This is a genomic window from Kitasatospora sp. NPDC022856, from assembly GCF_055561235.1.
The window spans coordinates 55686-99190 of sequence record NZ_JBVHHE010000018.1; the positions used below are offsets into that span (position 1 = coordinate 55686).

The following is a 43505-nucleotide window of genomic DNA, read 5'->3' on the forward strand; positions in this document are numbered from 1 at the left end:
ACGAGTTCGACCTCCACCGGGATGCCCGGTTCGAAGCGGACGGCGGTGCCGGCCGGGATGTTCAGCCGTAGGCCGCGCGCGGTGGACCGGTCGAAGTCCAGGCCGGGGTTGGCCTCCCCGAAGTGGTAGTGCGAGCCCACCTGGACGGGCCGGTCGGCGGCGTTGACGACGGTCAGCCGGGTGACCGGCAAACCGGGGTTGAGGCCGATCGCGCCGTCCCCGTGGAGGATCTGCCCCGGGAACGCCCGCTCGCCGCTCACTGGATCGGCCCGTGCACGGTGACCAGCTTGGTCCCGTCCGGGAAGGTCGCCTCGACCTGGACGTCCGGGATCATCTCCGCGATCCCCTCCATGACGTCGTCCCGGGTGAGCACCTCGCGGCCGGAGTCCATCAGCTCGGCGACGGTCCGGCCGTCCCGGGCGCCCTCCAGGACGTGCGAGGTGATCAGCGCGACCGTCTCGGGGTGGTTGAGCCGCAGCCCCCGCGCCCGGCGGGCGCGGGCCACATCGGCGGCCACGTGGATGAGCAGGCGTTCCTGCTCGTGGGGGGTGAGTCTCATCTGCGCGCACCTCGGGAGGGGTTCGAGCGCACGGACACAACGCTGTGCCGCGGTGGTGGCGCATACCGTAGCGAACGAACGACCCCGACCACAGGGCACCTCACCGATTCCGCCCGGTATCCCTATGCGGCCGCCACTATTTCTATAACCCTATTTGCCGTCCACATTGCCGGATCTTGTGCGGAACCTCAATTCCGGCTCAAATGCTGGACCTACCGGCGAGTCACGTAACACACACATGAACAGAGGACCCCCTACCAGCGGGAATGTCTGGGGAAGTAGGTAAACATTCAGTAATGAAATCTGTGCATAGGCCTATGAATACGCCTACTGTGTGGCAACTCTCCGCGCTCCGTCCGCCGGGTTCCCACACCACAGAGAGATTTCGCATGGCATCCCTCAACCAGCTGTCCCCGCCGAGCACCGGCACCTCTCCCGACTCCGGGACACCCACCCATCGGTCGCTCCGCCGCGAGGTCGGCCTGATCGGCCTGCTGTGGGCCTCGGTGGGTTCGATCATCGGCTCCGGCTGGCTGTTCGGCGCCAAGAACGCCGTCATGGTCGCCGGGCCGGCCGCGCTCGTCTCCTGGGGCATCGGCGCCGTCGCGATCGTCCTGCTCGCCCTGGTGCACGCCGAGCTGGGCGGGCTCTTCCCGGTCGCCGGCGGCACGGCCCGCTACCCGCACTACGCCTTCGGCGGTCTGGCGGGCATGTCCTTCGGCTGGTTCTCCTGGCTGCAGGCCGCGACCGTGGCACCGATCGAGGTCGAGGCCATGATCGGGTACGCGGGGCACTGGGAGTTCGCCAAGAGCTTCCTGAACGACAACGGCACCCTCACCACCAGCGGCTTCATCGTCGCCGTCCTGCTGATGGGCGTTTTCGTCGCGGTCAACTTCCTCGGTGTGCGGGTGCTGGCCCACACCAACTCGATCGCCACCTGGCTGAAGATCTTCGTCCCGCTGCTGACGATCTTCGTGCTCGCGCTGACCAACTTCCACGGTTCGAACTTCACCTCGCACGGCTTCGCCCCGTTCGGCATCAAGGGCGTGCTGGCCGCGATCAGCTCCAGCGGCATCATCTTCGCGCTGCTGGGCTTCGAGCAGGCGATCCAGATCTCCGGCGAGAGCCGCAACCCCAAGCGCGACATCCCCCGCGCGGTGCTCGGCTCGGTCGCCATCGGCACCCTGATCTACGTCCTGCTCCAGGTCGTCTTCATCGGCGCGCTGCCGCTCAGCTCCTTCGCCAACGGCTGGGACAAGCTCGACTTCCCCGGCATCGAGGGCCCGTTCGCCGGCCTCGCCACCCTGGTCGGCCTCGGCTGGCTGGCCTGGGTGCTCTACTTCGACGCCATCGTCTCCCCCGGCGGCACCGGCCTGATCTACACCACCTCCACCTCCCGCATCTCCTACGGCCTGAGCAAGAACGGCTACGCGCCGCAGAAGTTCGAGCAGCTGGACAGCCGGGGCGTGCCGTGGTTCGGCCTGATCCTCTCCTTCGTCACCGGCGTCGTCTGCTTCCTGCCCTTCCCGAGCTGGCAGGAGCTGGTCGGCTTCATCACCTCCGCCAGCGTGCTGATGTACGCCGGCGCCCCGCTGGCCTTCGGCGCGCTGCGCCGCCGCCTGCCCGCCCGTGAGCGCTCGTACCGGCTGCCGCTCGGCGGCGTGATCTCGCCGCTGGCCTTCGTGGTCGCCAGCCTGATCATCTACTGGGCCGGCTGGCACACCCTGTCCCGCCTGGGCATCGCGATCGTCCTCGGCTACGTGCTGCTCGGCAGCTACGCCGCCTACGCGATCCGCAAGGGCCTGCCGAACGCCCCGCGCCTGGACTGGCGGGCCGCCCAGTGGTTGCCGGTCTACCTGGTGGGCCTCGGCCTGATCTCCTGGCAGGGCGGCTTCGGCGAGGGCCGCGGCAACATCCCGATGTGGTGGGACATGGGCGTGGTCGCCGTCTTCGCCCTCGGCGTCTACTTCTGGGCGATCCGGGTCGCGCTGCCGGCCGAGGCCATCGAGCAGAACATCGAGGACATCGAGGTGGTCGACGCCGGCGGTCACTGACCCTTCGTCGGACACCACGGGGCGGGCCCGCCGGTACACACCGGCGGGCCCGCCCCGCGTTCGCCGCCCGCTCGCGGCTACAGCTTGAGCGCCGTACGCAGCGCCGCCTCCACCGCCGCCTCCGGGTCCGCCACCGCGTCCTCGCTCCGCCAGGCGACGAAGCCGTCCGGGCGGACCAGCACCGCGCCGCCCGGCCGGAGGCCGTGCAGCTCGGCGAAGTCCGCACCGGGCTCGGGCGCCAGGTCGTCCTCCGCCCCGGTACCGATCCGGTAGGTGTCCAGCGGCACGGCCAGCCGGTCGGCCGCCCGGCGGGCGCCCTGGTGCCAGGCCGTGCCCTCGGGGCCGGTCAGCAGCACCATCGCCTGCTCGTACAGGTCGAGGGTGGAGAGCTTGACGCCCGCCCGCAGCAGCCACTGGTGCGGCGCCCGGCTGCCGGGTTCGCCGCCGGACTCGAACGCCTCCGGCACCACCGGCCCGGCAGGGTCCGCCCCGGCGACCGCGCCCACCGGGTAGCGGTAGCCGAGTGCCACCGCCAGCACCCCGGCCTGCCGCCCGACCCCGGGCACCACCGCGTACCCGGGGTGGCTGTGCTCGGCGGAGCGCGCCGAGGCCCGCTCGCTGGTCACCTCCGCCACCGGCCGGCGCTCCTGCCCGTACGTCTCCAGCAGCCCCGGTCCGGCCCAGCCGCAGAGCACCGCGGCCAGCTTCCAGGCCAGGTTGTGGGAGTCCTGGATGCCGGTGTTCGAGCCGAACGCGCCGGTCGGCGACATCTCGTGCGCGGAGTCCCCGGCCAGGAAGACCCGCCCGGCGGAGTACCGCGTCGCCACCCGCTCGGCCGCGTGCCAGGGGGCCTTGCCGGTGACCTCCACCTCAAGGTCCGGCACCCCGACGGCGGCCCGGATGTGCCGGACGCACCGCTCGTCGGTGAACGCCTCCAGCGGCTCGCCGTGCTCCGGGTGCCACGGCGCGTGGAAGACCCACTCCTCGTGGTTGTCCACCGGCAGCAGCGCGCCGTCGGCGTCCGGGTTGGTCAGGTAGCAGGCGATGAAGTGCCGGTCGCCCACCACCTCGGCCAGCCGCTTGGCCCGGAAGGTGATGCTGACGTTGTGGAACAGCTCGCCCTTGCCGCTCTGGCCGATGCCCAGCGCCTCCCGGGCCGGGCTGCGCGGGCCGTCCGCCGCGATCAGGTACTGGGCCCGGACGGTGCGCTCCTCGCCGGTCTCCCGGCTGCGCAGCAGCGCCGTCACCCCCTCGTCGTCCTGTTCGAAGGAGACCAGCTCGGTGCTGAAGCGCAGCTCGCCGCCGAGCTCGCGGGCGGCCTTCAGCAGGACCGGCTCCAGGTCGTTCTGGCTGCACAGGCACCAGGAGCTGGGGCTGAACCGGGCCAGCCGGCCGCCCGGGTCGATCTCCCGGAACAGCCACTCCTGCTCCTCGCCGGTCAGCGAGGGGGCCTGCAGGATGCCGTGGTTCGCGGCGAGCACCGAGGCGGCCTCGCGGATCGCCGTCTCGATCCCCGCCCCCCGGTAGAGCTCCATCGTGCGGACGTTGTTGCCTCGGCCACGCGGGTGACGCGAGGTGTCGGCGTGCTTCTCGACCAGCAGGTGTCTGACACCCAGTCGGCCCAGGAAGAGTGAGGCCGACAGCCCGACCAGCGAGCCGCCGACGATCAGGACCGGCACCCGGTCGTCAACCTTCGGATTCATCAATTGCTCCAGCCTGTACGGGGGTTCGCGACCCGGCTACGGGGCTCGGCGTCGCCCTCGGCGGGGCCCGCGCGCACGTCGGCCCCGCTCTTCCATCCCCCGCCGCGGGTCCCTTCTGCCGCCTCGTCGCCCGGATGGCCCGCATATCTCGCGCCACTCGTGGGGTCCGCGCACGATCGACCTCAGGCCTGGCCCCCACCCGCCCGGGCCGACCGCCACCGCACCGCCCTCCCCCCGCCGGGGCCCGTCCGGACGGAAGCCGCCCGGCGCGCACGGCGCGGGCAGCGCCCGAAGCAAGAAAGTGGATCATGACGACTCTGTCCGAACCGCAGGCCGAGCAGCACTCCGAGCAGCACACCCGACTGCGCGTGATGCTGATGCTGGAGATCAAGGACGGCGCCCAGCAGCGCTTCCTCGACGTGTACGAGAAGCTGCGCCACCAGGTGGCCTCGGTCCCCGGCCACGTCAGCGACCAGCTCTGCCAGTCGATCAACGACCCGCGGCAGTGGCTCATCACCAGCGAGTGGCAGGACCAGGAGACCTTCCTGGAGTGGGTGGACAGCCCCGCCCACCGCGAGATGGTCAAGCCGATGCACGGCTGCGTCAGCGACACCTTCCGCTCGCTGCGCTACTCCATCCTCCGGGAGACCTCCGCGGCCGGCGCCACCGGCACCCGCAAGCCGGTGGACGTGCCGCCCGGCCTGCCGCGCACCGCGCCGGCCGGGCACGTCGGCCCGCCGCAGGCCGCGCCCGGCCCGGACGGGGTGGTCCGGCACGCCCTGACCTTCACCGTCAAGCCCGGCAGCGAGCACGAGGTGGCCCGGATCCTCTCCGGCTACGCCTCCCCCAAGGCCGAGGTGGACGAGACCACCCAGCTGCGCCGAACCTCCCTCTTCATGCACGGCAACCGGGTGGTCCGGGCCGTCGAGGTGGTCGGCAACCTGGGCGACGCGCTGCGCCACGTGGCGATGCAGCCCGAGGTCCGCGCGGTCGAGGAGGCCATCAACCCGTACCTGGAGGAGGCCCGCCAGCTCGGCGACCCGCAGGCGGCACGCGCCTTCTTCGCCCGTGCGGCGCTGCCCGCCGAGCACCAGGCGATCGCCGGCTCCCCGGCCTCCGGCCGGCTGCACCGGCACGCCGTGCTCTACCCCGTCAAGCCGGGCAACGGCGCGGCCGTGGCCGCCCTGCTCGCCGAGCACGACAACCTGGCCACCGCCGACCCGACCGGCCCGCTCGCGGCCGCCACCGTCTTCCACCGGGAGGACGTCGTGGTCCGCCTGGTGGACCTGCGGGTCCCGGCCGAGGCCGAGCCGGCCGTCGCCCTGGGCGTGGCCGGCGAGCGCGAGGCCACCGTCCTCGGCCGGCTGCTGGACCTCGGCGCCGAGGGCGACCTGCGCACCGTCGCCGGCCTGAGCGCCCTCCTCGCCGCCCGCGCCATGAGCCCGGTCACCGACCGCAGCTCCCAGCTCACCTGACCGACCATCGGCCCTGCGCCGGCTCCGACTCCCGAAGGAAGAAACCATGTCCACGCAGTACCCACGGATCGTGCACGTCGACGAGGCGCCGGAGAACCGCCGGCGCGGCGGCGACCTGCGCGCCATGCTCACCCCGACCACCTGCGGCGCCACCAGCGGCTTCATGGGCCTGGCCATCGTGCAGCCCGGCGAGCGGATCGGCGAGCACTACCACCCGTACTCCGAGGAGTTCGTCTTCGTGGTCGCCGGCGAACTGGAGGTGGACCTGGACGGGGTGACCCACTCGCTCCGGCCCGACCAGGGCCTGATGATCCCGATCGACATGCGCCACCGCTTCCGCAACGTCGGCGACACCGAGGCCCGGATGGTCTTCCACCTCGGCCCGCTCGCCCCCCGTCCGGAGCTCGGCCACGTCGACACCGAGGAGACCGAGGGAGCGGTGACCTCCGGTCCGCCGGAACACGCCAAGGTGGCTTCGTGACCCGGCGGGTCGCCGTCACGGGGATCGGTGTGGTCGCGCCCGGCGGCGTGGGCGTACCGGCCTTCTGGCAACTGCTCACCTCCGGCCGGACGGCGACCAGGGGCATCACGCTCTTCGATCCCACCGGATTCCGCTCCCGGATCGCCGCCGAGTGCGACTTCGACCCGGCGGCGCACGGGTTGAGCCCGGAGGACGTCCAACGGGCCGACCGCTACGTGCAGTTCGCCATGGTGGCGGCGGACGAGGCGATCGCCGACTCGGGCCTGGACCTGGCCGCGGAGGACCCGTGGCGGATCGGCGTCTCGCTCGGCACCGCCGTCGGCGGCACCACCCGGCTGGAGCACGACTACGCCCTGGTCAGCGCCGGCGGCGCGCGCTGGGACGTGGACCACCGACGGGCCGAGCCGCAGCTGCACCGCGCCTTCGCGCCCAGCACGCTGGCCTCCGCGGTCGCCGAGCGCACCGGTGCGCACGGCCCGGTGCAGACCGTCTCCACCGGGTGCACCTCCGGACTGGACGCGATCGGCTACGCCTTCCAGGCGGTCGAGGAGGGGCGCGCCGACATCTGCGTCACCGGCGCCTCCGACTCGCCGATCTCACCGATCACCGTCGCCTGCTTCGACGCCATCAAGGCCACCAGCGAACGCAACGACGACCCGGAGCACGCCTCCCGCCCCTTCGACGCCCACCGCGACGGCTTCGTGCTCGGCGAGGGCGGCGCCGTCCTGGTGCTGGAGGAGCTGGAGCACGCCCTGCGGCGCGGGGCCCGGATCTACGGCGAGATCGGCGGCTTCGCGACCTTCGGCAACGCCTACCACATGACCGGCCTCACCCAGGAGGGGCTGGAGATGTCCCGGGCGATCGACGAGTCGCTCGCCCACGCCCGGGTGGACCGCACCGACGTCGACTACGTCAACGCGCACGGCTCGGGAACCAAACAGAACGACCGGCACGAGACGGCGGCCGTCAAGCGCTCGCTCGGTGAGCACGCGTACCGGACGCCGATGAGCTCGATCAAGTCGATGGTCGGGCACTCGCTCGGCGCGATCGGCGCGATCGAAGTGGTCGCCTGCACCCTCGCACTGGCCCACGGCGTGGTACCGCCGACCGCCAACTACGAGACTCCGGACCCGGAGTGCGACCTCGACTACGTGCCGCGCACCGCGCGCGAGCTGCCCCTCCGGCACATCCTGTCGGTCGGCAGCGGATTCGGCGGATTCCAGTCCGCCGTCGTGCTCAACAGAACGGGGTGAGATCCATGACGTCACGTCAGCAGGGCCGCCGGGCGGTGGTCACCGGCCTCGGCGTGGTCGCGCCGAACGGTGTGGGGGCCGACGCCTTCTGGAAGGCCACCAGGCAGGGCGTGAGCGTCCTCGACCGGATATCCCGCGAGGGCTGCGCGGACTTTCCGCTGCGCGTCGCCGGCCAGGTACGGGACTTCGACCCGCAGTCCGTGATCGACAGCCGCTACCTGGTGCAGACCGACCGCTTCACGCACTACGCGATGGCCGCCGCCGACCTGGCGGTGGCGGACGCCGGGTTCGTTCCCGACCCCGACCAGCCGTTCGGGGTGGGCGTGGTGACCGCGGCCGGCTCCGGCGGCGGCGAGTTCGGCCAGCGCGAACTGCAGCAACTCTGGGGCCAGGGACCACAGTTCGTCGGCCCCTACCAGTCCATCGCGTGGTTCTACGCGGCCAGCACCGGCCAGGTCTCGATCCGGGGCGGCTACAAGGGCCCGTGCGGGGTGGTCGCCAGCGACGAGGCCGGCGGCCTGGACGCCCTCGCGCACGCCGCCCGGGCCATCGAGCGCGGCACCGACGCGGTGGTGGCCGGCGCGGCCGAGGCCCCGCTGGCGCCGTACTCGATGGTCTGCCAGCTCGGCTACCCCGAGCTCAGCCTCGACGACCGGCCGGACCGGGCCTACCTGCCGTTCTCCGCCGCCGCCAACGGCTTCGCCCCCGCCGAGGGCGGCGCGATGCTGCTGCTGGAGGACGAGGAGACGGCCCGTCGGCGCGGCGCGACCGTCCGGGCGTACCTGGCCGGGCACGGCGCCACGTTCACCGGCGCCTCCCGCTGGGAGGAGTCCCGCGAGGGGCTGGCCAACGCCGTCCGGATCGCGCTCGACCAGGCCCGGATCGCCCCGGAGGAGGTCGACGTGGTCTTCGCCGACGCCCTCGGCGTCCCGGCCGCCGACCGCGCCGAGGCGCTGGCCCTGGCCGACGCCCTGGGCCCGTACGCCGAACGGGTACCGGTGACCGCCCCGAAGGCGGGCACCGGCCGGGCGTACTGCGGCGCGCCCCTGCTGGACACCGCCGCCGCGGTGCTCGCCATGGAGGACGGCGTGGTGCCGCCCACCCCCAACGTCACCGAGGTCTGCCACGACCTCGCCCTGGTGACGGGCCGCGCCCGCCCGGCCGAGCTGCGCACCGCGCTGGTGCTCAGCCGCGGGCTGATGGGCTCCAACTCCGCGCTGGTGCTCCGGCGCGGGGACCGGGCCTGACCGAACCACTGCTCTGGCAACGAACTGAAGGGAACATCCCGTGAGCAACACCCTCAGCCATCCCGAACTGGCCGCGCTGATCCAGGCGCGGGCAGGCGTGGTGATCGACCCGCTCGACCTGGAGCGCCCGGGCGCCAGCTTCGACGACTTCGGCGTGGACTCCCTCGGTCTGCTCGGCGTGGTCGGCGAGCTGGAGAACCGACACGGCGTGAAGGTCACCAACGGAGCGGAGTCGGCGAAGACGCCGGCCGAGTTCCTCGACCTGGTGAACTCCTCGTTCGCCACGAAGGCCGGTGCCTGAGATGCCCGGACACACGGACAACGAGATCGTCATCGCCGCCCCGCTCGACCTGGTCTGGGAAGTCACCAACGACCTGGAGAACTGGCCGCAGCTGTTCAGCGAGTACGCCTCGGTCGAGGTGCTGCAGCGCGACGGCGACAGCGTGCGGTTCCGGCTGACCATGCACCCGGACGAGAACGGCCAGGTGTGGAGCTGGGTCTCCGAGCGCACCACCGACCGGGCCTCGCTCGCGGTGCGCGCCCGCCGGGTCGAGCCCGGGCCGTTCGAGTTCATGGACATCCGCTGGGAGTACGCGGAGGTCCCGGCCGGCACCAGGATGCGCTGGGTGCAGGACTTCGCGATGAAGCCCACCGCGCCGGTCGACGACGACGGCATGGTGAACCACATCAACCGCAACTCGCGGGTCCAGATGCAGCTGATCCGCGAGAAGGTCGAGAAGCAGGCGGGGGAGGTCTGAACCGGATGCACCGCGCACTGATCGTCGCCCGGATGAAGCCGGACGCCGCCGGCGGCATCGCCGAGGTGTTCGCCGAGTCCGACCGGGGCGAACTCCCGCACCTGATCGGCGTCACGGGGCGCAGCCTCTTCCAGTTCGGCGACGTCTACCTGCACCTGATCGAGGCGGACCGCCCGCCGGGCCCGGCCGTCGCCCGGGTCGTCGAGCACCCGGAGTTCCGGGACGTCAGCGACCGGCTCACCGCCTACGTCCAGGCCTACGACCCGGCCACCTGGCGGGGGCCCAAGGACGCCATGGCGCACGAGTTCTACCGGTGGGAGCGCGGCGACGCGAGCTGACACCGCGTACCACCGGCCCGGCGGGCCGCCCCCGGCGCAGGTCGGGGAGCGGCCCGCCGGGCCGTGCGCGCGTCCGGCGTCAGGGGCACTGCCTCCAGGCGAGGTGGTAGACGGTGTTGATGCTGCCGTCGGTGGAGTCCATGGTCATGAAGCTGGTGGTCCTGGTCGGGTCCGAGGTGCCGGCGTTGACCCGGAGTTCGGTGTTGATGTTGAAGTTGCGCAGCTCCCCGCAGGGCGCCCAGACCAGCGCCGTCACGGCGACGCTGTCGGTCGCCTGCCAGCTGTCGTCGATGGCCCCGGTGAACTTGTGGCTGAGCGAGGTGGTCTGGGGCGAGCCCTGGAAGTAGTAGTTCGCCTTCTGCACGGCGGACGCCCCCGGCTCCAGGTGCGCGTAGCCCCGGTAGTCGGCGGCGGCGATCGCGTAGGTGAAGCCCTGCGGGACGTGGACGTTCAGGTTGAGCTGACAGTTCTTCCGGAAGTCGGTGGGCTTCGACCCGACGCCCACCTGCGCGATGTAGTCGCTGTAGGTGACGGTGAAGGCCGTGTTGTCCGGGGAGACGGCGATGGCGGCGGTACCCGCCGGGCAGCCGGACCCGTTGACGGTGGCCACGTCGATGACGATCTTGTCCGGCGGCGGCGTGCTCCAGCCGGTCGCGGCGGCCTCGCCGCCGACGCCGGTGAGCGAGGAGCCGAGCAGCGCTGCCACCGCCGCACCGCCGGCGGCCATCATGCGTACAGTCACGGGCATTTCCTTCCGTCGGCCCACCGGTCACGGGCCGCACCCCCACGTGCGTGCCATCCGGCGGGCTTGTCGAGTACATGTCATCACGTTGGCGGTGCCGCGGCCAGGGGCGCGGACCGGCGCATCGCCGAGCGCCGGGGCGGACGATCAGGCGCCGGGCGGTACGCCGGTCGGCTGGCGCGGAGCGCGCCGCACCGAACGACTCACCAGGGCGATCACCCCGTGCGCATACGGTGTGCCGCACAACGGAGGTGACCCCATGACCACGAGCCGACGCGACATCAACTCCCGCAGCCCGGCCGAGCTGGACGACTACGTCCACGCCCTCGGGACGTCACGATGTGGAAGTCGCACCGGACGGCCCCCGACGACCGCCCCGCAGACGGCCGGCCGCACCCCCACCACCCGACCGAGTGCAACGCGCGCTTCGACGTCACGGCCGTCCTCGCAGCGGCCCCGGCCCCCGAGGACCTCGTGCTGACGCTCCAGTACCTCCCCTCCCCCGACCCCTACGGCCGGCCCCAGGAGGCTCCCGGCCTGCTCCAGGAGGTCGCCCTGAAGGACGTCCTGATGGAGGTGTACGGCTGAGATGCGTACTCCGGTCTTCGAACTCCACATCCGGCCCATGTTCCGGGCGACCGACCAGGAGCACATGACCTTCGCGGTCGACCTCTGGGACTTCGACTCCGTGGTCGCGAACGCGGACGACATCCTCTCCCGGATCGACGGCGCCGGGATGCCTCCGGACTCCGAGGGCGGCCCGTGGCCGCAGGAGTGGATCGCGCTCTTCCGCCGCTGGCACGAGAGCGGGCACAAGCGCCTCCAGCTCGGCACCGCGGCCTTCGCGTTCAGCCAGACGTCCTCCGCCACGACCGTCACCGCGACCGGCACCTTCCCGGCCGCCGGATTCACCGGCTGGCTCCAGCTGGAGAGCCAGACGGACAGCGCGAAGACGTACGTCCTCTACTACGAGGCCCCGGACGCGCCCGCGCCCGGTACGCCCGCCGCGTTCACCCTGAAGGAGCGCTACCGGGCCACCGACACCCGGTCCGTCTTCGTCCGCGACAGCGGGGGCGTGCAGCAGCTGCACTGAATCGGGCCGCGGTCGGGCCCAGCGCTCCGGCGGTGGCCCCGGGCCCGCCGTTCGACGTGACCGGGGCGGGGGCGGTGGCCGCCGGCCCGCCCCGGCCGGCGGCGGCCGCAGCGCGTCCCGGGCCCGGATACCGAATCACCCGGATCGCCGGGGCACTCGGGTGAACCCGCCCAGGAGTCCACTCGAAGGGCGCACCGCCACACCGGCCACCGCCGCCCTCCGGTGGCAACGGCCGCCGCGGTGGATGACGGTGGTTCAGGCGCACTCCGCGAGTCCCCTTGCCCGACGACGTGTCGGCAGTCGCGGCCCGCGCCGGAAGGACCCACCCCATGCGTTCTGCACGCACGCTGCTCGCCGGAGCGGCCGTCGCCGCCGCCCTGACCGTTGCCGCCCCCGCCGCGTACGCGGACGGCACCGCCGACAAGAACCTCACCTGGCAGGAGAAGCAGGACAAGGCTGCCGCCCCCGACGGTCAGAAGACCTGGGACGACAAGCAGGACAAGGCCGCCCCGTCCGTGCCCTCCGCGCCGGCCGCGCCCTCCGCGCCCTCCGGCGAGGAGCACAAGGCCGAGGAGAAGACTCCGCACGGTGGCGTGCACACCGGTGGCGGCGGCCTCGCCCTGTCCGGTGGCGGCCTCGCCTCCGGCGCCGTCCTGCTGCTCGGCGGCCTGGGCGCCGGCGCCATCGCGCTGCGGCGCGGTCGCCGGACCAGCGGCGCCGCGATCTGACCGGGCTCTCTCCGTAGCCTGCCCGCCGTGGCCACCGTCCTCAGTGGTGGCCACGGCGGGGGCACGTGCGGCGGCGCCCCGGCCCCTCCTCTTCGGGGCGGGCGGCGCCGTGCCCGGCGGCCGCAGGCGCCGCCCGTGGACAGCGAACACCGCCCGGTGGTGACGACCGGCATGACCTAGGAGTGGAACGATGGCCGGTCCGGCCACTGGAACGTCCCGGTTGCTGCGCGTGGGTATGGGCGCCGCGGCCGCCGGTCTGCTGATGATCTACAACTCGGTGGACGTGGCGCCCGCGTCCGATCCCGGACCCGGCCAGGCCGCTCCCCCGGCCGCCACCGCGAGCGCGTCCCCGGGTGGCGCGGCCTCGCCCGCGGCCGCCGCCAAGCCGGCGGCCCCCGTGCTGAAGCGCTCCAAGCCGACCCGGCTGCGGATTCCGCAGATCGCCGTCGACGCGCCCTTCACCGAGCTGACGCTGAACCCGACCGGTGAGCTCAACGCACCGCCGCCGGAGGACAAGAACCTGGTCGGCTGGTACCGCGACGGCGTTTCGCCCGGTGAACGCGGCGCCGCCGTGGTGGCCGGACACGTCGACACCGCCAAGGGCGCCGCGGTCTTCCTGCTGCTCAGCCTGGTCGTCCCCGGCAACAAGGTCGAGGTGCAGCGGGCCGACGGCACGGTCGCCGTCTTCGTGGTGGACTCGGTGGAGACCTTCGCGAAGAACGCCTTCCCCGACCAGAAGGTGTACGGGAAGACCACGGACTCCCAGCTGCGGCTGATCACCTGCGGCGGCGTGTACGACAAGAAGCGCAAGGACTACCTGGACAACGTGGTGGTCTTCGCGCACCTGGAGTCCTCGCGCAAGGCGTGAGCCCGGACACCGAGCGACCGCCGGTCCCCACTGCGGGGCCGGCGGTCGCTCGGTGCGGTGCGGCGGTCAGCCGCGCACGGTGGCCTCGAAGGCGTGCAGGTACGGGTTGACCGGGCGGACGTCGGCCACGTCCAGCCCGGCCTCCTCCATCAGCCGCACCAGGCTCTCCTTGGAGTGCTTCGCGCCGCCGACGTTGAGCAGCAGCATCAGGTCCATCGCGGTGGTGAAGCGCATCGACGGGCTGTCGTCGACCAGGTTCTCGACCACGACGACGCGCGCGCCCGGACGGGCCGCCAGGACCACGTTGGCGAGGGTGCGACGGGTGCTCTCGTCGTCCCACTCCAGGATGTTCTTGATGATGTAGAGGTCGGCGTGGACCGGGATGTCGACCCGGCAGTCACCGGGGACCAGCCGGGCCCGGGCCGCGAAGGCGCCGCCGTCGCGGAGCCGGGGGTCGGCGCCGGCGACCACCTTGGGCAGGTCCAGCAGGGTGCCGTGCAGGGCCGGGTGCTTCTCCAGCAGGCTGGCCAGCACATGGCCCTGGCCACCGCCGATGTCGACCACCGAGTCGATCCCGGTGAGGTCGAGGTACTCGGCGAAGTCGACCGCGGACTGCCGGCTGGAGGTGGTCATCGCCTTGTCGAAGACCTTGGCCGAGTCCCCGCCCTCGCTGTGCAGGTAGTCGAAGAACTCCTTGCCGAACAGCTCGGGGAAGACGTTGCGGCCGGAGCGGACGGCCTCGTCCAGCTTCGGCCAGGCCTCCCACGTCCACGGCTCGGTGCACCAGAGGGAGATGTAGCGCAGGCTGTTCGGGGCGTCCTCGCGCAGCAGGCGGGACATCTCGGTGTGCTCGAAGCGGTCGTCACCCGTCTCGTGGAAGATGCCGTAGCAGGTGAGGGCACGCATCAGCCGGCGCAGCGGCTTGGGCTCGGTGTCGAGCGCGGCCGCGAGGTCGGTGACGGTGGTCGGGGTGTCGCCGAGCGCGTCGGCGACCCCGAGCCTGGCGGCCGCGCGGACGGCGGCGGCGCAGGCGGCGCCGAAGACGAGCTCCCGCAGGCGCATCGCGGCCTGCGGGGTGGTGGCGGGTGCGGTGGTCATGTGCCGTCTTTCTACAGGTGGGAGGTGGGCTGGGGTACGGGGGAGCCGGGGCTTCGCCGGGTGGCCGGGGTGCCCCGCGGCCGCGGGTGCGGGCCTGTGGCTCAGCAGTGGCCGGCCGGCTCGGAGACCGCGCACTGGTTGCGCGCGAAGGAGTTGGAGGTACCGGTGTCGCGGTCGGCGAGGTCGGCCGGACCGTTGCCGACCACGTGGTTGCCGGTGACGGTGTTCCGGGCGTTGGCCACGCCGACCACGCTGCGGAAGAGCACGATGCCGCCGGACATCGGCGAGGCGCCCACGTTGTCGGTGACCTCGTTGTCGGCCACCGTGGTCTCCTCGGCGCCGGTGAGCAGGATGCCGGTGCCCTGGATGGCGTCGAGGCGGGGGTTGGGCGGGCAGTAGCTGTTGTTGGCCGCGACCCTGTTGTGGCTGACGCTCAGCGCCCCGGCCCGGGGGACCCCTTCGTCGCCGACGATGAAGACACCGCCGCAGTTGCCGTGGATCTCGTTCGCCTCGACGCTGAGGTCGCGCAGCCGGCGGACGGTGACGCCGATCCGGTTGTCGGTGAGCAGGTTGCCGCTGACCACGGTGCCGTCGGTGGTGAGGGCCCCGCCCTCGCTGTCCACCGCGTTGGCGAGGAAGACGCCGGACTGGCCGTTGCGGGTCGACTCGTTGCCGGTGATCACGGCACGGGTGGACTTCTCCTGGCTGATGCCCTGCTGGCCGTTGTCGTGGACGTAGGCGGCGCGGACGGTCATGCGGTCGGTGCCGGAGGCGTTGATGCCGTTCTTGCGGAAGCCGGTGACGGCGAGGGCCTCGATCGTCACGTCGGTGAGCGGGCCGGCGTCGGCCCCGACCACGCAGAGGCCGTGGCCGGCGGTGGCGCAGGCGTTGCCGTCGGCGGCGTCACCGGGGGCGACCACGCTGTCCGGGCCGGCTCCGCGCAGGGTGAGGCCCGGGGTGGTGATCCGGACGCTGCCCCGGTAGGTGCCGGGGAGCAGCTGGACGGTGTCGCCGGGGCCGGCCTCGTCGACGGCCTGCTGAATCGATTCGCCCGGCTGGACGAGGTGCACCGTCCCGGCGGCGTGCGCCGGAGGTGCGGCGCCGAGCGCGGTCAGGGCGGTGGTGAGTGCGGTCGTGGCGGCGGCGGTGGCCGCGGCGAGGTGGTGGACCCGTCGCGTGGGCATGAGTGGTGACCTGCTTTCTCGCGCGCTCGCGGGGACGCCGGCGCGGTGACACGGAGTGTGCGGGGGATGACGACCGGTGGGTGTCGGCCGAATCGACGCTATGGGCGCGCGAGGGGGCCCGCCACCAGGGCTGGGCTGCGGGACTGACGGGGCGTCGGCCAGGTGGGCGGGCCCGTCGGCGTGGCGCGGGGCGGCGGGGGCGGGTCGGGGCGGGGCGGGGGGACGACGGATCGGGGCCGTGGGCGGGGAGACTCGGGGTGGGGCGGCGGTGGGGCGGGGCGGCGGTGCGCCCGGCCGTGGCCGGTCGCCGGGGCGAGCCCGTCCGGACCGCACCCGTCCGGGCGCCGGGGCAGCCGGCCCGCGTGGCATGCTCGGGGTCATGAACACCGCCGTCGCCGCGCCGCCCGCCGCGGCCGTACCCGCCGCCTCCGCCCGCAATCCGATCGGCGCCCACGTGCCGGTGGCCGCCCGCGGACTGGCCGGGACGGGCCTCGCGTACGCGCGCCGGGTCGGTGCCGAGACGGTGCAGGTGTTCGTGGCGAACCCGCGCGGCTGGGCCACTCCCCCGGGCAACCCCGCCCAGGACGCGGAGTTCCGCACCGCCTGCGCCGAGCAGGGCTTCCCGGCGTACGTGCACGCGCCGTACCTGATCAACTTCGGCTCGGACAACGCGGCGACCCGCGAACGCTCGGCCGACTCGCTACGGCACTCCCTGCTGCGCGGCCACGCGATCGGCGCCGCGGGCGTGGTGCTGCACACCGGTTCGGCGGTCGGGACGGCCCCGGGCGGCGGCTCCCGGCGGGCCGAGGCGATGGCCCAGGTCCGCGCGGACGTCCGGCCGTTGCTGGACGAGCTGGACGCGCTCGGCGAGGACGCGCCCTGGCTGCTGCTGGAACCGACGGCCGGTCAGGGCAGCTCGCTCTGCTCCCGGATGGAGGACCTGGCGGCGTACCTGGACGCGCTGGACGGCCACCCGAGGGTCGGGGTCTGCCTGGACACCTGCCACGCCTTCGCGGCCGGTCACGACCTGGCGGCGCCGGGCGGCACCGGCGCGGCGCTGGACGCCCTGGTCGCGGCCGCCGGGCCGGGCCGGCTGCGCCTGATCCACGCCAACGACTCGGAGGACGCCGTCGGCGCGCGCAAGGACCGGCACGCCAACATCGGGGCCGGGCTGATCGGGGCGGAGCCGTTCCGCGAGCTCTTCGAGCACCCCGCGACAGCCGGTGTCCCGCTTCTGGTGGAGACCCCGGACCGCAAGCACGGCGGTGACGGCACCGGGCACGCGAGGGACATCGCAGTCCTGAAGGAGCTGCGCGCGCGGGCCGCCGTACCGGCGTAGCCGCCGGGCTCCGGCGCCGCGGGCGGCTCGCGGACCACGCCCGGCGGGCCGCCCCCGCCCGGTTCGGTACGGGCCGCCCCCCGACCGGTTCAGCCCGGGCTGCCGGGTCGCGGGAGCGGTGGGAGGCTGGGACGACTGACGCCCGAGGCCCCTGGGAGTTTCCGATGAGCCCGACCCGGAAGCTGGCCACCCTGCCGTGCGGCCGCCGCAGCAAGTGGGTGGTGCTGGCGCTGTGGCTGGTGCTGCTGGTGGTGGCCGGGCCACTGGCCGGCAAACTCACTGACGCCGAGGACAACCAGGCGTCCAGCTGGCTGCCGGGCAACGCGGAGTCCACCCAGGTCCTGAACGAACAGCGGGCCTTCCAACCGGTCGACACCGCGCAGGCCGTGGTGGTCTACCAGCGGGACGGCGGGATCACCCCCGCCGACCGGGTCGAGGCCGCCCGCGACGCGACGGCCTTCGCGAGCGCCCCGCACGTCCTGGGGCCGGTGGTCGGACCGGTGGTCTCCGCCGACGGCCAGGCGATGCAGACGATCGTGCCGGTCGACATCGGCACCGGCGGCTGGCAGGGCCTGCGTCCGGCGGTGGACAGCATGCGCGCGACCGCCGCCGACAACAGCATGGGCATGGCCACCCACGTCACCGGCCCGGCCGGGGTCGGCGCCGACCAGGCCGAGGCGTTCGCGGGCATCGACGGCACCCTGCTGGCCGCCACCATCAGCGTGGTGATCATCCTGCTGCTGCTCACCTACCGCAGCCCGGTGCTCTGGGCGCTGCCGCTGATCTCCGCGGCGGGCGCGCTCGTCGTCTCCCAGGCCGTGATCTACCTCCTCGCCGAGCACTCCGGACTGACCGTCAACGCGCAGAGCGCCGGCATCCTCGTCGTGCTGGTACTGGGCGCCGGCACGGACTACGCGCTGCTGCTCACCGCCCGCTACCGGGAGGAGCTGCGCCGGCACGAGGACCGGCACGAGGCGATGGCGTTCGCGCTGCACCGGGCCGGGCCGGCGATCCTGGCCTCCTCGGCCACCGTGGTCGCCTCGATGCTCTGTCTGCTGGTCGCCGAGATGAACTCCACCAGGGGCCTCGGCCCGGTCTGCGCGATCGGCGTGCTGGTCGCCCTGGCCGCGATGCTGACGCTGCTGCCGGCGCTGCTGGTGGTCGTCGGCCGCTGGGTGTTCTGGCCGGTCAAGCCCGCGTACGGGACGCCGGAGCCGACCAGGACCGGCCGGTGGGCCCATGTCGGCGGCTGGATCAACCGCCGTCCGCGCAAGGTGTGGATCGGCACCGCGCTGGCCCTCGGGGCCTGCTGCATCGGGCTGGTCTCGCTGAACGCCACCGGTCTGAGCACGGCCGGCTCGTTCACCGGGACGCCGGACTCGGTGGTCGGGCAGCAGGTGCTGGAGCAGCACTTCCCCGGCGGCACCGGCGCTCCGCTGACCGTGATCAGCGCGGCGGGCGAGGCCGGTACCGTCCGCGCGGTGGCGCAGGAGACCCCCGGGATCGCCGGGACGTCGACCCCGACCACCCACGAGGGGCAGGCACTGTTCCAGGCCACGCTCGCCGACCCGCCGGACAGCCAGGCCGCCAAGGACACCGTGGACCGGGTGCGGGCCGCCGTCCACGCGGTGCCGAACGCCGACGCCGAGGTGGGCGGCAGCACGGCGGTGATCCTGGACGCCGGACGGGCCGCCGCCAACGACAACCGGACGATCATCCCGCTGGTGCTCGGCGTGGTGCTGGTGATCCTGGCGGTGCTGCTGCGGGCCGTCACCGCACCGCTGGTGCTGATCGCGACCGTGGTGCTGTCCTACGCGGCGGCGCTCGGGATCAGCGCGTTCTTCTTCGAGCACGTCTTCCACTTCGAGGGCCAGGACAACGCGTTCCCGCTGTACGTCTTCGTCTTCCTGGTCGCGCTCGGCATCGACTACAACATCTTCCTGATGACCCGGGTGCGGGAGGAGTCCGCCCAACTCGGCACCCGGCAGGGGGCGGTGGCCGGGCTGGCCGCGACCGGTGGGGTGATCACCTCCGCCGGGCTGATCCTGGCCAGCACCTTCGCGGTGCTCGGGACGCTGCCGGTGGTGGGGTTCGCCGAGATCGGCTTCGCGGTGGCACTCGGAGTGCTGCTGGACACCCTGGTGGTGCGCTCGGTGCTGGTCACCGCGCTGACCATGGACCTGGACCGGCACATGTGGTGGCCGAACAAGTTGTCCAGGCAAGTCCACGATCCGGAAAGCCAGTTGAGCAGACATCTTTGAGTTACCGATGAGTTCACAAACTGCTTGTCGAACGTCTTGCCGGACGTGGCCGGGAGCGCGTTGACTGCGCGCATGCCAACTCCCACCACCCTCCGGCGCACCTCGCGACTCGCCGCCGCCGGTGCCGTCGCCGCCGCCCTGCTCGCCCCCTGCGCCGCCGCCCAGGCGGTGACCGCGCCGACCGCGAGCGCCGCCACCCCGTCGGTCGCGCCGCTCGACGTGCTGACGTACAACGTCTTCCTGATGAGCAGGAACCTGTACCCCAACTGGGGCCAGGACCACCGGGCCAAGGCGATCGCGGCCGCCGACGTCTTCCAGGGCCACGACGTGGTCGTGCTCCAGGAGGCCTTCGACAACAGCGCCTCCGATCTGCTCACCGCACAGGCCTCCGCCGCGTACCCGTACCACACCCCCGTGGTCGGCCGCTCGACCTCCGGCTGGGACGCCACCAGCGGCAGCTACACCTCCACCACCCCGGAGGACGGCGGGGTGACGCTGCTCAGCAAGTGGCCGATCCTGCGCAAGGAGCAGTACGTCTTCAAGGACGCCTGCGGCAGTGACTGGTGGTCGAACAAGGGCTTCGTCTACGCGGTGCTGGACGTCAACGGCCGGCGCACGCACGTCATCGGCACGCACCTGCAGTCCACCGACACCGGCTGCTCGGCCGGGCAGCCCGCGGCGGTCCGGGCGGCGCAGCTCAAGGCCATGAAGGCGTTCATCGACGGCAAGAACATCCCGGCCGCCGAGCCGGTGCTGATCGCGGGCGACCTCAACATCGACTCGCACGGCAGCGAGTACCCGTCGCTGCTGACCAACGCGAACGTGGCGCCCGCCGACACCCGCGACGGCTGGGCCAACTCCTTCGACACGGTCGACAACTCGATCGCCGCCTACCGCTACCCCGGTGAGCCCAAGGAGGACCTGGACTACGTCCTCTACCGGGCCGACCACGCCCGGCCGGCGCGCTACACCAACACGGTGGTCCGCTTCCACAGCTCGCCGTGGGCGGTGAGCAGTTGGGGTACGAGCTACACCTACAACGACCTCTCCGACCACTACCCGCTGACGGCTCGGTAGCCCGGCCTGCCGCCTGCCCGGCCGGTATCCGCGGCGTGAACCGCGGGCACCGGCGGGGCGGTTGGGCCCGGGGGGCCGCTCCGCGCGGTTGGGACCGGCAGGCGTCGCTCCGGGCGGGGGGACCGGGAGGGGCCGCTCGTCCGGCGGGCCGGAACGGGACCTCCTGGCCGGTCGTTCCGGAACGCGGCCCGACCGGTCAGCCGGTGTCGGTGAACCGCCGGTACGCGGGGGCGAGCAGCGCCTCCAGCGGGCGGCCGCGCACGGTGATCCCGGAGGCGACCAACCCGTCGACGGCCGGGGCCGCTTCGGGGCCTGCGTCGGCGGGCTCGATCGGGGGCGGGACCCTGCCCTGCCAGAAGGTGTCGAGCGACTCCGTCAACGGGCGGTCATCCGGTGCTGGCATGGCGGCGGGTCACTCCCCGATCGCGTCGGCGGACAGGGTCAGCAGCTCGCGCAGCCGCTCGGTGGACAGCTCGGCCAGCCACTGCTCGCCGCCGCCGACCACGGCGTCGGCCAGCGCGCGCTTCGCGGAGATCAGGTCGGCGATCCGCTCCTCGACGGTACCGACGCAGACCAGCCGCCGGACCTGCACGTCGCGGCGCTGGCCGATCCGGTGCGCCCGGTCGGTGGCCTGGTCCTCGACCGCCGGGTTCCACCAACGGTCCAGGTGGATCACCTGGTTGGCGGCGGAGAGGTTCAGACCGGTGCCGCCGGCCTTGAGCGAGAGCAGGAAGACCCGCGGGCCGTCCGGGGCCCGGAACCGCTCGACCAGGTCGTCCCGCCGCCCCCGGGGCACCCCGCCGTGCAGGTACGGCACCTCGCCGCCCAGGCGGCGGCTCAGGTACGGCTGGAGCATCGCGCCGAACTCGGCGTACTGGGTGAAGACCAGCGCGCGGTCCCCCTCGGCCAGTGCCTCCTCCAGCACCTCGACCAGCCGCTCGACCTTGCCCGAGCGCCCGGCCACCTCCGTTCCGTCGTGGAGGAGTTGGGCCGGGTGGTTGCACACCTGCTTGAGCCGGCCGATCGCCGCCAGCACCGCCCCCTTGCGCTCCACGCCCCGGATGCCCTGGAGGCGCCGCAGCAGATCGGCGACCACCGCCCGGTAGAGACCGGCCTGTTCGGCGGTGAGCCCGCAGTGGACGGTGAACTCCTGCTTGGCCGGGAGGTCCTGGGCGATCAGCGGGTCGCTCTTGCTCCGGCGGAGCAGGAACGGACCGCTCAACCGCCGCAGCCGGGCCGCGACCTCGGCGTTGCCGGACTGCTCGACCGGGATCGAGAAACGCTCCTTGAACGACTCCGCACTGCCGAACAGGCCGGGGTTGGCGAAGTCCAGGACGGCGTGCAGATCGGCCAGCCGGTTCTCGACGGGGGTGCCGGTGAGGGCGATCCGGGGGCCGGAGCGCAGTGATCGCAGCGCCCTGGACTGCCGGGCCGCCGGGTTCTTCACCTGCTGGGCCTCGTCGGCGACGATCCGCCGCCAGCGGATCCGCCGCAGGTCGCCGACGTCGCGCTGGACCAGCCCGTAGGTGGTGATCACCAGGTCGGCGGACGGATCCGGCGCCGAGCGGTCGGCGCCGTGGTGGACGTGCACGCGCAGGCCGGGGGCGAACCGGGCGGCCTCCCGCTGCCAGTTGCCGACCAGCGACATCGGGCAGACCAGCAGGGTGGGCCCGGCCGCGCCGCGCTCCTGCTCCAGCGCGAGCAGGGCGAGGGTCTGGACGGTCTTGCCCAACCCCATGTCGTCGGCGAGCACCGCGCCCAGGCCGAGCCGCCCGAGGGCGTCCAGCCAGGCCAACCCCCTTCGCTGGTAGGGGCGGAGAGTGCCGGTGAAGGCCTCGGGCAGCTCCGGCGTCCGGTCGGCGTCGCCGGGCCGACCGGCCAGCAGGTCGCCGATCGGCCCGGTCGCGTGGACGGCCGTGACGGGGAAGCCGTCCACACTGGCCCGGTCGTCCACGGCCAGTCGGAGCAGCTCGACCGGCTCCATCGTGCCGCTGCCGTGGTCGGCCAGGAACCTCACCGCGGCGGCGAGTTGAGCCTGGTCGACCTCGATCCAGCGGCCGCGCAGCCGGACCAGGCCCTGCTGGGCGGCCGCAAGCTCGGCCAACTCCTGCTCGGTGAGGGCAACTTCACCGAGCGAGAGCTGCCACTGGAAGGCCAGTACGGCATCCCGGTCGATCTGCGCGGTGCGCTTGACCGCGCCGGGGGTGGCTGCCGGAGCCGCGGTGAGGACCAGCCCGATCCGGGGGCGCCGCTGCCACCAGGCCGGGAGCAGCACCCCGAAGCCGGCCCGGGTGAGGGCCGGCGCCGCCGTGCGCAGGAAGTCCAGCGCGCCGTCGCGGTCCAGGTCGACACCGGTGGGGCGGGGGTCCAGCAGGGCGGTGCGCAGCGGCGGGTGGATCCGGGCGGCCCGGTCGAGCTCGGCCAGGTAGGCCTCGGCCGGATCCGGGACGGTGCGGGCCAGGGCCGCGTACGCCTCGTCCTCGGCCCACAGCGCGGCGGCGGGGACCACCAGGGACGGCCGGTCGGCGGCCTGGACCAGCAGGTCGAGCCGCCAGGAGTCGGCGACGGCGCCGCCGTCGGGGTCGTCCGGGTCCGGGCCGAGCGGTTCGCCGAGGCGCAGGTTCAGCCGGACCGGGCTGTCCGGGGACCGGGCGGCGTACCAGCCGGCGAGCCGCTCGGGCAGGTCGGCGGGCGGGCGCTCGGGAAGCCGGCCGTCGGCGGAGTGGAGCGCGGCGAGCCACGGCTCGGCGGGCGGTTCGAGGTCCGCGAGCGCGGCCCGGGCCTCGCGGTCGACCAGGGTGTCCAGCAGTTCTGTCGACAGGTCGACGGCGCCGCGCCCGGCCGGCGCCGGCTCCGTTGTCGGTGGTCCGGGCGTGTGCTGTCCGGACGCGGGCGGTGCGGGCGCGGGCGGTCCGGGCGTGGGCGGTCCGGGCGCGTGCTCGGCACGGCAGACCGGGGGGCAGCCGGCGGCCAGGGCCGCGAGCTCCCGGCGGGCCGCGGCGTCCGGCGCGGGCCGCCAGCGCGCGTACCACTCCCCCGGCCGCTCCTGCTCCAGCGCGGGCAGCAGCCGCCCTCGCCCGACCAGCCGCCAGGCGAGGTCGTGGACGGCGGACAGCCAGCGCAGCGAGGCGCCGTAGGCGACCTCGACGGTTTCACCGCCCGGGAGCTCGACGGTCGCGCCCGGCCAGTGCGGGTCGTGCAGGGCACCCAGCAGCTGGGCCGCCTCGGCGGCGTCGAACAGCAGCGTCGGCACCCGCCAGGGGCTGAGCGTGACCCCGCGCGGTGCGGCTCCGACCGGCAGATCGGGCGAGGGCACCGGTCGGCCGCCGAGGGCGGGCAGCAGCAGGCCGGTCCAGCGCTCCGCCCCCTGGCCGGCGAGCCAGTCGAGGCCAGGCCCGATCGCGCCCAGCAGACGCGCGACGTCGGCGGCCGCGCAGGCGAACGGATGGGCTCCGGCCCGGGCGCCGTCCGCCGTACTCCGGTCGGCCGCCGCGCGGCCCTCCCGGTACACCGCGGCATCCTCCGCCCAGAGGGCGAGGCGGCCGTCGGCTCGCCAGAGCGCGTGCAGGGCGTACATCGGCCGGGGCCTTCCGGAGCGGTGCGGACAGCGGGCTTCCCAGCCTAGCTTCGAGGTCCGACAGGTCGGCCGGGCGGCGGGTCGTGCTCCCGCAAGTCCCCCCACGAGGTCTGTTGACATCAAGTATCTTGACGTCGAGATTCATGTCCGGCAGGCTGCTCCCCGAACACCGGAACGGCGAGGGGCAGGGGTCATGGCACAGCACGGGGGCGGACTACTGGCGCAGCTGCGGCGGCCACCGGGCGGACGGGACGGGCGGATCATGCTGCTCGCCCAGTTCCTGGACCGGACCGGCACGGGGGTGTGGGCCGCGGCCTCGGTGCTGTACTTCACCTTCGTCACCCGGCTGGACGCGCAGCAGGTCGGCCTGCTGCTGGGCGTGGCCGCCGTGGCGGGCATCGCCGGCTCCCCGCTGGCCGGGCAACTGGCCGAACGGTTCCCCGTCCGGGGGCTGCTGATCGGGTGCCACCTGGTGCGGATCGTCACGATGGGCCTGCTGCTGGTCTGCGACGGCTTCACCGCGCTGCTCGCCGTGATGGCGGTGACCTCCCTGGGCGAGCGGGCGGCCAAGACGCTGGAGATGCTCTTCGCCACCCGGTCGACGGGCGAGCGGCGCTCCACCTACCAGGCACTCACCCGCAGCGCGGCCAACGCCGGGTACGCGCTGGGCGCGGGCATCGCGGCGGTCGGCCTGGCGGTGGGCACCACCGACGCCTACCGGGCACTGGTCCTCGGCAACGCGCTGTCCTTCGCGGTGACCGCCGCCCTGGTGTGGCGCACCCGGGAACCGCGCGGCGGCGGCCGGGTCGCGGCGCGGGCCGATACGCCGGGCACCCCGGCACAGGAGCCGGCGCCCAGCCCGTGGCGGGACCGCGGGTACCTGCGCTTCGTCCTCCTGGACATCCCGATGAGCCTGGACGACTCGGTGCTCAACGTCGGACTTCCGCTCTGGCTGGTGAACCACACCTCGGCGCCGCACGCCCTCGTGCCCGCCTTCCTCGCGATCAACACCGTCCTGGTGGTGGTGCTCCAACTCCGGGTCTCGGCGCGCGCCGAGGGCCCGCACCGCGCGGCGGCGGCGGTCACCCTGTACGGCGTGGCGATGTCGGCGGGCTGCGCGGTCGTGGCACTCGGCACCGGCGGCGGGGCCTGGTCGGCGGCGGCCGCCCTGCTGGTCGCGGCGATGCTGGTCACCGCCGCCGAGCTGATGCGGTCGGTGAGCTCCTGGGAGCTGGCCGTCTCGCTGGCACCCGAACGGGCCCGGGCCTCCTACCTGGGCGTGGCCGGCATGGCCCAGTCCGTTCAGAAGTCGGCCGGCCCGCTGCTGCTGACCGGCGCGGTGATGGCCGCCGGCCCGGCGGGCTGGCTCACCCTCGGCGCCGCCGTCGCGGGACTCTCCGTCGTGCAACGCCGCTCCTGCGAAAGGCGGTTGGCGGCGCTCGCCGCACCGACGGCCGAACCGGCGAGCACTCCCCCGGGCGGAGCCGTCGACGGGGCACCGGAACTGCGCGCCTGAGGTCCGGCCTCCGGAGGAGTTGCCGACCGCGAACCGCGAGGTGGAGTCGCTCGGGACGGGCGACGACCGAGCGGGCGGCCGTCGACCGGGGAACGACACGCGGTTCAAGCCTCCGGCAACGGGAACGCTGCCGCCGGGGGTGGTCGGGATGGCAACGGCAGGGGGTACCGGCCCGGGGCCGGGGACCGGGCCGGGCAGAGGCGGTGGCGGGCCGGGGAACACTCCGGGCGGCGGACCCGGCGCTCCGCCCGGGCGGTCACGGCAGCAAGCCGTTCGAGCCTGGCTGGGCCACTGGTCCACCGTCCTCGGCGGCCTCGGGACGCTGCTCGCCGGCCTCGCCGCCGTCCTGACCTGGTGGCAGCTTTCGGGGAACGACTCCCCCCACCCGGCGTCCTCCGGCGGGCCGGCCGCCGCCGCACCGGCACCGGCGAGCACGTACGCGTCGACGGCTCCGGGCCCGGCGGCCACCGCCACGGCGGCGTCCTGGGCCGGGACCTGGCGCGGGAGCATCACCCAGGGCCGCGAGAAGTACGTCCTCCTCGTACGGATCCGCGACGCGCGGATCGGCGAGGAGTTCGCGGACGCCGAGTACTCCCCGCTCGGCTGCACCACGGTCTGGCTGCTCACCGAGCGCCTCCCGAAACGGCTGACCGGCCACGAGAGGGTCACCCGCAACACCCGGACGACGTGCGTGAACGGCGACTTCGTGCTGGAGCCGCGCAGCGACGGCACGCTCCTGTTCGACTGGGGCCCGTCGCGGGCCACCGGCATCCTGACCCGCGAGTAGCGACGACCGGAGACTCTCGGCCCGATCGCGGTAGGGGGTGCCCCATCTGGCCCATCTGGCATGCGGTGGTGGGAACTTGGGCCTACGTTGCGGTGCGAGGGGGCTACCGGACCGAAAGGTGAAGACCCAATGGCAGGGAAGTTCGAGCTGTACACCGACGAGACCGGCATGCACAGGTTCCGGCTCAAGGCGAGCAACGGCACCGTCGTGGTGACGGGCGATCCGCACGAGAGCCGGGACGACTGCATCAGGAGCATCGAGTCGATCCGGAAGCTCGCGCCCTACGCGGAGCTCAAGGAGACGGCGGCCGGTCCGGCCCGGTAGGGCGGACGCACCGCGCTTCGGGCGGGTGAGGGCGGAAACGCGGGTCGGTGGCACAATCGCCGACCCGCGTTCGTTTGTTCGACAGATCCCTTTGGCCGCCTGCACGCCGGATGCGGACAGAACGTTGGCATGCGCGTCGTCATCGTCACCGAATCCTTTCCGCCCGAGGTCAACGGAGTCGCCCACAGCGTGCTGCGGACGGCCGAGCATCTGGTCCGCCGGGGCCACCAGCCGCTCGTCATCACCCCGGCACCCGCGCGGGGGGCCGAGTGCCCGCCGCACGTCTTCGGAGGCGGGACGGGGGCGGCCGAGCTGCCCGTGGTCCGCGTCCCGTCCGTCCCGCTGCCGGGCTACCCGCAGGTCCGGATCGCGCTGCCCGGCCGGCAGCTGACGGCCGCGATCGCCGGGCACCGGCCCGACATCGTCCACCTGGCCAGCCCGTTCGTGCTCGGCGCGCGCGGGATGCAGGCCGCCGCCCGGCTGGGTGTCCCCGCCGTCGCCGTCTACCAGACGGACCTCGCCGGGTACGCGCACGCCTACCGCGCGGGCCGCGGGCTGGGCGAGGCCGCGGCCTGGCACCGGATCCGGACCGTCCACCGGGCCGCCGCCCGCACCCTCGCGCCCTCCACCCCGGCGGCACAGGACCTCACCGCGCACGGCGTGCCGCGGGTGCGGCTCTGGCCGCGCGGGGTGGACTCGGTCCGCTTCCACCCGCGCCACCGTGACGAGACGCTGCACCGGGCCCTCGCGCCCGGCGGGGAGGTGGTGGTCGGGTACGTCGGGCGGCTCGCGCCCGAGAAGCGGGTCGACCTGCTGGCGAGCGCCTCGGCGCTGCCCGGGGTGCGGGTGGTGGTGATCGGCGACGGGCCGTCCGCGCCGGGGCTGAAGGCCGCGATGCCCGGCGCGGTCTTCCTCGGCCGGCGGACCGGGGAGGAGCTGGCGCGCTGTTTCGCCACCCTGGACGTGTTCGTGCACACCGGCCCGCTGGAGACCTTCTGCCAGACCATCCAGGAGGCGATGGCCAGCGGGGTCCCGGTGATCGGCCCGGCCGCCGGGGGGCCGCTGGACCTGGTCGGCCACCGCCGGACCGGCCTGCTGGTGCCGCCGAGGGACGGCGCGGCGGTGGCCAGAGCGGTCACCGCGCTGGCCGGCGACGCCGAGCTGCGGGCCGCCTACGGGCGGGCCGGGCGGGCGGACGTGACGGCCCGCACCTGGGAGGCGGTCGGGGACCTCCTGCTGCGGCACTACGCGGAGGTGCTGGCCGAGCACCGCGGCACCGCGGTGGCCGAGGTCACGGGTGCGACCGGACCGGGCCGCGAGGGCGCGGCCCCGACGGCCGCCCCGGCGCGCCCCGCCGAGGGCGCCCCGATGGCGGAGGAGCTCCCGGCATGACCGACCACAGAGCCTCGCTCCGGATCGTCCGGGTGGCGAACTTCGTCACCCCGGTCTCGGGCGGACTGCGCACGGCCCTGCGCCACCTCGGCGAGGGCTACCGGTCCGCCGGCCACACACCGGTGCTGGTCGTCCCCGGCGAGCGGCGGACGGAGGAGGAGACCGGGCAGGGACTGGTGGTCACCCTGCCCGGACCGGTGCTGCCCGGCAGCGGCGGCTACCGGCTGCTCACCGACCGGCGGGCGCTCGCCCACGAGCTGACCCGTCTGGCGCCGGACCGACTGGAGGTCTCCGACCGCACGACGCTGCGCTGGACCGGCGGCTGGGCCCGGCGCCACGGCCTGCGCTCGGTCATGGTGTCGCACGAGAGCACCGCCGGGCTGCTCCGCACCTGGGGCCTGCCCGGCCCGCTCGCCACCGCGGCCGCCGACCGGCTCAACCGCCGCACCGCCCGGTCCTACGACACCGTGGTCTGCACCACCGACTGGGCTTCCGCCGAGTTCCGCCGCTTGGGCGTACGAAACCTCGCTCAAGCACCGCTGGGGGTGGACCTGACCGCCATGCGCCCCCTCACGGCCGCCGAGCGGGCGGACGAGCGGGCGCGCTACGCGGACCCGGGGCAGGCGCTGCTGGTGCTCTGCTCCCGCCTCTCGGCGGAGAAGCACCCCGAGCGCGCCGTCGACGCCCTCGCCGAGCTGTCCTCGGCCGGGCTGCCGGCCGTCCTGGTGGTGGCCGGCACCGGACCGCTCCGGTCGCGGCTGGCCACCCGGGCCGGGCGGCTCCGGCTGCCGGTGCACTTCCTCGGGCACGTGGCCGGGCGGGGCGCACTGGCCCGGCTGCTCGGCTGCGCCGACGTGGTGCTCGCCCCCGGACCGGTCGAGACCTTCGGGCTGGCCGCGCTGGAGGCGCTGGCGTGCGGCACCCCGGTCGCGGTCAGCCGGTCCTCGGCGCTGCCCGCTCTGGTGGGCCCGGCCGGTGTCGCGGCCGACGACACCGGCGCGGGATTCGCGGGGGCGGCGCGTGAGCTGCTCGCACGCCCCGAGGAGGAGCGCCGCGCCGCCGCCCGCGCCCGGGCCGAACAGTACGGCTGGCCCGCCGCCGTGGCGGCCTTCCTCGCCGCGCACCGTGCGGCGGCCGTGGTGCCGGCGCCGCTCGGGACGCCGGACCGGGGGCAGGACCAGGACCGGGCCCAGGAGCGGGTGCAGGACCGGGCGGTCTCCCCGGCCACCGGGACGGAGGAAGCACGATGAGCACGGCTGTGGTGGGGGGCGAGGGCGGCGAGACGCTCCCGGGCACGGCGCGGCCGGAGGCGGTGGCCCAGGAGCCCCCGCCCCTGACGGCGGCGGCCCCGGGCGGCGTGCGAGGAGAGCGGAACGCCGGCGCCGGGAGCGCCGTCGAGCCGGTGCGGTTCGTGGCCCTCGGCGACTCCCTCACGGAGGGCGTCGGTGACCCGGTCACCGGCGGCTGGCGGGGCTGGGCGGCGCTGCTCTCCGGCTCACTGGCTCCGCCGGGGGTCGGCGTCGAGTTCACCAACCTCGCGCGGAGCGGGGCTCTCACCACCGATCTGACGACCGAGCAGCTGCCCGCCGCGCTGGTGCTGCGCCCCCGGCTGGCGGCCGTGGTGGTCGGGGGCAACGACACCCTGCGGTCGGGGTTCGACATCGGCCGCACCGCCCGGGAGCTGGACACCACGCTCCGCGAACTCTCCCGCGGCGGCGCCCTGGTGCTCACCGCGTGCCTGCCCGACCCGGGCACGCTGCTGCGACTGCCGCGGCCGCTGGCCCGGCCACTGGCCCGCCGGATGGACGCGGTGAACACCGTGGTGCACGCCCTCTCCGCGCGCCACCACGCCCTCCACCTGCACGTCGCCGGTCTGCCCTGGACGGCGCGGCGCGGCTTGCTGAGCGTGGACCGGCTCCACCCCAGCGCCGAAGGGCATCGGCTGATCGCCCGGGGCTTCCACGAGTTGCTCGCGGCCGCCGGCCGGCCGCTCGGTCCGGCCCCCACCGGCGGTCCCGTCGACCCGCCCCCGGGCGCCGTAGCCGACCTCTGGTGGATGGCCACCCGCGGCACCAGCTGGGTCGCCGAACGCAGCACGGACCTGCTCCCCGGCCTGCTCGCGCTGGCCGCCGTCGAAGGCTGGGCACGCCTGCGCGGCGCCACCGGCCGCCACGACGAACGGATGGCCCGGGCGGCGGCGGCCGCGCTCGCGCCGGTCGACGCGGACCCACGCGGACCGGTCGACGCGCTCGCGCCGGCCGGACCGCACGGCGGCCCGCCGAAGTGATCGCGCCTCACCACCGGACGGACCGCTACCGCCGGTACGCCGGTACCGCCCGTTCGCTGCGGTGACCGCCGGGGAACCGTTCGGAGCGGGTGGGGTGTCGTGGTGGGCAGCGGGCGGATCGACCCGCCCGTATCGAGGGAGGGAGTCTGAGCGGTGACGGACCGACAGAGCGGTGACTTCGGACGTGAGTTGTTGGCAGCCGCCGGGGTGCTCTTCCCGTCCGCCGACGGCCGGGTGCTCGTGGTGCGGCTGCCGTACGACCGGAGGCACCCGGTGGCCGTCCCCGGCGGGGGCTGGGATCCGGAGGACGTGTCGCCCCGCGCGACGGCCGTCCGGGAGGTCCGCGAGGAGCTCGGGTTCACGCCCGTGCTCGGCCCACTGGCCTGCATCGACTGGACGCTCGACGATTCCCGCCCGCCGATCGCCGCACACCTCTACTGGGCCGAACCGCTCACCCCCGAGCAGTCGGCCGCGTTCGCTCCGGACACCGCCGAGGTCGGCGGGTGGACCTGGCTGACCGCCGAACAGGCCGCCCACGCGCTGCCGCCCCGCCTCTCCCGGCGGGTCACCGCCTGCCTGCGGGCGCCGCGCTCGGCCGGTCCGCTGGAGCTGGAGGACAGCCACCCGGCCGGGCACACCCTGGAGCATCTGACGGTCGAACCACCGCCGGAGTACACCCGGTTGGCGGGTCTGGCGCTCACCGGGGACACCACCGGGACGGCTGCCGAGCCGCCGGCTCCCCCGATGGACCGGGCCGGCTACATCGCCAGCCGGCCGCGGATCCGGGCGAAGGCCCGGGCCGTCTTCACCGACACGGCCGGGCGGGTCCTGCTGGTACGCCTGCGGCCGTGGCCGGGCGGCGGCGAGGAGCCGTACTGGACGCTGCCCGGCGGCGGGATCGAGGCCGACCGGGAGCTGCCCCGGGCGGCGGCCCGGCGGGAGATCCGCGAGGAGCTCGGCTGGGAGTACGAGCCGGGCCGGCTGCTGGCCCTCGACTGGCTGCCCGGCCGGGGCGCGGACCCGGCTCACGACCGGGACACCGCCGTACTCGTCTACCTGTTCGACGGCGGGACCGCGTCGGACGAGCGCCTCGCCTCGATCACGCTGCCCGAGGACGAACTGGTCGAATGGCGGCTCTGCGACCCGGCCGAGGCACGCTCGCTGCTGTCCGCCCCGTCCTGGTCGCGGACGGCCGCCGCGCTCGCCGCCCGCGGCGGCTCCGGCGGACCGGCCGAGCTGGTCGAGGGCCGACCGGCGCGCTGACCGGGCGGCCCGACCGGTGGCCCCGGTCCACACTGGAGGCATGGAGAACGGGATCGCGGACGTCCTGGCCGGCCGTCGGGTGGAGTCGGTCCGCGGCGGCGGGCGACTCGACATCGACCTGGACGGGCCGGTGACCGTCCGGGTGACACACGAGTTCCGCTTCGCCGTGCCGTCCGGGGTGGAGCGCTTCTACCCCGCGCCGGCCGTCCGCCCGACCGTCCGGCTGCTCGCCCTGGTCGGCCGGACGGTGGGCACCGCCCGGGTGACCCCGGCCGGTGGGCTGGAGCTGGTCTTCGACGGCGACGCCGTCCTGTCCGTGCCGCCGCACGCCGTGGTCGCGCCCTGGACGGTGCTCACCCCCGAGGGGGTCGTCTGCTCCGGGCTGGCGGGTGGCGAGGTGACCTGGACGGGCGGCCCGGACCGCTGAGCCGGGCCGCGCCCGCGACCGGTGGCCGGACCGGCGGCCGGGCCGGACCCTGCGCCGCGCGACGCAGGGTCCGTGCCACGGACGGTCGGCCGGACCCCGCCGAGGGCTCCGGGCCGTTCCGGGCCCCGGAGCGGGTCAGACCTCCATGTCGGCCTCGATCTTCGTCAGCTGGTGGCGGGCCATCGCCAGGTTGGCCCGGCTCTTGTCCAGCGCGAGGTAGAGGAAGAGGCCCTTGCCGCTGCGGCCGGTGAGCGGCCGGATCAGGTGGTACTGGCTGCTGAGGGTGATGAGGATGTCCTCGATGCCGTCCTGCAGGCCCAGCATGTCCATCGTGCGCATCTTGGCCCGGACCACGTCGGTGTTGCCGGCGGCGGCCACGTTGAGGTCCAGCCCGCCGGGGCCGTCGAGGGTGGCGAGTGCCATGCCGCTGTTGTAGTCCACCAGTGCGGCACCGAGGGCGCCTTCGATCACGGTCATGGTCTGCTTGAGCGCGCCTGCTGCGTCCGTCATGTCGGTTTCTCCGGTTCGTTCGTGGGTTGGGGATCGGTGGGACGTCGATAGGTGGGGAAGGTCGGAAGTCGACACGTCGACAGGTCTGCCCGTCGACAGATCTGTCCATCGACCGGTCTGCCGTCGACAGGTCGCCGGGTCGGCGGTCGGCGGGTGGTGCTTCGGGCGGGGGGCGGTCAGCCCACCTCCTTGGACTCCCGCACGTCCTTGGGCGCGAGGGAGTCGGCGAGGAGCTCGGCGATGCGCCCGGCGGAGCGCCTGGCCTCCAGGTGCAGCCGGCCCACGTTCACGTCCGGGTGCGCCAGAAGGGTCAGCACACAGCTTCCGCCGGCCGCGTAGGTGGCGACGTAGCCGTGCTCGCCGCGGACCAGCGACTCCCGGAAGTCGCCCTGCCCGGTCGTGTCGGCGAGCCGCTGCGCCAGGCCGAGGGAGGCCGCCGTCATCGCCGCCAGGCCCGAGGGTTCGGTCCCGTGGGTGTCGTGGGCGACCAGCAGGCCGTCCACGCTGGCCACCAGCCCGCCCGCGAGATGCGGCACCCGATGCTTGAGGGCGCGGAGTTCGGCCAGCAGCTCGGTCTCCAAGGCGATCAGTTGTCTCCTTCCGACACGCTGCTTGAGCGCCCGCCTCATGGCCGTGAGGACGGAGTCGCGGGCGGAGAGAGGTTCAAAGTCGGGCCTCCAGAAGGTCTCGGACCCGGGTCAGCAGCGCGATGTCCGGGTCTGGAACGGTCAGCGGGTGGGTCGCTGCCGGGGTCGGTGGAAGGGCGGCGGAACGGGTGGCCCCCGCCGGGACGAGCCCGGCCAGCGCGGCCCCGGGGACGCGGCGGTGCAGCCCACCGGTACGGCCGACCGGCGGGTGACCGACGGCGGACCGCCCGGCCGGCACGGTCGCGGCGGCCGGCAGGCCCCCGAGCGCCCCGGCTCCGGCCGGCGCGTGCCCGGCGGAGACGTGCGCAGCGATACCGGGCGCCACCGGTGCCTGGGCGGCGTGCCGAGGCGCGGCGCGTCCCGGGGTACCGCCTCCCGGGGCGGGTCTTCCAGGGGCACCGGCGCCAGGGACAGCACCTCCGGGGGTGGCGAGCAGCCCGGCGGCGGCGAGCCGGCGGATGTCCGCCGTGGTCGCGAACGCCGAGCGCCCGAGCAGCCGGGCCAGCTCCGCCGGGGTTCTTCGGCCGTCCACGTGGTCGAGCAACTCACGCTGGTGCCGGCTCGGCCGGCGGCGGACCACCCGGGTGGGCGCCGCCGCCCGCACCTCCCGATCGGCCCGGCCACCCTCGACAGCTGGTCGTCGCTCCCCGAACTCCCATGCCGCACGGGCCTCGTGGGCGTTGTGAACCTCACCGACAACGTGCCCCTCGTGAGCCTCGTGCGCCACACGGAACCCGTCGGACTCCCGAGCGGCGACAGCCCCGGCAGCGCCGACAGCACGACCGGCCCCGACCGCTTCGCAGGCCACCGGGCGGACCGGCGCGGTGTCGACTTGGGGCCACGGCCAGATCCGTTCGAGCAACCGACGGCGGCGGTCGACCTCCCGGCAAAGCCGGAAGGCGCTCACCGCCGAGACCGGCCCGAGCCAGTGCCGCACGCCGGATTCGAAGGACCAGCACCCCGCCCTCGACGGTCCGGCGAGCCCGCCCGGACGGGTCGGTGCGGTCGCCCCGACCGATCCGGCCGCCTCCGCCGCACCGGAGGCCCAGGCGGCGGCGTTCCATGACGCGGCGCCGGCGCAGTCCAGGACGAAGAACGCGGCGTCGTACAGCGCGCCGAGATGGCAGATCTCCAACTCGCCCCGGCTGAGGCTGCGTTGTTCCACCAGTGCCTCACCGACCCGGCACTGGGGACCGAAGCTCCGGACGGTGTCCCGCCACGCCTCGGGGGTGATCCGGCCGCACCCGGTCAGCAGGGCGGCCAGATCGGGGCTGTGGTCGGACTCGGCGTGCACCACCAGTCCGTCGGCGAAGTAGAGAGCCCCCGCGGGCCCGCGCAGAACGCCGGTCAACCGGCCCTCGGCGAGCCTGGTGACCGCCTCACCCGGGTTCCGCCCGAGCCGCCCCGGGGAGAGGACGCCCACCGGGGGCAGGACGAGGCCGCTCATGCCGACCGCCGGTGGGCGACAGGCTTGCGCCCGGACGGCCGAAACACGACGGCGGGAGCCGGACGGACATCCGCGCAGTTCGCAGGACCGACCGAGGCCGAAGGGGTGGCCGGATTCACGATCGTGTTCGTCATCCGAGCACCAGTTCCTCGGCGAGGCCCTGGAGGCGGTAGCGCGCCGCAGCCAGGTTGCCCTCGGTCCGGTCGAGCCAGAGATGCAGGACGAGCCGACTGTCGAAGACGGTGTCAATGAAGCACAACAGGTGGTAACTGCGGCCCGCAGTGACGATGATGTCCTGCAACGGCGCTTGCCGGTCCTCCGCCCCGGTGAAGGTCTGGCTCTCAACAGCCGCCCGTACCAGGTCGGTTGCTTCGGCGGCCGAGGTGTCGTGGTCCCCGCTGGGGCTGATCCCGATGCTGCCGAGGGCGAGCCCGCTGCTCCAGTCGATCAGACTGGCAGCCCGGGCACCGGCGATCGCCATCGCCCCGGAGAGGCATTCGTCGATACCCGGCACTCGGGCTCCTTCGGAGGGTTCGGTACGGCCGGGAGCGCTCGGTCGGCACCGGCCGGTCCACCACGACCAGTGGCGGCTTCGACACGGAAGGCTACTGCCGGATTCCATATGACGAACATTCCAATGGCATATTCACACCGCAGCAGGCTACTTTCAGCCATCCTGTGACGCATCGTCAGATCACCGCTCACGGCGAAGCCGCTGGCCGGGCGACCGGCTGCCGAACAGCCCGGGAGGCGACCAGGGGCGCGACCTTGGCCGGTTGTCGGCCACGACGGAGGGTTTCGGACGGGATGTGCGGTAGGGCCGCATCACGCCACGCTCGCCCCACCGAGGTGCCGTCCGGCCACCGAGCCGGGGCAGCGGGCGATCAGGATGATCACGTGGCCGACCGCGTGCGGGCCCCTGAGATCGACTCGTTCGGCCGGACGCAGCCGCCACCCTGGGCGACGAAGCGGCGGCAGCCGGGGAGAGGGCGCCCCGTCCGGCCGGCGCCGACTCCCGGGGCAGTCCGGCAGTCCGGCAGTCCGGCAGTCCGAGGGAACGAACAAGGCGGCCGCCCCCGATGGGGAGCGGCCGCCTTGGAATGGAGCGCCAGGCCCGGGTCGAACGGACTCTTCCTACTGAAAGTAGGACGTGCTCCAGTAGCACCTCTGACGCCTGACCGAGAGGTCATTTCCTCTCGACGGGAAGAACATTAGCAGGACATCACGCCTGGTCAGAAATCGAGTGGGCGGCAACGGGAGACGGACCCGGCGGAACCCCGGCACCACTCGACCGCGCCCGTGACAACGAGCGACGACGACCGGTCGAGCCGGGGCAGCACCGGGCGCCCGGCGCGACACGGGGAGGCCGGGCCGGGCGGTCGGCGGGCGGAGAGCCGGCGGCCGGATTGCTCCGAACGGGCCCCGGTCGACGGGTCGCACCATACTGGGGACATGGCGCAGAACACTCCTCCGCCGCACGCTCCGCCGACCGTCACGGTCAAGGGCCGCGAGGTGCGGATGCGTACGATCGCGGTCGCCGTCCTCGCGGTGCTGGCCATCTGGTTCATCGCAGCCAATACCGGATCGGTCTCCATCACCCTCTGGGTCGCCACCGTCACCCTGCCGCTGTGGGCGGTCCTCACCGTGACGCTGGCCGTCGGGCTGGTCATCGGGTACTTCCTCGCCCGTCGGCGGGCCAAGGGCTGAACCGGCCCCGGACCCCGGCCCCGGACACCGCCCGCCCGGGACCGGGGCGGCGGCACGTCCTCACCCACGGCCCGCACGGCACACGGCACTCGGCACACCGCCCGTCGACGGACGGCACCGGCGGGCCGCGGCGCGATGCCCACGACCCGCCGGTGCGGCCCGGCGTCAGGAGAGCAGGATCTCCTTCGCCTTCCGGAACTCCTCCTCGGAGATCGCCCCGCTGCTCCTGAGGCCGGCGAGCTTGGCCAGTTCGTCGACATGGCTGCCCGCCCCGCCAGCGGTACCGGTACCGGTACCGCCGCCCTCACCGGCGGCCGCCTCCTTGACGTACGCCTTGAAGGCGGCGTCGGCCTGCTTCGCCTGCTCCAGGTCGCGCTCGCCCATCGATCTGCCGCGCGCGATCAGGTAGACGAAGACGCCGAGGAAGGGCAGCAGGATCACGAAGATCAGCCAGCCGGCCTTGCCCCAACCGCCCATGTCATGACTGCGGAAGATATCCGAGATGATCTTGAACAGCAGGAAGAACCAGAGGATGAAGAGGAAGAGCTCCAGCATCGTCCAGAACAGGTTGAGCAACGGGTAGTCGTCCACGGTGTCCTCCTCCCGCCGGCCGACCGACCGTCGGTGGCCACGCGGTGAACCGCGCCGCCCGGAGGTGGGCGGCGGACAAACGAGTCATATCACCGCTATTCGGCCGCCGCACGTCAGACATCGAACAGCCGGCGAGCGCGTCGAGCCCTCCGAAGAGGCTCTTCTCCACCACCCGCGCGGCGATTTCCCCGGCACCCCGCTCACCCACTGGCCGCGACCAGGCGGAGCTCGACGACGGCGCCATGTGGGCGAACGCCTTCGCGCTCACCTCGGTGACGGGTGAAATCGAAGCGCGGATCGCCGCCCCCGTGAAGCAGGCGGCGAGCGGAGGCCCCCGCAGCGGGAGCCCGCACCCGAAACAATTGTTCGAGCACACGTTCGATAACGGCGTAGGCTGGATCCATGCCGAGCACCCTGCACCTCCAGCCCTCGCTGTTCGACGACGCCGACGGGGGCGGGGCCGCGCTGGGGCCTCTCACGGGGGTACGGCGGGAGGTCCTGGGCGCCGGCGCCTGGGTGGACCTGCTGCCCGGGTGGGTGCACGGGGCGACCGGGCTGTTCGAACAGCTGGCGGCCGAGGTGCCGTGGCGGGCCGAGCGGCGGGAGATGTACGAGCGGGTGGTGGAGGTGCCACGGCTGCTCGCGTCCTACGGGGAGCGCGACGCGCCGCCGCACCCGCTGCTGGGCGCGGCCCGGGCGGCGCTGAGCGCACACTACGCGGAGGAACTGGGCGAGCCGTTCCGGACCCTGGGGCTCTGCTACTACCGGGACGGGCGCGACAGCGTGGCCTGGCACGGTGACCGGATCGGGCGCGGGGACCGCGAGGACACCATGGTCGCGATCGTCTCGGTGGGCGAGCCCCGGACGTTGCTGCTGCGCCCGCGCGGGGGCGGCGGGCCCGTCGTCCGGCACCCTGTCGGGCACGGGGACCTGCTGGTCATGGGCGGGTCGTGCCAGCGGACGTGGGAGCACGCGATCGCCAAGACCGCCCGGCCCGTGGGGCCGCGGATCAGCGTCCAGTTCCGGCCGCGCGGGGTGGCCTGAGCAGCCACGGCCGGGAGCGGGCCGGGCGTCCCGGTTGCCGGGGGGCCGGGGGTCGCGGAGGCTGGCCGAGGGGTCCGCCAGGGCTTGGAGGACGGCATGCCGAAGGCCGGCAGGTACCACGAGGGAGTCCCGTGCTGGGCCGAACTGGCCGCGCCGGACGTCGAGCGGGCACGACGGTTCTACGGCCGACTGTTCGGCTGGGAGTACGTGCCGACCGGCCCGGCCGGTGACGAGTACCTGGTGGCGACGGTGCGCGGGGTGCAGGTGGCGGGGATCAGGTCGCGCCGGGAGGTCGACGGGCAGGGACGGCCGGCCTGGACGACCTACCTCGCGGTGGACGACGCCGACCGGACGGCCGGACTGGTCCAGGAGGCGGGCGGACTGGTCGTCTTCGAGCCGTTCGACGTGCCCGACCAGGCGCGCGGGGTGCTCGCGGTGGACCCGCTCGGTGCGGTCTTCGGGCTCTGGCAGGGGTCGCTCAACCCGGGGGCCGGCCTGGTGAACGAACCCGGCACGGTCGCCTGGAACGATCAGCTCTCCCCGGCGCCGGACACAGCCCGGGACTTCTACGGCCGGGTCTTCGGCTACGAGTACGACGCCGCCGCGGCCGACCACACGGTCTTCCGGGTCGGCGGGCAGCCGGTCGGCGGGATCGGCGGGGACCCGGGCATCGACCCGGACGGCCCACCGGCCTTCTGGGCGGTGTACTTCGGGGCGGCGGACACCGACCGGACGGTGGAGCGGGCGGTCCGGCTCGGCGGGAGCGTGCTGGACGGGCCCGAGCCGACCCCGTACGGGCGGCTCGCGGTGGTGCGGGACGACGGCGGGGCGGTGTTCACCTTGATCTCCGTCCCTCCGGGCGAACCGGCCGACCCGGGACCGGACCAGGACCAGGTACCGGCCCCGGGACCGAATCCGGACCAGGACCCGACCGACCGGACGACGATCTGAACTCCTGCCCGCTCCGCACCGCGGGGGCGGTGGGCCGGGCCCACCGCCCCCGCGGTCCGGGCGGGTCGCCCGTCGGCACGTGCCCGGCCCGGGACCCCACTCCCGTGACCGGGCCGCTGTCACCCGCCTCGGCCCCTTCCTCGCGGGTCAGTCCTTCACGGCGCCCGCCAGCCCGGAGACCAGCTTGCGCTGCACCGCGATGAAGAAGATCAGTACCGGCACGGTCATCAGGGTGGACGCCGCCATGATGCCGCCCCAGTCGTTCTCGTCCGGCTTGAAGAACACCAGCAGCGCCGAGGGGAGCGTCTGGTTCTCGGTGGCGCTGATGATGAAGGTCTTGGCGAAGACGAAGTCGTTCCACGCCGCGATGAAGGAGAACACGCTGGTCGCCGCCAGACCGGGGGCCACCAGTGGCAGCAGGATCCGCCACAGGATGCGGGTCCGGCTGGCACCGTCGATCTGGGCGGCCTCCTCGATGGAGACCGGGACCGCGGCGACGAAACCGCGCATCATCCAGATGCCGAACGGCAGTGAGAAGGCCAGCTGCACCAGGATCAGCGAGGCCAGGGTGTTGAGGCCGATGCCCGGGGCGACCCGGCCGGCGTCGCGGAACATGAAGAACAGCGGAATGGTCAGCGCCTCGACCGGGATCATCTGGGCGATCAGGAACATCACCATGATCGTGGTGCGGAACCGGAAGCGGAAGCGGGTCACCGCCACCGCCGCCAGGAAGACCACCAGTGCCGACAGCACCACCACCGAGAGCGCGATGACCAGGCTGTTGAGGAAGTAGCGGCCGAACCCGTCGACGCTCAGCACCTGCCGGAAGCTCTCCAGCGTGGGGTGGGCGGTCCACGGCCTGGGATCCAGCGACTGCACCTCGCCCTTGGGCTTGAAGGCCGACAGCACCATCCAGAAGATCGGGAAGGCGGTGACGACGGCCACCAGGATCGCGGTGGTGTTGGCGGCGAGCCGCCAGCGGCTACGGGCGTTCACAGTTCATTCCCCGTCCGTCGCAGGGTGCGGATGTAGAGGACCGTCGGGATCACCAGGATCAGCAGCATGATCACGCCGATCGCCGCGCCGAGCCCGTACTGGGAGGAGGCGAACGCCTTCTGGTACGCGTACACGTTGAGCACGAGGTTCTGCCCGGCGATGCCGCCGCCCTCGGTCATCACGTAGATCTGGGTGAAGACCTTGAAGTCCCAGATGACCGACTGGATCACCACGACGGTCAGGATCGGCCGGAGCATCGGGGCGGTGATCCGGCGGAAGGTGGTCCAGGTGCTGGCGCCGTCCAGGGCGGCGGCCTCCAGGATCTCCTCGGGGATCGCCCGGATGCCCGCGTAGAGCGTCACCATCACGAACGGGAAGGAGTGCCAGACCACCACGGCACCGACGATGAGGAACGCCGACCACTTGTCGTAGAACCAGTTGTACTCGTGGAAGCCGCTCAGTCCGAGGTCGACCAGGGTCTTGTTGACCAGACCCAGGTTGGTGTCGAACAGGAAGCTCCACACCGTCGATCCGGTCATCGCCGGCGCCGCCCAGGCCGCCATCGCGGCGGTCGTCAGCACCAGCCGGGCCACCCGGCCGACCCTGGTCAGCAGCACCGCGAGGGTGGCGCCGACGGCCAGGGTGGCGATCACGCAGAACGCGGCGAAGCCGATCGTCTGGGTGAGCACCGACCAGAACTGGGTGTCGCTCAGGATCTTCTCGTAGTTGCCGAGGCCGACGAAGCTGGTGGGCACTCCCCCGGACGCCTGGGCCTGCCCGAAGTCCAGCACCGACAGCAGTCCGAGCTGGTAGATCGGGTAGGCCACCAGCGGGATCATGATGATCGCGGCCGGCAGGAGGAGCAGCAGCGGTGGGCGGCGCCGGCCGCGCGGGGGCGCGGCCGGGCCGGTGCCCCGACGACGCCCGCTCGGGGAAGTCGACGCCGCCGGGGCAGTCGTGGTGGGTGCGGACACGTACGGGACCTCTCTCGGGGCCTGCTCTCTCGGGCGTGCGATCAGTGACCGGCCGCGAAGGCCGAGGTGATCTGCGTGGCGGCGTCGCCCGAGGCCTTGGCCACGTCCGACTTTCCGGTGACGATCTGCTGGAGCATCGTCGGGATGACGGCCTGCGCGTCGATCTGCGCCCACGCCTGGTCCAGCGGAACGAACTTGGTGCCGGCCGCGATGGTGTCGGTGAACGGCTTCAGGAAGGCGTCCTTCGCCGCGACCTTGTCGTTGACGGACTTGAGGGTCGGCAGGTTCCCCATCGCGTCGTACATCTGCTCCTGGTAGCCGGGGCTCGCCAGCAGCTCGGCGAACTCGACCGCGAGGGTGCGGTGCTTGGCCGCCTTCATCACCCCGAGGTTGTTGCCGCCGCCGAACGCCGGGGCGATCGACCCGGACTTCTCGCCGGGCAGCGGGACGACGCCGTACTTGCCGTTGACCGGGCCCGCGTCGACCTTGCTGCGACTGGAGTTGGGCAGGATCGCCATCGCGGACTTGCCGGCCGCGAAGAGGTCGACGGTCTTGCCGCCGGTGAGGTCGGCGCACTGCTGGGCCGGACAGCCGTCGGCGCCGAAGAGGTCCGTGTAGCGCTTGATCCCGGCCTGCGCGGCGGGCGAGTTGATCCCGGCCTTGAACGCGGCGCCGTCCTTGGTGGCGATGTCGCCACCGGCGTCCCAGACGAACGGCAGCGCACCGAAGGTGTACTTGCCGCCGACCGCGATGCCGAAGGTGTCCGGGTGCGCGGCGTGAATCTTCTGGTTGGCGGCCACCAGCTCCTGGTACGACTTCGGCGCGCTCAGCCCGGCCTCGGTGAAGAGGTCGGTGCGGTAGTACAGCGCACGGACGCCGACCCACCACGGCAGGCCGTAGGTCTTGCCGTCCAGCACGGCGGTCTTGGCGATCGCCGGGTCGAGGTCGCCCTTGTCCTTCCACTTGTCGAGGTCGGCGCCGATCTCGGCGAGGCCGCCGGCGGCGACGTAGCCGGGGAGGTCGGTGTTGCCGAACTCGACCAGGTCCGGGGCGCTGTTCGGGTCGTTGAACGCGCCCTTCATCTTGGCGGCGCGGGCCGAGGCATCGGTGTCGATGTAGCTGATGTCGACGGTGACGCCCTGGTGCGAGGCCTGGAACTCGGTGATCGCCTTGCTGATCACCGCCTCCTTCGCCGCGTTGCCGGCCTCGTTGTACAGCCAGACCTGCAGGGTGCCCGTCCGGTCGTCGCCGGCCCGGTCACCGGCCGGCAGCGCGGTACCGGGCGAACAGGCGGCAGCCGCGAGGCAGCTGGCGGCGAGGACGGTGGCCGCGGCGGTCCGTCTGATGAGTCGCATGGGTGGAGACCTCCCCTCCCGACAGCTGCCGCCGAGACGTGCGCCGCTGGGGACGGGCACGTCGAAGCAGGCCCTGACCGGGGCCGATGGTGGGTGCGTGAACGCCTTGATGTGGGGGTACGGCAGGGCGACCGCTCGGGTGGGCCGCGGCGCCTGCTCGATGCCACGGACGTTAGGCGGGGGCGCTCGGGGGCAACAAGAGGCCGTTCGGGAAGTTTTGCAGTGCACAACGCTGTATCGAAGAATCGGCTAACCCGGCGCGAGGGGGTACCGTCTGACCACCGCCGCAGTCCGGCGGTGGAACGAGAGGGGAACGGACCGATGACGGAGACGGGGACCGGGTCGCAGGCCCGGCCGCAGACCGGATCGGAGCCCGGACCGAGACCCGCGCCGGCGGCCGGCGCGGTCGACGGGAGCGACTCCGGGGAGCCGGCGAAGGACGGCGCGGAGCCGGCGAAGGCGGCCGCGAAGAAGGCGGCGGGTTCCGAGCGCAACCAGTCGTCCTCGCTGCGCCGCGCGCTGGCCGTCCTCGGCCACGTACGCGACCACGGCAACGGGCGGGGCGTACCGCTCGCCCAGCTCGCCGAGGCGCTGGGCCTCAACAAGAGCACCGTGCTGCGGCTGGCCGGCCCTCTGCTGGACGAGCACCTGCTCGACCGCGACCGGGAGACCGGCTGGTTCCGCCTCGGCCACGGCTCGCTCCGCCTCGGCCAGGCCTACCTGTCCACCCTCGACCTGCGCAGCGTCGCCGCCGAGCACCTGCGGCGGCTGCAGCGCGAGGCCGGCGAGACCGTGCACCTGACGGTCTGGCAGGCCCCCGGCATCGTCTACCTCGACAAGGTCGAGGACGAGACCAACGTCCGGATGGCCTCCCGGGTCGGCAGCCGGGCGCCCGCGTACTGCACCGCGACCGGAAAGGCGATCCTCGCCTGGCTGCCCGACGAGGCCGTCACCGAGGTGGTCGCCGCCGGGCTGCGCCCGGTCACCGCCTGGACCATCTCCGACGAGACGCACCTGCGGGCCGACCTCGCCCGGATCCGCGCCCGCGGCTACTCGATCGACGACCGGGAGAACGAGCCCGAGGTCCGCTGCGTCGCCGCCCCGATCTTCGACCACACCGGCGAGGTGACCGCCGCGCTGTCCGTCTCCGGCCTCACCTCGCGGATGACCGCCGCGCGGGTCCGCTCGCTCGGCCCGGTGGTCGCCCAGGTCGGCCTGCGGATCTCGCGCGAACTCGGCTCCGACCGCCAGCCCGGCTGACCGCGCTCCGGTCGGCGCGATTTCGGCGGCCGGCCCCGGCGACGGGACCGTCGGTACCCGGAGAACGAATGAGGCCCGGTGCCTGGAAAGGCACCGGACCTCATTCGACGTGGAGCGCCAGGCCCGGGTTGAACGGACTCTCCCTACTGAAAGTAGGACGTGCTCCGGTAGCACCACTGACGCCTGACGAGA

43 protein-coding genes (1 of these 43 only partly in view) are annotated in these 43505 nt (G+C 73.8%); 27 read left to right on the forward strand and 16 right to left on the reverse strand.

The features are described 5' to 3' along the window. Both ACZ34W_RS23500 and ACZ34W_RS23505 read right to left on the reverse strand, forming a co-directional pair. Positions 1-260, reverse strand: partial view of an urease subunit beta gene (locus ACZ34W_RS23500; RefSeq protein ID WP_465606765.1) — the 5' portion only. 67 nt of this gene lie to the left of the window's left edge; the window shows 260 of its 327 coding nt (coding positions 1-260); it begins with the start codon at positions 258-260; its stop codon lies beyond the left edge, outside the window. Next, positions 257-559, reverse strand: coding sequence for an urease subunit gamma (locus ACZ34W_RS23505; RefSeq protein ID WP_465606767.1), 303 nt, complete (start codon positions 557-559; stop codon positions 257-259). Before ACZ34W_RS23505 ends, ACZ34W_RS23500 begins: the two co-directional genes overlap by 4 nt. 389 nt (positions 560-948) lie before the next feature. On the opposite strand from ACZ34W_RS23505, the gene ACZ34W_RS23510 reads away from it, so the two are divergent. Beyond that, a complete protein-coding gene (locus ACZ34W_RS23510; RefSeq protein ID WP_329490981.1) occupies positions 949-2613 on the forward strand; it encodes an APC family permease in 1665 nt (554 codons plus the stop codon). A 77-nt stretch (positions 2614-2690) separates the two neighbouring features. Here ACZ34W_RS23510 and ACZ34W_RS23515 read toward each other — a convergent pair whose 3' ends face one another. Continuing rightward, positions 2691-4316: an FAD-dependent oxidoreductase gene (locus ACZ34W_RS23515; RefSeq protein WP_329490980.1), complete on the reverse strand. Its 1626-nt coding sequence runs from the start codon at positions 4314-4316 to the stop codon at positions 2691-2693. 308 nt (positions 4317-4624) lie between these two features. Here ACZ34W_RS23515 and ACZ34W_RS23520 point away from each other — a divergent pair, with 308 nt between their 5' ends. From ACZ34W_RS23520 to ACZ34W_RS23550, 7 genes are read left to right on the forward strand one after another with little or no spacing between them, the layout of a single operon-like run. Next, positions 4625-5791: a SchA/CurD-like domain-containing protein gene (locus tag ACZ34W_RS23520; RefSeq protein WP_465606770.1), complete on the forward strand. Its 1167-nt coding sequence runs from the start codon at positions 4625-4627 to the stop codon at positions 5789-5791. 46 nt (positions 5792-5837) lie between these two features. Further along, positions 5838-6272 (forward strand): cupin domain-containing protein, encoded by a 435-nt coding sequence (locus tag ACZ34W_RS23525; RefSeq protein ID WP_329490978.1) that lies wholly within the window; start codon positions 5838-5840, stop codon positions 6270-6272. Then, complete coding sequence (locus ACZ34W_RS23530) at positions 6269-7525, forward strand: beta-ketoacyl-[acyl-carrier-protein] synthase family protein (protein WP_465606772.1); 1257 nt, start codon at positions 6269-6271, stop codon at positions 7523-7525. The genes ACZ34W_RS23525 and ACZ34W_RS23530 overlap by 4 nt, the downstream gene beginning before the upstream one ends. Before the next feature lie 5 nt (positions 7526-7530). Further along, a complete protein-coding gene (locus tag ACZ34W_RS23535) occupies positions 7531-8772 on the forward strand; it encodes a beta-ketoacyl synthase N-terminal-like domain-containing protein (protein ID WP_329490976.1) in 1242 nt (413 codons plus the stop codon). Positions 8773-8812: 40 nt separating this feature from the next. Next, the gene (locus tag ACZ34W_RS23540; protein ID WP_329490975.1) at positions 8813-9073 is read left to right on the forward strand and encodes an acyl carrier protein; all 261 of its coding nucleotides are present in this window, start codon (positions 8813-8815) and stop codon (positions 9071-9073) included. A gap of 1 nt (position 9074) precedes the next feature. Next, positions 9075-9530: an SRPBCC family protein gene (locus tag ACZ34W_RS23545; protein WP_329490974.1), complete on the forward strand. Its 456-nt coding sequence runs from the start codon at positions 9075-9077 to the stop codon at positions 9528-9530. Between the two features lie 5 nt (positions 9531-9535). Beyond that, a complete protein-coding gene (locus tag ACZ34W_RS23550; RefSeq protein ID WP_329490973.1) occupies positions 9536-9868 on the forward strand; it encodes a TcmI family type II polyketide cyclase in 333 nt (110 codons plus the stop codon). 79 nt (positions 9869-9947) lie between these two features. On the opposite strand, the gene ACZ34W_RS23555 is transcribed toward ACZ34W_RS23550, so the two are convergent. Further along, the gene (locus tag ACZ34W_RS23555) at positions 9948-10616 is read right to left on the reverse strand and encodes a DUF4360 domain-containing protein (RefSeq protein WP_359806188.1); all 669 of its coding nucleotides are present in this window, start codon (positions 10614-10616) and stop codon (positions 9948-9950) included. A 333-nt stretch (positions 10617-10949) separates the two neighbouring features. Here ACZ34W_RS23555 and ACZ34W_RS23560 point away from each other — a divergent pair, with 333 nt between their 5' ends. From ACZ34W_RS23560 to ACZ34W_RS23575, 4 genes are all read left to right on the forward strand, one after another. Next, the gene (locus ACZ34W_RS23560) at positions 10950-11198 is read left to right on the forward strand and encodes a hypothetical protein (protein WP_465606776.1); all 249 of its coding nucleotides are present in this window, start codon (positions 10950-10952) and stop codon (positions 11196-11198) included. A gap of 1 nt (position 11199) precedes the next feature. Further along, positions 11200-11703 carry a hypothetical protein gene (locus tag ACZ34W_RS23565; RefSeq protein WP_329490970.1) on the forward strand — a complete coding sequence of 168 codons (504 nt, stop codon included), beginning with the start codon at positions 11200-11202 and terminating at the stop codon, positions 11701-11703. Positions 11704-12032: 329 nt separating this feature from the next. Further along, on the forward strand, positions 12033-12431 hold the full coding sequence (locus ACZ34W_RS23570) for a hypothetical protein (RefSeq protein ID WP_329490969.1): 399 nt from the start codon (positions 12033-12035) through the stop codon (positions 12429-12431). Positions 12432-12621: 190 nt separating this feature from the next. Continuing rightward, positions 12622-13299, forward strand: a complete 678-nt coding sequence (locus ACZ34W_RS23575; protein WP_465606779.1) for a class F sortase — start codon at positions 12622-12624, stop codon at positions 13297-13299. A gap of 66 nt (positions 13300-13365) precedes the next feature. Here ACZ34W_RS23575 and ACZ34W_RS23580 read toward each other — a convergent pair whose 3' ends face one another. Together ACZ34W_RS23580 and ACZ34W_RS23585 are read right to left on the reverse strand one after the other, a co-directional pair. Next, positions 13366-14397 carry a methyltransferase gene (locus ACZ34W_RS23580; RefSeq protein WP_329490967.1) on the reverse strand — a complete coding sequence of 344 codons (1032 nt, stop codon included), beginning with the start codon at positions 14395-14397 and terminating at the stop codon, positions 13366-13368. A 101-nt stretch (positions 14398-14498) separates the two neighbouring features. Next, positions 14499-15581, reverse strand: coding sequence for a right-handed parallel beta-helix repeat-containing protein (locus ACZ34W_RS23585; protein WP_465606782.1), 1083 nt, complete (start codon positions 15579-15581; stop codon positions 14499-14501). A gap of 379 nt (positions 15582-15960) precedes the next feature. Here ACZ34W_RS23585 and ACZ34W_RS23590 point away from each other — a divergent pair, with 379 nt between their 5' ends. The 3 genes from ACZ34W_RS23590 to sph all read left to right on the forward strand — a co-directional run bounded on the left by ACZ34W_RS23590 (position 15961) and on the right by sph (position 20258). Then, complete coding sequence (locus ACZ34W_RS23590) at positions 15961-16920, forward strand: deoxyribonuclease IV (protein WP_465606784.1); 960 nt, start codon at positions 15961-15963, stop codon at positions 16918-16920. Positions 16921-17084: 164 nt separating this feature from the next. After that, on the forward strand, positions 17085-19181 hold the full coding sequence (locus ACZ34W_RS23595) for an MMPL family transporter (RefSeq protein ID WP_465606786.1): 2097 nt from the start codon (positions 17085-17087) through the stop codon (positions 19179-19181). 72 nt (positions 19182-19253) lie between these two features. Next, on the forward strand, positions 19254-20258 hold the full coding sequence (sph, locus tag ACZ34W_RS23600; RefSeq protein ID WP_465606788.1) for a sphingomyelin phosphodiesterase: 1005 nt from the start codon (positions 19254-19256) through the stop codon (positions 20256-20258). Between the two features lie 196 nt (positions 20259-20454). Here sph and ACZ34W_RS23605 read toward each other — a convergent pair whose 3' ends face one another. Continuing rightward, a complete protein-coding gene (locus tag ACZ34W_RS23605) occupies positions 20455-20661 on the reverse strand; it encodes a hypothetical protein (protein ID WP_465606790.1) in 207 nt (68 codons plus the stop codon). 9 nt (positions 20662-20670) lie between these two features. Further along, complete coding sequence (locus tag ACZ34W_RS23610; protein WP_465606792.1) at positions 20671-23835, reverse strand: SNF2-related protein; 3165 nt, start codon at positions 23833-23835, stop codon at positions 20671-20673. 193 nt (positions 23836-24028) lie between these two features. On the opposite strand from ACZ34W_RS23610, the gene ACZ34W_RS23615 reads away from it, so the two are divergent. From ACZ34W_RS23615 to ACZ34W_RS23650, 8 genes are all read left to right on the forward strand, one after another. Further along, complete coding sequence (locus ACZ34W_RS23615; RefSeq protein ID WP_465606794.1) at positions 24029-25351, forward strand: MFS transporter; 1323 nt, start codon at positions 24029-24031, stop codon at positions 25349-25351. 148 nt (positions 25352-25499) lie between these two features. Continuing rightward, entirely contained in the window at positions 25500-26138 is a 639-nt protein-coding gene (locus ACZ34W_RS23620; RefSeq protein ID WP_465606796.1) for a hypothetical protein, read from the forward strand. A gap of 129 nt (positions 26139-26267) precedes the next feature. Continuing rightward, complete coding sequence (locus ACZ34W_RS23625) at positions 26268-26462, forward strand: YegP family protein (protein WP_329490958.1); 195 nt, start codon at positions 26268-26270, stop codon at positions 26460-26462. Positions 26463-26591: 129 nt separating this feature from the next. Next, the gene (locus tag ACZ34W_RS23630; RefSeq protein ID WP_465606798.1) at positions 26592-27854 is read left to right on the forward strand and encodes a glycosyltransferase family 4 protein; all 1263 of its coding nucleotides are present in this window, start codon (positions 26592-26594) and stop codon (positions 27852-27854) included. Next, positions 27851-29104 (forward strand): glycosyltransferase, encoded by a 1254-nt coding sequence (locus tag ACZ34W_RS23635; RefSeq protein WP_465606800.1) that lies wholly within the window; start codon positions 27851-27853, stop codon positions 29102-29104. The genes ACZ34W_RS23630 and ACZ34W_RS23635 overlap by 4 nt, the downstream gene beginning before the upstream one ends. Beyond that, on the forward strand, positions 29101-30141 hold the full coding sequence (locus ACZ34W_RS23640) for an SGNH/GDSL hydrolase family protein (RefSeq protein ID WP_465606802.1): 1041 nt from the start codon (positions 29101-29103) through the stop codon (positions 30139-30141). The genes ACZ34W_RS23635 and ACZ34W_RS23640 overlap by 4 nt, the downstream gene beginning before the upstream one ends. A gap of 153 nt (positions 30142-30294) precedes the next feature. Next, on the forward strand, positions 30295-31404 hold the full coding sequence (locus tag ACZ34W_RS23645; RefSeq protein ID WP_465606804.1) for an NUDIX hydrolase: 1110 nt from the start codon (positions 30295-30297) through the stop codon (positions 31402-31404). Between the two features lie 40 nt (positions 31405-31444). Next, a complete protein-coding gene (locus tag ACZ34W_RS23650; RefSeq protein WP_465606806.1) occupies positions 31445-31831 on the forward strand; it encodes a DUF6188 family protein in 387 nt (128 codons plus the stop codon). A 135-nt stretch (positions 31832-31966) separates the two neighbouring features. Here ACZ34W_RS23650 and ACZ34W_RS23655 read toward each other — a convergent pair whose 3' ends face one another. The 4 genes from ACZ34W_RS23655 to ACZ34W_RS23670 all read right to left on the reverse strand — a co-directional run bounded on the left by ACZ34W_RS23655 (position 31967) and on the right by ACZ34W_RS23670 (position 34949). Beyond that, positions 31967-32341: a hypothetical protein gene (locus tag ACZ34W_RS23655; protein ID WP_329490951.1), complete on the reverse strand. Its 375-nt coding sequence runs from the start codon at positions 32339-32341 to the stop codon at positions 31967-31969. Between the two features lie 176 nt (positions 32342-32517). After that, complete coding sequence (locus ACZ34W_RS23660; RefSeq protein WP_329490950.1) at positions 32518-32922, reverse strand: roadblock/LC7 domain-containing protein; 405 nt, start codon at positions 32920-32922, stop codon at positions 32518-32520. Positions 32923-33004: 82 nt separating this feature from the next. Then, positions 33005-34435: a hypothetical protein gene (locus tag ACZ34W_RS23665; RefSeq protein ID WP_465606809.1), complete on the reverse strand. Its 1431-nt coding sequence runs from the start codon at positions 34433-34435 to the stop codon at positions 33005-33007. A 130-nt stretch (positions 34436-34565) separates the two neighbouring features. Further along, positions 34566-34949, reverse strand: coding sequence for a hypothetical protein (locus ACZ34W_RS23670; protein WP_329490948.1), 384 nt, complete (start codon positions 34947-34949; stop codon positions 34566-34568). 938 nt (positions 34950-35887) lie between these two features. Between ACZ34W_RS23670 and ACZ34W_RS23675 the strand changes: the two genes are divergently transcribed. Then, the gene (locus ACZ34W_RS23675; protein ID WP_465606811.1) at positions 35888-36142 is read left to right on the forward strand and encodes a LapA family protein; all 255 of its coding nucleotides are present in this window, start codon (positions 35888-35890) and stop codon (positions 36140-36142) included. A 165-nt stretch (positions 36143-36307) separates the two neighbouring features. Here ACZ34W_RS23675 and ACZ34W_RS23680 read toward each other — a convergent pair whose 3' ends face one another. Continuing rightward, the gene (locus tag ACZ34W_RS23680) at positions 36308-36733 is read right to left on the reverse strand and encodes an SHOCT domain-containing protein (RefSeq protein WP_465606813.1); all 426 of its coding nucleotides are present in this window, start codon (positions 36731-36733) and stop codon (positions 36308-36310) included. A 402-nt stretch (positions 36734-37135) separates the two neighbouring features. On the opposite strand from ACZ34W_RS23680, the gene ACZ34W_RS23685 reads away from it, so the two are divergent. Together ACZ34W_RS23685 and ACZ34W_RS23690 are read left to right on the forward strand one after the other, a co-directional pair. After that, positions 37136-37777, forward strand: coding sequence for an alpha-ketoglutarate-dependent dioxygenase AlkB (locus ACZ34W_RS23685; RefSeq protein WP_352291701.1), 642 nt, complete (start codon positions 37136-37138; stop codon positions 37775-37777). A gap of 96 nt (positions 37778-37873) precedes the next feature. Continuing rightward, the gene (locus ACZ34W_RS23690; RefSeq protein ID WP_465606815.1) at positions 37874-38728 is read left to right on the forward strand and encodes a VOC family protein; all 855 of its coding nucleotides are present in this window, start codon (positions 37874-37876) and stop codon (positions 38726-38728) included. A 147-nt stretch (positions 38729-38875) separates the two neighbouring features. Here the strand turns inward: ACZ34W_RS23690 and ACZ34W_RS23695 are convergent, their stop codons facing one another. From ACZ34W_RS23695 to ACZ34W_RS23705, 3 genes are read right to left on the reverse strand one after another with little or no spacing between them, the layout of a single operon-like run. Then, on the reverse strand, positions 38876-39724 hold the full coding sequence (locus ACZ34W_RS23695; RefSeq protein ID WP_359806242.1) for a carbohydrate ABC transporter permease: 849 nt from the start codon (positions 39722-39724) through the stop codon (positions 38876-38878). After that, positions 39721-40698, reverse strand: coding sequence for a carbohydrate ABC transporter permease (locus ACZ34W_RS23700; protein WP_329490942.1), 978 nt, complete (start codon positions 40696-40698; stop codon positions 39721-39723). Before ACZ34W_RS23700 ends, ACZ34W_RS23695 begins: the two co-directional genes overlap by 4 nt. 41 nt (positions 40699-40739) lie before the next feature. Then, positions 40740-42053, reverse strand: a complete 1314-nt coding sequence (locus ACZ34W_RS23705) for an extracellular solute-binding protein (RefSeq protein ID WP_352291708.1) — start codon at positions 42051-42053, stop codon at positions 40740-40742. Between the two features lie 321 nt (positions 42054-42374). Here ACZ34W_RS23705 and ACZ34W_RS23710 point away from each other — a divergent pair, with 321 nt between their 5' ends. Beyond that, positions 42375-43313, forward strand: a complete 939-nt coding sequence (locus ACZ34W_RS23710) for an IclR family transcriptional regulator (protein WP_329490940.1) — start codon at positions 42375-42377, stop codon at positions 43311-43313. Positions 43314-43505: the final 192 nt, after the last annotated feature.

Coding starts and splice junctions, on each gene's coding strand:
- ACZ34W_RS23605 (WP_465606790.1), bottom strand. CDS start 20,661: ATGCCAGCACCGGATGACCGCCCGTTGACGGAGTCGCTCGACACCTTC.
- ACZ34W_RS23635 (WP_465606800.1), top strand. CDS start 27,851: ATGACCGACCACAGAGCCTCGCTCCGGATCGTCCGGGTGGCGAACTTC.
- ACZ34W_RS23640 (WP_465606802.1), top strand. CDS start 29,101: ATGAGCACGGCTGTGGTGGGGGGCGAGGGCGGCGAGACGCTCCCGGGC.
- ACZ34W_RS23705 (WP_352291708.1), bottom strand. CDS start 42,053: ATGCGACTCATCAGACGGACCGCCGCGGCCACCGTCCTCGCCGCCAGC.
- ACZ34W_RS23665 (WP_465606809.1), bottom strand. CDS start 34,435: ATGAGCGGCCTCGTCCTGCCCCCGGTGGGCGTCCTCTCCCCGGGGCGG.
- ACZ34W_RS23580 (WP_329490967.1), bottom strand. CDS start 14,397: ATGACCACCGCACCCGCCACCACCCCGCAGGCCGCGATGCGCCTGCGG.
- ACZ34W_RS23585 (WP_465606782.1), bottom strand. CDS start 15,581: ATGCCCACGCGACGGGTCCACCACCTCGCCGCGGCCACCGCCGCCGCC.
- ACZ34W_RS23575 (WP_465606779.1), top strand. CDS start 12,622: ATGGCCGGTCCGGCCACTGGAACGTCCCGGTTGCTGCGCGTGGGTATG.
- ACZ34W_RS23515 (WP_329490980.1), bottom strand. CDS start 4,316: ATGAATCCGAAGGTTGACGACCGGGTGCCGGTCCTGATCGTCGGCGGC.
- ACZ34W_RS23620 (WP_465606796.1), top strand. CDS start 25,500: ATGGCAACGGCAGGGGGTACCGGCCCGGGGCCGGGGACCGGGCCGGGC.
- ACZ34W_RS23595 (WP_465606786.1), top strand. CDS start 17,085: ATGAGCCCGACCCGGAAGCTGGCCACCCTGCCGTGCGGCCGCCGCAGC.
- ACZ34W_RS23625 (WP_329490958.1), top strand. CDS start 26,268: ATGGCAGGGAAGTTCGAGCTGTACACCGACGAGACCGGCATGCACAGG.
- ACZ34W_RS23685 (WP_352291701.1), top strand. CDS start 37,136: ATGCCGAGCACCCTGCACCTCCAGCCCTCGCTGTTCGACGACGCCGAC.
- ACZ34W_RS23590 (WP_465606784.1), top strand. CDS start 15,961: ATGAACACCGCCGTCGCCGCGCCGCCCGCCGCGGCCGTACCCGCCGCC.
- ACZ34W_RS23675 (WP_465606811.1), top strand. CDS start 35,888: ATGGCGCAGAACACTCCTCCGCCGCACGCTCCGCCGACCGTCACGGTC.
- ACZ34W_RS23710 (WP_329490940.1), top strand. CDS start 42,375: ATGACGGAGACGGGGACCGGGTCGCAGGCCCGGCCGCAGACCGGATCG.
- ACZ34W_RS23535 (WP_329490976.1), top strand. CDS start 7,531: ATGACGTCACGTCAGCAGGGCCGCCGGGCGGTGGTCACCGGCCTCGGC.
- ACZ34W_RS23630 (WP_465606798.1), top strand. CDS start 26,592: ATGCGCGTCGTCATCGTCACCGAATCCTTTCCGCCCGAGGTCAACGGA.
- ACZ34W_RS23690 (WP_465606815.1), top strand. CDS start 37,874: ATGCCGAAGGCCGGCAGGTACCACGAGGGAGTCCCGTGCTGGGCCGAA.
- ACZ34W_RS23610 (WP_465606792.1), bottom strand. CDS start 23,835: ATGTACGCCCTGCACGCGCTCTGGCGAGCCGACGGCCGCCTCGCCCTC.
- ACZ34W_RS23615 (WP_465606794.1), top strand. CDS start 24,029: ATGGCACAGCACGGGGGCGGACTACTGGCGCAGCTGCGGCGGCCACCG.
- ACZ34W_RS23520 (WP_465606770.1), top strand. CDS start 4,625: ATGACGACTCTGTCCGAACCGCAGGCCGAGCAGCACTCCGAGCAGCAC.
- sph (WP_465606788.1), top strand. CDS start 19,254: ATGCCAACTCCCACCACCCTCCGGCGCACCTCGCGACTCGCCGCCGCC.
- ACZ34W_RS23550 (WP_329490973.1), top strand. CDS start 9,536: ATGCACCGCGCACTGATCGTCGCCCGGATGAAGCCGGACGCCGCCGGC.
- ACZ34W_RS23655 (WP_329490951.1), bottom strand. CDS start 32,341: ATGACGGACGCAGCAGGCGCGCTCAAGCAGACCATGACCGTGATCGAA.
- ACZ34W_RS23565 (WP_329490970.1), top strand. CDS start 11,200: ATGCGTACTCCGGTCTTCGAACTCCACATCCGGCCCATGTTCCGGGCG.
- ACZ34W_RS23555 (WP_359806188.1), bottom strand. CDS start 10,616: ATGCCCGTGACTGTACGCATGATGGCCGCCGGCGGTGCGGCGGTGGCA.
- ACZ34W_RS23570 (WP_329490969.1), top strand. CDS start 12,033: ATGCGTTCTGCACGCACGCTGCTCGCCGGAGCGGCCGTCGCCGCCGCC.
- ACZ34W_RS23525 (WP_329490978.1), top strand. CDS start 5,838: ATGTCCACGCAGTACCCACGGATCGTGCACGTCGACGAGGCGCCGGAG.
- ACZ34W_RS23650 (WP_465606806.1), top strand. CDS start 31,445: ATGGAGAACGGGATCGCGGACGTCCTGGCCGGCCGTCGGGTGGAGTCG.
- ACZ34W_RS23505 (WP_465606767.1), bottom strand. CDS start 559: ATGAGACTCACCCCCCACGAGCAGGAACGCCTGCTCATCCACGTGGCC.
- ACZ34W_RS23545 (WP_329490974.1), top strand. CDS start 9,075: ATGCCCGGACACACGGACAACGAGATCGTCATCGCCGCCCCGCTCGAC.
- ACZ34W_RS23560 (WP_465606776.1), top strand. CDS start 10,950: ATGTGGAAGTCGCACCGGACGGCCCCCGACGACCGCCCCGCAGACGGC.
- ACZ34W_RS23510 (WP_329490981.1), top strand. CDS start 949: ATGGCATCCCTCAACCAGCTGTCCCCGCCGAGCACCGGCACCTCTCCC.